Genomic DNA, 57,671 nt, shown 5'->3' on the forward strand with positions numbered 1-57,671 from the left:
GGGTCACGCCGTCCGGGAAGGCAATCTGATAGTGAGCGCCGGTCCAGAAGGCGCGCGGCGTCTGCGGATCCCGGCCAACGAACGCCGATCGGTAACCGGCTATGTCGGTGAGGAGCTTGCGCTCGTCGTCCAGAGCCGCATGCAGTTCCTGCGCGTTGCGGGGCAGCCCGCGCTGCAAGCCGTCACGCAGCAGTGCCAGCTGTGTCGCCGCCGCTTGGAATCCGCGCATGGCCCGCAGGCCCGCCTCGCCCGCGACCCGCTTGGCCCACTGCCGCGCGGAGTGCCGGCGCCCGAGGCTGCCCAGCGCCGCCACCTCCGGCGGGGACAGCCACCCCGCCTGCACATAGTGCGGCAGGATTCGCTCGGTGAGTCGGCCCTCGTAACCGCGCAACGCGATGGCGAAGCCGAGCACCAGGAAGAAGAACGGGACCATGAAGCCGAGGAACCCGTACAGCATGATGAAGGTTTCGCCGGTGGAGGCGGCCAGCGTCGGCATGAGGTTGAACAGGCCGTGCAGGATCATCGCGAGCAGCAGTCCCGCGATCGGCACCAGCCACCGCACGCGCCGGTCCGCCGAGCGCGCCGCGATACCCAGGGCGATCCCGGTCATGGCGGTGAACATCGGGTGCGCGAAGCCGGTGAACACGACGCGGGCGATGAAGATGACGAAGAGGTTCTGAATGCCGGTGGCCGGCCCGTACTGGTCGACGCCCTGCGCGTAACCGTGGCCGCCGAGGTAGAGCACGTTCTCGACCATGGCGAAGCCCAGCGCGGAGAGGCCACAGTAAACGATGCCGTCGGTGATGCCGGACCACTCGCGGCGCCGGCGCCAGAACAGCAGGATCGGGCCGAGCGCCTTCATCGCCTCTTCGATGAAGGGCGCCACCAGGACGGCGACCAGCGCCTCGGGCAGGTTGAGGTGGTCGAAGAGCGCGCTGGCCCCGCTGTTGACGCCGAGGGCCACCAGGGTGGCGACAGCCGAGCCCCAGGCGAAGCAGAAGACCAGGTGGCGGATCGGCTCCGGCTCGTAGCGGTCGAGCCACATGAAGCAGGCGACCAGCACCGGCACCGGCAGCATGGCGGCGGTCAGCCCGACCACCAGGCCGACCGGGCCGTTGGACTTGCCGAGCAGATACAACATCGCGACGGCGCAGAGAGCGATGAAGACGATGATCCCGGTGAGCATCAGTACGCGCCGCGTGCCCGACGACCGCACCGGAGGCGCCGGAAGTAAGCCGGGGTCAGGGCTCGAACTCGCCCCGGAAGCGGTCACCGGCAGCGCCGGACCCGCAAGCGCCCCGGGTGCAGGGTGCGGCGCCGGGTCGGGAGATCCACCGGGAGCTTCGTCGGCCATGCCGCCAGCGTAGCCACCCCACCCTGCCGGCTGTGCCCGTGCCAGGATGGCGGCCGTGACATCTCTTCTCGACCGCTGGGTCGTCGCTGTCCGCGGTGCCGGTGCGACCGCTGCCGAGTCGGACCTCGAGGCGGCTGGCAGTTACCTGCTCGGTCGCTGGTCGGAGCCGCAGCGGCAATACCACGACGTCAGCCACCTGACCGCCGTGTTGGACGTCGTCGACGGACATGCCGGGCTGGCGGCGTACCCGGACCGGGTTCGGTTGGCCGCTTGGCTGCACGATGCGATCTATGACCCGCGGGCGCTGGGCGACGCCAACGAGCGGGACAGCGCCGACTTCGCCCGGGGGCTGCTGACGACACTGGGCCTGCCGGCGGAGGTGGCGGCCGAGGTGGCTCGCCTGGTCGGGCTGACGGCGGGGCACGCGACGGCTGAGACTGACCCAGACGGCGAGCTGCTGTGCGACGCGGATCTCGCCATCCTGGCCGCCGAGCCGGACCGGTATCTGGCCTACACCGAGGCGATCCGCCGCGAGTATGCGCACGTGCCCGACGACACGTTCCGGGCAGCCCGGGCACAGGTGCTGGTGTCGCTGCTCGAACTACCGGCGATCTACCGGCACGCGCCGCTGCACGAGGCGTGGGAGGCGGCAGCGCGGGCGAACCTGGAGCGGGAGCTCAGGAAACTGGCCGGCTGAGGTGCTTCGGGCGGCGCAGCCCCGCCCGCCGCAGTCGCGCGGACAATTCGCGGCTCGGCACCAGGGTCGCGCCGAGCCACAGCGCCATCCGGAAGCGCGACTCCGGGATGTCGTAGTGGTCGCGGTCAAAACCGCGCCGGGGCGCGCCGAGCATTTCGGCGAAGACGTGCAGCTCGGCGTACGAGACGTCGCTGACCAGGTGCGACCAGGTGCGGCCACGCGCCGGCCAGAGCGGCTCGTCGACCAGGATCACAGTTCCACGTGGAACAAATCCGTCGTTCCGCGGTCGGCGGCGTACCCGCGGACATCCGGGACGCCCAGCCGAGCCGCGTCCGCGGTGAGGTCGTCGGGCATCTTCTGCGACTGCCGCTCGGCCTCGACCCGCGCCAGGTAGTGCTCGATCTCGCGCGCCCGGACGGCCTCGTCCCAGCCCAGCGCGTCACCCATGATCGCGGCCGCCTGCCGCACGGTCTCCGCACCGCGGTGCGGCGTCTCAATCGAGATTCGGGTACGCCGAGTGAGCACGTCATCCAAGTGCAGGGCACCTTCGGCAGTGGCCGCGTACGCGATCTCGGCAGCCAGGTACTCCGGGGCACCGACGAGCGGCGTCGCCAGCGTCGGGTCCGCGGCGATCATGGCGAGCAGGTGCACCGACAGGGTTCCGTACCGCTCGAGCAGGTGCTCGATGACCCCGGTCGTGACGCCGTGCCGGCGGGCGGTGTCCTGCCGGTCGCGCCACGCCGCGGGGTAGCCGTCCGCACCGAGCAGGGGCAGCTGGTCGGTACGGGACGGCGTGTCGATGCCGAGGCGGCGGACCGCCCGGTCGATGACGTCGGCGGCCATTACGCGGTAGGTCGTGTACTTGCCGCCGGCGACCAGCAGCAGTCCGAGCATCGGCTCGACGACGGCGTGCTCGCGGGACAGCTTCGAGGTGGAGTCGGCCTCGCCGGACAGCAGCGGGCGCAGTCCGGCGTACACGCCCTCGATGTCGTCCGTGGTGAGCGGCCGGTCCAGCACGGTGTTCACCTGTTCGAGCAGGTAGGTGATGTCGCGTGCGGAGGCGGCGGGATGCGAGCGGTCCAGCTCCCAGTCGGTGTCCGTGGTGCCGATGATCCAGTGCCCGCCCCACGGGATGACGAACAGGACCGAGGTGGCCGTGCGCAGGATCAGCCCGGCGTCGCCGGTGATCGCCGACCGGGGCACCACCAGGTGCACGCCCTTGGAGGCGCGGACCCGCAGGCCGGGCCGGACGCCGACGTCGCTGAGCATGCGCGACATGTCGTCGCTCCAGACGCCGGTGGCGGCGACGACCGTCCGCGCGCGCACCTCGATCTCCGGCGCGTTGGGGTCTTCGAGGTCCCGGATTTTCACGCCCACAACCTGCCGGGCTTCCCGGATGAAACCGGTGACCCGGGTGCTGGTCACCACGGCGGCGCCGAGGCTGGCAGCGGTCCGGGCCAGGTTGACCACCAGCCGGGCGTCGTCGACCTGCCCGTCGTAGTAGCGAATCGCCCCGGCGATCCTGTCCGCACGCAGGCTGGGGAACAGCTGGCGCGCACCGTCCCGGCTCAGGTGCCGGTGCAACGGCATGCCGCGCCCCTGCCCGAACAGCCCGGCGAACACGTCGTACGCGGCCACGCCCAGCCCGTAGTAGACCCGATTCCAGGCCCGCGCGGGCGGCGAGGCGGTCTCCAGCGGCACCAGGATCGGCACCGGCCGGACCAGGTGCGGCGCGAGCCGGCTGGTGAGCAGGCCGCGCTCGGTCAGCGCCTCGTGCACCAGGTGCAGTTCGAGCTGCTCGAGGTAGCGCAGGCCGCCGTGGATGAGCTTGCTGGACCGGCTGGACGTGCCGGAGGCGAGGTCGCGCGCCTCCACGAGGGCGACCTTCAGACCACGCGAGGCGGCGTCGAGGGCGGCCCCGGCGCCGGTGACACCGCCGCCGATGACGAGCACGTCGAACTGCTCATCGCGCAGCCGTTTGAGGTCGGCAACCCGGCGGATCGGTGAGAGCCGCCCGGCCGAGTACCGGGACACGGAGGGAGAACGCACGGTCCCACCGTAGCGCCGTACCCACCCGCGCCGCCGATGGGATGTTTTTCAGGCCACGAGTTCGAGCATCTCGGTGACCGATCCGGCGGGATCGGTGACCGGGAACTGCACCGCCCGGATCGTCGCTGCCGCATCGACGAACAGGGTCAGCCGCTTGAACCGGTCGACGCCGCCGGCCCGGAAGGTCGGCAGTCGCAGGCTTGCGGCCAGCTTGCCCTCAGCGTCCGAGACCAGCGGAAACGGCAGCTTCGCGTACGCAGCGAAGGCCTCGAGCTGATCCGGCCGTTGCGTGCTGACCCCGCAGATCCGCACGCCGCGGTCGGCGAAGTCCGCGGCCCTGGCGGCGTAGGTGGTCGACTCCAGGGTGCAGCCGCCGGCACCGGGAATGTCTGTCCAGCCCGGCGGATAGCCCTGCGTTCCGGGCGCCCACGCACCGGGATAGAAATACAGGACCGTGGGCGCTTCGACCGCCAGGTGCGCGACGCGGCGGCCGACCAGTCCGTGCACCCGGCGCGCCTCGGCGGACGTGGGTGCGGACGTCGCGGTCAACGACCCGTCACCCATGACGTGCCGGGTGCCCCAGTCCTGCAACGCGATGAGGACGGGCAGCAGCCCCGCACCCTTGTCCGTCAACAGGTAGTCGTAGCGCGGCGGATGGTCGGAATAGGCGACCCGCCGCAGCACCCCGTGCTCGACGAGGCTGCCGAGCCGCTCGGCCAGCGCGCGGCGGCTCATGCCCAGTTCCCGTTGCAGCCCGTCGAAGCGGGTCACCCCGCCGGCGATATCGCGCACCACCAGGAATGTCCACCAGTCGGTGAGCACGCCGAGCGCCTGCGCGATGCCACAGTCCGCATCCGTGAGGTCGACCCGTCGCACGCCGCCCAGTATAGTCCGTTCCAAATTGAAACTGACTCGACGGGACGGGGGGAACCGTGAGTGTCTTCTGGCGGTGGTGGGCGGCTGGCACGACCAGTGCGTGGGGGTCGGCTATCGGGGGCGTGGCGTTACCGCTGACGGCACTCGCGGTCCTCGATGCGACGCCGTTCGAGATCGGCCTGATCGCGGCGGCCCGGTACGCCGCCTGGATCGTGATCGGACTTCCCGCCGGGGTGATCGTGCAACGCCTACCCCTGCGCGGTGCCCAGATCGGCGCGGACCTGGCCCGGGCGATCGCCGTCGGGACGGTTCCCCTCGCCTGGTGGGCCGACCGGCTCACGGTCACCCACCTCGTCATCACTGCCCTGGTGATCAGCTTCGCCAACGTGATCTTCGACGTTGCGAACTCGACGTTCCTGCCCGAGATCGTCGACCGCGATCAGCTCCAGTCCCGCAACAGCCTCACCTCGGGAACCCACTCCGTCACCGAGCTGGGCGGCCCGGCCCTCGGCGGCGTCATCGTGCAGGCGCTCGGCGCGGTGCCGACGCTACTGTTCGACGCGGTCAGCTACCTGGTTTCCGCCCTGCTGCTGCGCACGCTGCCGGCCCGGCGTGCCGCCCGACCCGACCGCTGGCCGCCGCTGGGCGCGATGATCCGCGAAGGCTTCACCTATGTCGTCCGGCACCCGGTCATGGGTCCGGGAATGTGGGCCGCCACGGCCGTCAACTTCGTCTGCGGCGCCCAGCTCGCCCTCTTCCCGCTCTACCTGGTCCGCGACCTGCATGCCGCGCCCAGCCTGGTCGGCGTCCTGCTCGCTGCGGAGGGCGTCGGCAGTCTCGTCGGCGCCGCCTTGACCACCCGGTTCACCGACCTGGTCGGCTCTGCGCGCGCCATGATCATCGCTGGATTGGTGTCGGTCGCCGGTGCACTCACCATTCCCTGGGGCACAGGCATTTTCGCCTCCGCGTTCTTCGCCCTAGGCAGCTTCACCTTCGCTGCCGGAGTGGTCGTGCTGAGCGTGACGACCCGGACGTACCGTCAGCTGGCCAGCCCTCCTGAGCTGCTCAGCCGGGTCATGGCGACGGTCCGCTTCGTGTCCTGGGGCGCGATCCCGCTCGGCGGCCTGATCGCGGGTGCACTGGCCGGCCCGCTCGGCACCCGCGGCACCCTGCTCATCCTCGGGGTAGTCACCGTCTGCGCTCCCCTAGCCTGGCTGCTCTCCCCGGTCCGCGGCCTGCGCGACCTCACAGACCTGCCACAGCCCCAGCCGGACCGCGAGCTCGACACCAGCCTCCGCTAGCGGCAACGGAAAACGGGCCGCCCCCAAGGGGACGGCCCGTTTCGGTGTAGCAGTGGACTCAGAAGTCCATGTCTCCGCCGCCCGGGGCGCCGGCCGGGGCCGGGGTCTTCTCGGGCTTGTCCGCCACGACCGCCTCGGTGGTGAGGAACAGCGCGGCGATCGACGCGGCGTTCTGCAGCGCCGAGCGGGTGACCTTGGCCGGGTCGATGATGCCCGCGGCCAGCAGGTCGACGTACTCGCCGGTGGCGGCGTTGAGGCCGTGGCCGGCCTCCAGGTTGCGCACCTTCTCCGTCACGACGCCGCCCTCGAGGCCGGCGTTCACGGCGATCTGCCGCAGCGGGGCGTCGAGCGCGACCTTGACGATGTTGGCACCGGTGGCCTCGTCGCCGGTCAGGTCCAGCTTGTCGAACGCGGTCTTGCCGGCCTGCACGAGCGCCACGCCACCGCCGGGCACGATGCCCTCCTCGACGGCCGCCTTCGCGTTGCGAACGGCGTCCTCGATGCGGTGCTTGCGCTCCTTGAGCTCGACCTCGGTGGCCGCGCCGACCTTGATGACCGCAACGCCGCCGGCCAGCTTGGCCAGGCGCTCCTGCAGCTTCTCGCGGTCGTAGTCGGAGTCCGACTTCTCGATCTCGGCGCGGATCTGGTTGACCCGGCCCTGGATCTGCTCGGCGTTGCCGGCACCGTCGACGATGGTGGTCTCGTCCTTGGTGATGACGACCTTGCGGGCCTGGCCCAGCAGGCTCAGGTCGGCAGCGTCCAGCTTGAGGCCGACCTCTTCGCTGATGACCGTGCCACCGGTGAGGATGGCGATGTCGTCCAGCATGGCCTTGCGGCGGTCACCGAAGCCCGGGGCCTTGACGGCGACGGACTTGAAGGTGCCACGGACCTTGTTGACGACCAGGGTGGCCAGGGCCTCGCCCTCGACGTCCTCGGCGATGATGACGAGCGGCTTGCCGCCCTGCATGACCTTCTCGAGGACCGGGAGGAGGTCCTTGACCGCGGAGATCTTGCTGTTCGCGATGAGGATGTAGGGGTCGTCGAAGACGGCCTCCATGCGCTCGGCGTCGGTCATGAAGTAGGCCGAGATGTAGCCCTTGTCGAAGCGCATGCCCTCGGTGAGCTCCAGCTCGAGCCCGAAGGTGTTGCTCTCCTCGACGGTGATGACGCCTTCCTTGCCGACCTTGTCCATGGCCTCGGCGATGATCTCGCCGACCGTGGAGTCACCGGCGGAGATGGAGGCGGTGGAGGCGATCTGCTCCTTGGTCTCCACGTCCTTGGCGAGCTGCTGCAGGCCCTCGGAGACGCTGGCAACAGCGGCCTCGATGCCCCGCTTCAGGGCCATCGGGTTGGCGCCGGCGGCAACGTTGCGCAGACCCTCACGAACCAGCGCCTGGGCGAGGACGGTCGCCGTCGTCGTGCCGTCACCGGCAACGTCGTCGGTCTTCTTGGCGACCTCCTTGACCAGCTCGGCGCCGATCTTCTCGAAGGTGTCCTCGAGCTCGATCTCCTTGGCGATGGACACACCATCGTTGGTGATCGTGGGGGCGCCCCACTTCTTCTCGAGCACGACGTTGCGGCCCTTGGGGCCGAGCGTCACCTTGACGGCGTCAGCGAGCTGGTTCATGCCCCGCTCGAGGCCGCGACGAGCTTCCTCGTCGAATGCGATGATCTTGGCCATTCGGCTGTGTCCTCCTGGACATTCGCGGCGCCGGGCCTGCTCGGCCTAGCCCTCCGCACGGTGAGGAAACGCTTTCGGACGTCACCACCTGGCGATGCGACGTCCGGTAGGTCGAGCCGGATAGCCCGCGACGACCGGTCCCGTGCTGCGACACCGATGGCGGCGCCGTAGCCGTGACCCCACCGTCCCGACCTGCTGGCACTCACGTGGCGCGAGTGCCAAGAACTTGTTTAGCACTCTCGGGGGTCGAGTGCAAGGACAACGACCACCCCCGGGGACCGTACGGGAGAAGCGGCGCGGGGAGCTGCAATAGCGCCATCCCCCTTGCCTGACCCCGGACAAACAGGTAGTACAAGCAGCATGACCAGCACTTTGGCGCCAGCGCTCGCCGTGCACCGGGTGCGGGCCGATGACGCGGCTCGGATGCGTGCGCTGCGGCTCGAGATGCTGGCCGACAGCCCACTCGCCTTCCTGGAGACACTGGCCCAGGCGGCCGCCCGCCCACACGCAGACTTCTGCCGCCGCATCGAGTTGGCAGCTGGCGGCCCCCGCCTGGCTCAGTTCGTCGCCGATCCGCACAGGGAGACCGGCCCCCACGGGGAGAACAGCCACGCAGGTGGTCGGCTGATCGGCCATGCGGGCGGGACGGTGCTGCCCGAGGATCCGGCGACGACGGTGGTTTTCGCGGTCTACATCACCCCGGCGCACCGCCGGACCGGTGTGCTCGACTCCCTGCTGGAGGCGGTGGCCGAGTGGTCACTCGCCAGCGGCCGGCGCGAGCTCATGCTCGAGGTGGTGCTGGGCAACGACCGGGCGGTGCGGGCGTACGAGCGGTTGGGCTTCGAGGACACCGGTGTGCGAGTCCCGCACCCGGTCATTCCCGGCCTGCGCGAACTGCAGATGCGCCGCCGAGCATGACCGGGCGGCGGTGGCGGCTGACGCGGTCGGTGCTCACCGCCGTCAACGGCACCACGCTGGCCGGGCTGGGGATCGCCGTGCTGACCGGTGCGAAGGTGCGGCGGGGCCGGGACGGCATTCTGGTCGCGGAGGGTTACCGGCGGCGGATTCCGCCCGCGAGTTGCTTCACCGTCGGGTCGGTCATCATCACCCGGCGGTCCGCCGAGTGGCTGCTGCACGCTGACCGCGCCGAGCTACTCGCCCACGAAAGCCGGCATGCAGATCAGTACGCCGTCCTCGGTCCGCTCTTCTGGCCGGCTTACTGGGCGGCCTGTGGTTACTCCTGGCTGGCGACCGGCACCTACGGCAGTCGGAACTTCTTCGAGCGGCACGCGGGGCTCGACTCGGGCGGCTATGCCGAGGCGCCGCTGCGACCACGGTGGCGGCGGAAAGCTCCGTAGCGAAGTTTGGTCGGGAGGACGCGCGCACAGCGCCTCCGGCACTGGGTCGTTGGGCCCCAAGAGATTGTCGCCAAGCTCGAGGTGGGGCCGCGTACGGCGTCGCGTCCTCCCGCGTAGAGCATCCTGCCGATCCCGAGATCCGCGCGCAAGACCTCGCGGGTAGGAAATCTCGACGTACGGCTGATTACTGACTACACAGTGTCATCCCAGCAATCCGGCGTCGCGGGCGCCGCGCAGGGAGGGCTGGATCCGGTGGGTGGGGCCAACCAGTTCGGCGACCGCGTCGATGGTTTTCAGGCCCTCGCCGGTGTTGTAGACAACCGTCTCCTTCTCAGGGTCGAGCCGGCCGCTTTCCACGAGCTTCTTGAGCACCGCCACAGTCGTGCCGCCGGCGGTTTCCGCGAACACACCGGTGGTCCGGGCGAGCAACCGGATGCCCTCGCGGATCTCGTCGTCGTTCGCGTGGTCCATCCAGCCGCCGGTGCGCTGGACGGCCTCGATGGCGTACGCCCCGGCTGCCGGGTCGCCGATGTTGAGCGACTTCGCGATGCCGGTGGGCTTGACCGGCACGATCTGGTCGGTGCCCTGGTGCAGCGCGGCGGCGATGGGGTTGCAGCCGGTGGACTGGGCGCCGAACACCGTCCAGCCGTCCGCGGGCGCCTCGACCAGGCCGATCTCGACGAGCTCGCTGAACGCCTTGTCCACCTTGGTCAGCAGTTCGCCGGAGGCCATCGGGATGACCACCTGGGCGGGGATGCGCCAGCCGAGCTGTTCGGCCACCTCGTACCCGAGCGTCTTGGATCCTTCGGCGTAGAACGGGCGCACGTTGACGTTGACGAAGGCGGTGTCCTCGAACTCGTCGGTTTCGACGAGCTCGCCGCAGAGCCGGTTGACGTCGTCGTAGGAGCCGTCGATGGCGACGAGGTCGCCGCCGTACACCGCCGAAGTGATGATCTTTCCGGGTTCGAGGTCGCCGGGGATGAACACGATGCTGGGTACGCCGGCCCGGGCGGCGTGCGCGGCGACGGAATTGGCGAGGTTGCCGGTGGAGGCGCACGCGAAGCGGGTGAAGCCGAGCTCGCGGGCGGCGGTCAGGGCCACAGAGACGACCCGGTCCTTGAACGAGTGGGTCGGGTTGGCCGAGTCGTCCTTGACCCACAGCGGCGCGCGCAGGCCCAGCTCGGCGGCCAGGGCGGGCGCGGCGACGAGTGGGGTCAGGCCGGGGTCGAGGGTGACCCGCGTGGCCGGGTCCTGGCCGGCGGGCAGCAGCGCGGCGTAGCGCCAGATGTTCTGCGGTCCGGCCTCGATCTGCTCACGGGTGACCGCGGCGAGAGCGGCGGCGTCGTAAGCGACTTCCAGCGGCCCGAAGCACTCGAAGCAGGCGTGCTGCGCGGCGAGGGGGAACTCGGTGCCGCAACCGCGACAGACGAGGGCGCGGGCGGGGCTGGTGGCGGGGGCGTCGACGGTCGACGTCATACGAGGCTCCTTCTCATCTTTCCCAGCTGCTGCTGGGACGGAATTAGCACCTGCCACGCTCGATGCGCGTGGTGGTTGCCGGGGCGTCGTCGGGCCGTATCCCTCAGCCCCTCTGGATGAGGTATTCAGTTGTGTCATCGCCACTTTACGTGGCCGCGGCGGATTGCCAAGAGGATCGTCCCGAAGCGTGGGCCTCGCCTCCCCGCCCCGGTGGCACACGTTGCTTAGGGTGACGGACGTCATTCCCCCACAAGCCAGGAGGTTCGGCGTGGCCGCCGTCCTTGAGATCGAAGGTCTCCAGAAGACCTATAAGACCCGGAAGGGGGTGCGCAGGGCACTCGACGGCTTCGACATGGTGGTCGAGTCCGGCCAGGTGCACGGCTTCCTGGGTCCCAACGGCTCGGGCAAAACCACCACCCTGCGTACCCTGCTCGGCCTGATCCGGCCGAACGCCGGCCGGATGGCGATCCTCGGCCGCGAGGTCCCCGCCGCGCTGCCCGAGATCGCCGGCTCGGTCGGGGCGATCGTCGAGAGCCCGCAGTTCTTTGGCAACTTCACCGCGCGCGACACGCTGTCGCTGCTCGCCGACGCGGGTGGCGTGGCCCCGCAGCGGGTGGACGAGGTGCTGGAGCTGGTCGGGCTGCGCGACCGCGCCTCGGACCGGGTCAAGACCTACTCGCTCGGCATGAAGCAGCGCCTCGCGGTGTCGTCCGCGCTGCTCAAGAACCCCAAGCTGCTGATTCTGGACGAGCCTGCGAACGGTCTCGACCCGGGCGGCATCCGCGAGATGCGGACGTTGATGCGCAACCTCGCCGAGTCCGGCATGACGGTCGTGCTGTCCAGCCACATCCTCGCCGAGATCCAGCTGATCTGCGACTCGGTGACGATCATCGCCGGCGGGCGCCGGGTCGCCGCGGGTGCCGTCGCTGACGTGCTGGCCCAGCACGCTTCTTCGGCCGTGCGGGTGCGGATGGAGACCCCGGAGGGCCTGTTCGCCGCGGCTACCGCGCTGCGCGAGCTGGGCGCTCAGGTCAACCTCGAGGGGGATCACCTCATGGTCGCGGCGGTCAACCAGCCGAGCGCGATCACCCGGGCGCTGGCCGAACGCGGCCTGTTCGTTTCCGAGCTCAGCCCGGTCACGGTCGACCTGGAAAGCGTCTTCCTCGAGCTCACCGGCACCGCGCCGGTGGCGGGCGAGCACCGCCAGGTGGATCAGACGGTCATGGCCCAGTCGGGTCCGGCGCAGGGTGGGTGGGGACATTGAGCCTGTACACGGCAGAGACCAAGCGCTTCACCAAGCGCCGCTTCACCCGCTTCTTCGTGCTCGGGCTCGTGCTCGTGCTCGGGGCGATCTCCGTCGGCATGTTCTTCACGAACCAGAAGTCCACCCCCGAGGTGGTCGCGGCCGCGGAGAAGGAGGCGGAGGCCAGCTTCCAGCGGGATCTGGCGATGTCCGTCGAGCAGAACAAGATCTGCGCGATTCAGCCGGAGTGCACCCAGTGGACACCGACTCGCGAGGACTACCAGGCCGAGTGGTACATGCCCTCGACCTTCAATTTCAAGAAGCACTTCGGGGCGATGGCGACGACGCTCGCCGCGTTGCTCGCGGTGCTGGCGTTCGTGCTCGGCGCTTCCTTCGTGGGCGCGGAGTGGAGCAGCGGCGGCATGATGAATCTGCTGCTGTGGCGGCCACAACGGATCAAGGTGTTGAGCACGAAGTTGGCCGCGCTGCTGGTGGTGCTGACCGGCATCACGGTGGTGCTCTCCGCCGTGTGGACGGGCATCTTCGCGGTCATCGCCAACCTGCGCGGCACGCTGGACGGCATGACCTCGGGGGCCTGGCAGTCGATGCTGCTGATGGAGCTGCGCGGCCTGGTCCTGGTGCTCGTCTTCGGCGCGGTCGGCTTCGGCCTGGCTTCGATCGGCCGGCACACCGCGGTGGCCATGGGCGCGGCCATCGCCGTCGTCGTGTTGTTCCAGTTCGGCCTCGGCACGGTGCTGGCGATGGCCCAGGTGTCCTACGCGGAGAAGTACCTGATCCCGACCTGGGTGGCGGCATGGATGGACAAGTCCTACAAGATCACCGACTGGAACGCGCCCTGCCTCAACTCGGCGACCGGCTGCGAGCCACCGACGATGACGATCGAGTGGCCGGCGGCGGGTGGCCTCTTCGCGGTCACGGTGGCCGCGGTGATCGCCGCAGCAATGTGGACTCTGCGTAGCCGAGACATCACCTGAGGTAACTTCGGCCGAAGGCGCGCGGCGGGGAGCGACGACTGCCACTATGGTGGCGTTCCCCTCCGCGCTGCCTTCCATCACCCCGAGGTCACCTATGCAGCCCGACGCCGCCCCGACCGACCAGCAGCACGTCCCGGCCCCCCGCAGTGCGGAGGAGGCCGAGATCGACACCGAACAGCCCGCCCTCACCGAACGCGAGCAGCAGATCCTCGCCTTCGAGCAGAAGTGGTGGAAACACGCCGGCTCCAAGGAGCAGGCGATCCGCGACACCTTCGCGCTCTCGTCGACCCGCTACTACCAGGTCCTCAACAGCCTGCTGGACAACCCGGCCGCGCTCGCGCACGACCCCATGCTCGTCGGCCGCCTGCGCCGCCTGCGTTCCACCCGAGCCCGCACCCGCCGCCGCTGATCAAGACGCGGGTCAGGCGGCCGGGCTGCACCCGGCGCCGCTGATCAAGACGCGGGTCAGGCGGCCGGGCGGCACCCGCCGCCGCTGCCACGAGGCGCTCTAGCCGGGGGCGTGCGTCTCCGCGTACGCCTCCAGCCAGGCCACCTGCACCGGGTCGAGCGACGCGCGCACCCGCTTGCGGGCAGTCGCCACGTGCTCGGCGGTCACCGTCGTCGCCTCCAGGGACTCGCGCATGGCAGCCAGCGCCGCCTCCCGGATGAGCGCCGCACAGTCCGCCGCTGAGAAGCCCTCCAGCTCCGCGCCCAGTACGTCCAGGTCCACGGTCTCGGCTAACGGCACCGACGTCGACGACGCTCGTAGGATCGCCGCACGGGCGTCCGCGTCTGGTGGTGGCACGAAGACGAGTCGTTCCAGCCGCCCGGGCCGCAGCAGGGCCGGGTCGATCAGGTCGGGCCGGTTGGTCGCGCCGATCACCACGACGTTGCGCAGCGACTCCACACCGTCCAGCTCGGTGAGCAGGGCGGCCACGACTCGGTCGGTGGTGCCGCCGTCGGTAGCCTGGCCGCGGGTCGGAGCCAACGCGTCCACCTCGTCCAGGAACACCAGGGTCGGCGCGGCCTCTCGGGCACGGCGGAACAGCTCCCGGACCGCGCGTTCACTGTCGCCGACCCACTTGCTCAGCAGCTCGGCGCCCTTGACCGACAGGACGTTTGCTTTGCCCGTACCCGCAATGGCTTTGACCAGGTAGGTCTTGCCGCATCCGGGCGGCCCGTAGAGCAGCACGCCGCGCGGGGGTTGAACGCCGAGCCGCGCGAACGTGTCCGGATAGGTCAGCGGCCACAGCACCGACTCGGTGAGCACCTGCTTGACCTCGGCCATGTCCCCGACGTCGTCCAGGGTCACCTGGGCGACCTCGAGCGTGGATTCCGCCATCGAGGTCGGCCGGACCACGTCGAGCGCGGCCTCGAAATCGGCCATCGCCACGGTGGGCGACTCGCTCTCCTTCTGCCGCAGGGCCGCGCGGACCCCAGCCTCGCGGGCCAGGGCACCCAGGTCGGCGGCAACAAATCCGGGGGTACGCCCGGCAACGTCGTCCAACCGCACGTCCTCGGCCAGCGGCATCCCGCGGGTGAGCACGCGCAGCTGTTCGCGCCGCATCGCCGCGTCGGGCAGCGGCACGGCGAGCTGAACCGCCAGCAAGTCGGGCGCGCGCAGAGACGGGTCGACCTCCTCCGGCCGGCTGGTCGTGCAGACCACCGCGGCCCCGGAGCCGACCAACTCGGTCAGGATCTGCCGAAACACCGTGGCAAGCGGACCCGCCTCGTCCCGCGGCGCCAGCGCTTCGACGTCGGCGATCAGCAGCACCGTCGGACCGCCGGCGCGGACGTCGCGGGCCAATGCCCGCAGCCGGGTCGCGGCGGCGTCGTTCGTCAAGGCGGCCAGCTCCGGCGCCCACACCGGCAGCACAGTCGCCCCGACGCCGGCAGCAACCGCCCGGACCAGCGCCGACTTGCCCGAACCGGCCGGACCGGACACCAGCACACCGAGCGACACCGTGGTGCCCAGCCGGCCCAGCACCTCACCGTGATGAAAGCCGAGGTCGAGCAGCTCGGTCAGTTCGTGCGCCTGAGCGCGCAGTCCGGGCAGATCGTCCACGCTGGGTGGCGGCGTGTCCGGGTCGGTGGACGCGGGCTCGGTGCGGGCCGACTCGGCCGCGGGGCGGGTCGGGGACGATGACGGCCCGTCCTGCCAGGCGACGATCGTGTCCATGGTGACCAGCGCGGCGTCGCCGTCCGCGACCTCCACCACCTGCAGCAGCGTGCTGGTCCAGGCGTAACCGACCCGGTTGGCCAGGCTGCGCCGGGCCGCCTCGACCAGCAACTTGTGCGCGGCTTCCGGCAGCACATCCTGCGGCAGCAGGGACACATCGTCACCCGCGGTGACCACCTTGCCCAGCAGCGCCAGGCGCAGCATCTCGGGCGACACGAGCGCCACGATCTCGGCCGCCCCGGTCAGGGTCACCCGCCGCGCGGCCACCACCGGCACGGGAGTGACGGTCACCTGCCCGCCGTCGCGCAGCCCCAGGTTGCCGATCGTGAGATCGTCGGCGTAGAGCAGCGCACGGCTGGCGCCCGCCTCGGCCCGCGCGGCGATGCCCGCGGTCGTCCGGCGGCCGGTCAGCCGCAGCGGATCGCCCACGTTGACCGCCAGCGCGGCCATCACCTCGGGATGCAGCCGGACGATGCCTCGCCGCGCGTCGAGCGCCGCCGGCCGCTGGGTCACGGTCAGCGTGAGATCTTCTGGCACCGGGCAGACCTTCCATTCGACCGAGGGGGCTGATGATTACGCTAGCGCCGCCGGTCGCCCTCAGCCCCTCGCCCCTCGGGGACACAGGCTCGGGACACAGCGCCCGGGGACAGCGGCCAGGTTCACAGCTCCCGCTCAGCGGGCCGCCGCTAGCGTGGTGACCATGCGTGCCCTCACCAGACTGCGACGTGCCCTGCCTCGCCCGACGCGGCGGCGGGTCGTCGGGGGCACTCTCGGCGTTGTGCTCCTCGCTGCCCTGGTGACCTGGGCGGCCCTGCCCGAGCGCACGTCCTTCACCGCCACCGACCAGCGGATCACCGTGCTGTCCGGGCCGTCGGGCAGCGAGCCGGTCACCCTCGACACCCGCTTCTACCTGCCCAAGGACACCGATGGCAAGGTGCCGGCCGTGCTCCTGGCGCACGGCTTCGGCGGCACCAAGAACTCCGTCAGCGAGGACGCCGAGTCGCTGGCCGACCGTGGTTACGCCGTCCTGACCTGGACCGCCCGCGGCTTCGGCAGCAGTGGCGGGCAGATTCACCTGGACAGCCCGGACCACGAGGTCAAGGACGCCCAACGGCTGCTCGACTGGCTCGCCGGCCGCCCCGAGATCCGCACCGACGCGAACGGTGACCCCCGCGTCGGCGTGGTCGGCGGCTCGTACGGCGGCGCGCTGGCCCTCCTGCTCGCCGGCCAGGACCCGCGCGTCGACGCGATCGTCCCGCTGATCACCTGGAACGACCTCAGCACGGCGTTCTTCCCGCAGTCCGCCGCCGGCGTCACCGATTCCGGCGTCTTCAAGAAGAGCTGGGCCGGTCTTTTCTTCGGCAACGCCGCACCCACCGGCGCCGGCGCGGCATCGGGCTCCGGCTCTCGCTCCGGCGAGGGCTCCGGCTCTCGCTCCGGCGAGGGCTCCGGCTCCGGCTCCGGCTCCGGCTCCGGCGAAGGGTCCGGCTCCGGCGAAGGGTCCGGCTCCGGCGAGGGATCCGGTTCCGGCGAGGGGTCTGGCGCAGACTCCGGCGGGGCGACTCCGGTGGCGCCGCCTGCGCAGGCCGGGCGGCCGGATGCGACCAGCGACCCGGCGTGCGGCCGATTCGCCGCCGACGTCTGCGCGGCGTACCTGAAGATGGCGACGACCGGCGCGCCGGATGCCGCGACCACCGCCTTGTTGCGCCGGTCCAGTCCGGCCACTGTGCTCGACAAGATCAAGGCTCCGACGCTGCTGATCCAAGGAGCGGTGGACACGCTCTTCCCGCTGTCCGAGGCGGACGCCAACGCCCGCGGCATCGCGCAGACCGGCACCCCGGTCCGGGTCGCCTGGTTCACGGGCGGACACGACGGTGGCTCCGGCCCGCAGACCGACCAGGACCGCACCAAGTTCCTCACCGCGCAGTGGCTCGACCACTACATCAAGGGCGAGGGCGAGGCGCCGGAGAACAGCTTCACCTACTCCCGGGTCGCCGGGTTCAGCGCGCTCGACCGCGGGCTGGTGACGAACGGCTACTCCGACCCGACGTACCCGGGACTGACCGGCACGGCCCGCACCGAGGTCGCCGTCGACGGCAAAGCCCAGCCGATCGCCAACCCGCCGAACGGCAACCCGGGCGCACTGTCCTCGCTGCCCGGCGTGGGCGGGCAGGTCAGCACGTTCCTCGGCCGGTTCGCGGGCGACCTGCCCGGCCAGCACGCGAAGTTCGACTCCGCCCCGATCGGGCAGGCCATCGAGGTGGTGGGCGCGCCGAGCGTCCAGCTGCGGGTCGCCTCGCCGACCGGCTCGGCCACCGTCTTCGTCAAACTCTTCGACGTCGACCCGAACGGCACGGCCACGCTCAGCGGCGGGCTGATCGCCCCCGTCCGGCTCACCGGCCTGCCGGCCGACATCGCCGCGGCCCGTCCGGTCACCGTCACGCTGCCGGCCATGGTGCGCCGGATCGATGCGGGCCATACCGTACGCGTGGTCGTCGCCACCTCCGACCAGGCGTTCCTGACCCCGGCCCAGCCCGCGGTCTACACCGTCGGCGTGGACTCCGCCGTCACCCTGCCGACCGTGGTGGGCTCCCCGATCGCCAACCCGCAGGTCGTGTGGCGGTGGGTGCTGCTGGGCGTCCTCGGCGTCATCATCCTCGGCGTCGTCCTGGTGGTGGTGCTGCGCCGCCGCAGGGACGCGGAGCCGGTCGCCGAGTTCGCGGACACGCCGCTGGTGGTCCGGGGGCTGCGCAAGGCGTACGGCGACGGGTTCGTGGCGGTGGAACAGGTCGATTTCCGGGTGGAACGCGGGCAGGTCGTCGGCCTGCTCGGCCCGAACGGCGCCGGGAAGACCACAACGCTGCGCGTACTCATGGGCCTGACCATGCCGACTTCGGGCGACGCGCTGGTCTTCGGGCGACCGCTCGTGCCGGGCGCGCCGATCCTGTCCCGGGTCGGTGCGCTGGTCGAAGGTCCGGGCTTCCTGCCGCACCTCAGCGGCTACGAGAACCTGCGGGCGTACTGGCAGGCCACCGGCCGGCCGCTTCAGGACGCGCACTTCGAGGAGGCGCTGGACATCGCCGGCCTCGGCGACTCGGTGCACCGCAAGACCAAGAACTACAGCCACGGCATGCGGCAGCGACTGGCGATCGCCCAGGCGATGCTCGGCCTACCCGAGCTGCTGGTGCTGGACGAGCCGACGGACGGCCTCGACCCGCCGCAGATCGCCGAGATGCGCCGGGTCCTCCGCCGGTACGCCACGGACGGCCGGGCCGTGCTCGTCTCCAGCCACCTGCTGGCCGAGGTCGAGCAGACCTGTACGCACGCGGTAGTGGTCAACAAGGGCCGCATCGTGGCGTCCGGCCCGGTCGACGACATCGTCGGCGAGTCCCCGTCGGTGCAGCTCTCGGTCTCCGACGTGAAGGCGGCCACGCTGGTGCTGGAAGGCATGGACGTCCGCTCGGTGCAGCCCGACGGCGCATCCGACCTGATCGTGGACATGAACGGCACGCCCCGCGAGGAGGTGGTGGCCTCCCTCGTCCGCGCCGGAGTCGGCGTGGACCGGGTGGTGCCGCGGCGCCGCCTCGAGGACGCGTTCCTGGCCCTGGTGGGCGACAACTCGCGGGGAAGTGGGGACCGATGAGCAGCGCGGCGACCGGCTACAAGGCTTCGGCGACTCTGCCGTTGCGGGCCGAGATCCGGCGGCAGGCGACGCGCCGGCGTACCCATCTGGCCTTGGGCTTCATGGTCCTGCTGCCGTTGATCATCATGTTGGCTTTCGAGTTCGGCGGCGAGGACGACGATGGCAACGGCGGCGGCTCGTTCGCCTCGCTGGTGGATCTCGCCACCTCGGGCGGCCTCAACTTCGCCCTCTTCAGCATCTTCGTGTCGGCGAGCTTCCTGCTGGTGGTGGTCGTCGCGCTCTTCAGCGGTGACACGGTCGCCTCCGAGGCCAGTTGGGGCAGCCTGCGCTACCTGTTGGCGATTCCGGTCCCCCGTGCGCGCCTGCTCGCCGTCAAGCTCGTGGTGGCGCTGGCCTACTCCCTGACGGCCCTGGTCACACTGGCCGGGACAGCACTGTTGGTGGGCACCCTGCGCTACGGGTGGCATCCGCTCGGCAGCACCGTGGCCGCGGAGATCCCGGCCGGCGAAGGCGTCCTGCGCCTGCTCGCGATCCTGGCCTACCTCGCCGTGACACTGCTCGGCGTGTCCGGGCTGGCGTTCCTGCTCTCCGTGGCGACCGACGCGGCGCTGGGCGCGGTCGGCGGCGCGGTCCTCCTCTGGATCCTGTCGAGCATCCTGGACCAGATCACCGCGCTGGGCGACCTCCGCAACTTCCTCCCGACCCACTTCAGCGACGCCTGGCTGGGCCTGCTCTCCACGCCGATGCAGACCGACGACGTGGTGAAGGGCGCGATCTCCGCGGTCTGCTACGCGACGCTGTTCTGGTCGATCGCCTTCTACCGCTTCACCCGCAAAGACGTGACGTCCTAGGCACGCTTTCCGCGGCCCAGCGCACGCAGGCCATGCGAGGCACGACTCTCGCTAGGCACAGACCACGTGGACGCCGGCGTCGCGGAAGGCTTGGACGGTGGACTGGGGGGCGCCAGAGTCGGTGACCAGGGTTTCGACCTTGGCGATCGGGCAGATCCGGGCGAAGGCGTGCCCGCCCAGCTTGGACGAGTCGGCGATCACCACGACCCGTTTCGCGCGGGCCACCATCAGGCTGTTCATTGCCGCCTCGCCCTCGTGGTGGGCGGCGGCGCCCAGGTCCACGTCCAGCGCGTCGACGCCGAGCAGGACGATGTCGAGCGTGACCTCTTTGAGGAGGGCGCCGCCCAGCGGGCCGACCAGTTCGAATGACTGTGGACGCACCACGCCGCCCGCCACGACGATCTTCATGCGGGAGCGGACGAGCAGCTCGTTGGCGATGTTCAGGGCGTTGGTGACGACGGTGAGCTGGGCGCCGTCGCCGCTGGTGTTGAGGTCGGGGCGGACGGCCAGCGCGCGGGCCACCTCGGTCATGGTGGTGCCGCCGTTGAGGCCGACGACCGTACCCGGAACCACGAGGTTGGCCGCCGCCTCGCCGATGCGCTGCTTCTCGGCCGAGTGCTTGGCGCTCTTGTAGCGCAGCGGCAGGTCGTAGGAGACGCCGTTGGCGACCGCACCACCGCGGGTGCGGGTGATCATCTGCTGCTGGGCGAGCTGGTCGAAGTCACGGCGGATGGTGGCTTGGGAGACGTCGAGACGATCCGCTGCGTCCTCCACCGTGACGCGGCCGCTCTCCGCCAGTAACTCCAGCAGGGCATTCCACCGCGCGTACCGGTCCACCCGTACTCCCTGCTGCTCGTTTCGTGATAAGAGTGTGCACATTAGTGCGCGAAACGTCGCCTAGCAAAGAGAGTACCTGCGCGAAGCCGTCGTGGAGGTTGCGTTGGCGCCGATAGTCCACGCAGAATAGCGCTCGAAAGGCCGGGGAACCGAACGCTTTCGCGCAGCCCAACCGCCCGATGGGGGAACTGCCATGAGTCACGTCAAGGTAGAGATCGCCAGTCAGCCGGATTGCTGGCGGCAGGCCGCCAAGCTGGCCGATTCGCCCGGGCTGCCGCTACCCGGCGAGCGGGTCGCGGTCGCCGGCTGCGGCACCTCCTGGTTCATGGCCAAGGCGTACGCCGCCCTGCGCGAGGCCGAGGGACACGGCGACACCGACGCCTTCCAAGCCTCGGAATTCCCGGCCGGACGGCACTACGACCGCCTCATCGCCATCACCCGCTCCGGCACCACCACCGAGGTCGTCCAGCTCGTGGAAGCCCTCCGCGGCCGGGCCCGCACCACCGTGATCACCGCGGACGCGGACACCCCCGCCGCGAAGGCCGCCGACGAGACGGTCGTGCTGGACTTCGCCGACGAGCTGTCGGTGGTGCAGACCCGGTTCGCCACCAGCGTGCTGGCCCTGCTGCGCGCGCACCTGAACTACGACATCGAGCCGGTGGCCGCAGACGGCGAGGTAGCCGTACGCCTCCCGCTGCCGGTGCACCCGTCGCTGATCGAGCAGATCACCTTCCTGGGCCGGGGCTGGACTGTCGGGCTCGCCGAGGAGGCCGCGCTCAAGTGCCGGGAGGCGGCCGGCTGGTGGGCTGAGGCGTACCCGGCGATGGACTACCGGCACGGCCCGGTCTCGATCGCCGGCCCGGGCCGCGTCGTATGGGCGTTCGGCGAAATCCCGGTAGGCCTCTGCGAAGAGGTCGAGAGCACCGGCGCCGCCTTCGTGCACAGCCGCTACAACGGCGGGTACGCCGCCCTCGGCAGCTGGCGCGGCGGTGAGCGCACCGGCCTCGACCCGATGGCGGACCTCGTGGTGGCCCAGCGCCTGGCGGTCCTGCTCGCCACCAGCCAGGGCATGGACCCCGACCATCCCCGCAACCTGACCCGATCAGTCGTCCTGGCATGACCCAGCGGCCTGCCGAGGAAGGCCCTGGCACATCCCCGCAGACCGCCGAGGACGGTCCAGGCATGTCCCCCGGGCCTGGTGCGGACGGGCTGGGCGGGGTCGATGTCGTGGTGGCGCTTGATGTCGGTGGCACGGGCATCAAGTGCGCCCTCGTCCACCCGGACGGCACGGTGCAGCACTCGGAACGCCATCCCACGCTTGCCCGCCGCGGCCCGGAAGCGGTCACGGCGACCATCCTCGACGTCGCCGCGGGCCTCGCGGACCGGGCTCGGGGTGCCGGCCTCACGCCGGTTGCCGCCGGTGTGGTAGTTCCGGGGGTGGTCGACGAGGAGTCCGGCATCGCCGTGTGGTCCAGCAACGTCGGCTTCCGGGACGTACCGTTGCGGGATCTGGTGGCGAAACGGCTCGGACTGCCCGCGGTGCTCGGCCACGACGTGCGGGCGGGCGGGGTTGCCGAGGCCCGGCTCGGCGCGGGCCTCGATCAGCGGCACGTGTTGTTCATCGCCATCGGCACCGGGATCGCCGCGGCGCACGTGGTGGATGGCCGAGCGTTCTCGGGCGCGCACGGCGCGGCGGGCGAGGTCGGGCACATCATCGTCCGACCGGGCGGTCCGGCATGCGGCTGCGGCGCCCGTGGCTGCCTGGAATCGATCGCGTCCGCTTCGGCAATCGGCCGCAGATACACCGAAATTTCCGGCGAAGAGGGCGGCACTGCCTACGACGTGGCGACGCGCGCGGCCGCGGGCGAGGAGCTGGCCGGACAGGTGTGGAGCGACGCGGTCGAAGCGCTCGCGGACGGGTTGCTGACCGCGCAGGCGCTCTACGACGCGGGCACTGTCGTGTTCGGCGGTGGCCTGGCCGAGGCCGGCGAGGCGCTGCTGTCCCCGCTGCGTGCCGCCCTCGCGGCCCGGACCACCTTCCACCGGACGCCCCACCTCGTCCGGGCAGCGCTGGGCGACACCGCAGGCTGCCTCGGTGCCGCGCTGCTGGCACTGGACTCGATACAAGCGGAGCGAACCCCGTGACCGAGCAGATCCGCGGTCGGATCGTCCGGCCGGGCGCGGTGGTTCCCGGCATCGTCGAGGTTGCCGGCCCGACGATCCTGTCCGTCACTGAGCACTCGGAGGCGGGCGACGACATCATCGTGCCCGGTTTCGTGGACCTGCACTGTCACGGCGGCGGCGGGCACACCTTCACCCGCGGCGACGCCGAGGACGCGGCCAAGGCCGCCGCGTTCCACCTGCGACACGGGACGACGACGCTGCTGGCCAGCCTGGTCAGCTCACCGTACGAGTTGATGCGGGCTGCCACGGCCGCCTATCTGCCGCTGGTGCAGGACGGAACGCTGGCCGGCCTGCACTTCGAGGGGCCGTACCTGAGCGCTGCCCGGTGCGGGGCGCAGAATCCGGAGTTCCTGCGCCCGCCGGATCTGGGCGAGCTGAAAGCCCTGGTCGACCTGGGCGCCGGGACGATCCGCATGGTCACCATCGCGCCCGAGCTGCCGGGGGCGCTCGACGCCGTACGGTTCCTGGCGGAGAACGACGTGGTGGCTGCGGTCGGGCACACCGATGCGACGTACGAAGAAACCTTGGCGGGGGTGGCCGCGGGCGCGACGGTCGGCACGCATGTTTTCAACGGCATGCGGCCGCCGCACCACCGGGAACCGGGTCCGGTCGTGGCCCTGCTGGACTCGCCGGCGGTGGTCTGCGAGCTGGTGGCGGACGGCATTCACCTGCACGACGGGATGCTGAGGTTCGCGGCGCACGCGACGCCGAACCGGGCCGCGCTGGTCACCGACGCGATGGATGCGGCGGGGATGCCGGACGGCGGCTACGAGCTGGGCGGTCAGGAGGTGACGGTGGCCGGCCGGGTGGCCCGGCTCAGTCGGGATGGCTCGATCGCGGGCAGCACGTTGACCATGGATGAGGCGCTGCGTCGGGCGGTGGGCGCGGGCCTCGACCTGCCGACCGCGGTGGCGATGGCCTCGACCACCCCGGCGCGGGCGTTGGGTCTGGGCGACGAGCTCGGCGCGCTGGAAGCCGGCTTGCGCGCGGACCTGGTCGTGCTGACCCCGGACCTCCGGGTCAAGCGAGTGCTTCGCTCCGGGAAGTGGATCTAGCTTCGATTCCCCACGGTACGCGGGCCAGCACACGCGCGAGGACCAGGCCGAGCAGCAGCCCCGCCACCGAGTCGGTGACCCAGTGGAAGCCGAGGTACGTGGTCGTGATGAAGACGATCACCGGCGGCGCGACCCGCAACACCATCCGCAGGCGATCCGACATCGGCTCGCGCAGCACCAGCCCGAGCAGCAACGCGATGACGAAATACCAGACAACCGCGTTGGCGACGTGACCAGACGGGTAGCTCATCGAGAACTGACCGGAGGCGGCCGGGTTGAACATGATCTCGCGGTTCGGGCCGGTGAACGCGGGTGCCGCCCGGTCGGCCCAGATCTTCAGCGGGCCGATCGTCACGTACGTGATCACCAACCCGGCTGCGAAGACCAGCAGCGGGCGGACCGAGCGTAGTTTCCACGCGGCCAGCCCGGCCAGCAGGATCGCGACCGGCATGAGGACCTGGCCGCCCTGGCCCAGGTAGTTGAACACCCGCAGGGTCCAGTAGAGCGGGGCCGGGCGGTGGTCCGCGGCCCAGTTCGCGACCGCTACGTCGAAGGTCAGCAGGTGGCCCTGGATCAGCGCCACGGTCAGCAGCACGAAGCCGGCGAGCAGCACCAGATCCGGCAGCCAGGAGCGTAAGCGCATGCCGCCCACGCTACCGGCCACCCTCAAGATCAGATGTACGACTTGATCCGGTTGTACAGCAGGTCGGCGCGCACCCCGGAGTTCGGGCAGCCGCCGAAGTGGTGCAGCGCCACCACCTTGTGGGTCTTGCGGGACAGCACCGGGCTGCCGCTCGAACCACCCTCGGTGTCGCAGTAGTAGGAGACGTCGGAGTTCGCGGCGTACCCGTCAAAAGCGTTGCTGGCGACCGAGCAAGTGCCGGCCTTCTCACCCAGGCGCCCGGCGATCCGGGTGGGTTCGCCCGCCGGGTGCTGCGGCACGTAAAGCTCCTGGCCGCGCACCGGCCGTACGGTGTCCAAGGTCAGGTAGCCGAACTTCGTGACCTGCTTGAAGTTCTCGATCGTGAACAGCGTGTAGTCGTAGGTGCGGTTGGTGGCGACGACCTTGTCACCCCAGACCTTCGTCGGCCGGAACACGTCGAAGCCGCCGCACTTGGCGCACTGGTAGTTGAACCACACCTCGGTCTCGTACGCGTCGGCCGAGTTGTCGAAGCAGTGGTTGTTGGTCAGCATCCGGTTCTTGGTGCCGATCCGCCAGCCGGTGCACAGCTCGGTGCCGTTGATCAGCAGCCGGGCGATCGCCTTGGACCGGGTGTACGCGACCGGGTCCTTCGACTTGTAGCAGACCGCGTCGCTGCTCTCGTCGCCGCCGCAGACCGACTCCTCACGTCCGGTACGGGGCGCCGCCTGGGTCTGCTCCTGCTGGGTGAAGCCCTTGGCTACCTGGTCAACGTGCACGCCGAGCCGGCCGAGCACCGAGCTGAGCAGGGCGCCGCCGCCGCGGTGCACCTCCAGGACGGCGGTGTCACCGGTGATCGACATGGCCCACCGGCTGGTCGGCTTGGCGACGTCGAGCAGCTTCGGCGCGTCGTAGCGGTAGGACTCGGTGCCTTTGCCGTCCGACACGGTCACGTAGTCGCCCGGCAGCATGGTCATCCGGCTGAAGTGCAACTTCACATAGGAGGCGCCGGGATAGCGGAAGACCTCCCGCTGCGGCTTCTGGTAGCCGAGCAGTTTGTCCACGCCGAGCAGCGTGCCGATCTGCTGCCGGCCGTCCTTCGCCGTCTGGATCGCGGACTCGTGAGTCTTCGCCGGCCTTTCTTCCGCGGTAGTCACCGTCTTCGCGGTCTCCTTGCGGGGGGCCACGGGTGCCGATTGCTGCAGGGCGACCGGGGTGGGAGCAGCGGCCACAACGGCGGGTTCCTCCCAGGTGCCGACGCGCCGGCCCTCGTCGACACTGGAGTACGTCCAGGCGACCGTACCGGCCGTACCAGCCAGGGCCAGGGCTACACAGGCCCCGGCGACGATGCTCACCGCGCGTCGCAAAATCCACTCCCGTCCCGCCAAAGCCGCATCGCCGACATAAGAAGCAATCGGGCGATCTCGCTCTTGTGTAACGAGCCACGTACCGCGGCGACGCGCCGCACGGACCGGCACACTGGGGTTCGTGCGCATCACCTCGGCCCTCGTCGACCCGGCACTGCTCGATCTGCCGTGGCACATTCCGCTGGCGGACTGGCCGGCGGATCACCTGGTCGCGCTCCCCCGCGGCATCTCCCGGCACGTCGTGCGCTTCGTCAAACTCCACGACACCGTGTACGCCCTCAAGGAAACCCGCGAACGCATCGCCGAGAAGGAGTACGACCTGCTGCGCGCGCTGGAACGCATCTACTTCCCGGCCGTGGAAGCCGTCGCGATCGTCGCGGACCGGGTCGACCCGCACGACGAGCCACTGGAGACGGTGCTGATCACCCGACACCTGCAGTTCTCCCTGCCGTACCGCGCGTTGTTCTCGCACGTCCTGCGGCCCGAGACGATGAACCGGCTGCTCGACGCGCTCGCCGTCCTGATCGTCCGCATGCACCTCACCGGCTTCTCCTGGGGTGACTGCTCGCTGTCCAACACCCTGTTCCGCCGCGATGCGGGCGCGTTCGCCGCCTACCTCGTCGACGCCGAGACCGGCAACCTGTACCCCCGACTCTCCGAAGGCCAGCGCAGCGAGGACATCGAGATCCTGCGGCTCAACATCTACGGCGAATGTCTCGACCTGCAGGCCGCCGAGCTGCTGCACGAGGCGATCGACCCGGAAGCCGTCGTCGATGACATCGTCGCCCGGTACGAGCGGCTGTGGCACGAAGTCACCTACGAGCAGCAGGTCCCCCGAGACGCCCGACACGACATCGAGGGCCGCATCCGCCGGCTCAACGACCTCGGCTTCGACGTCGCCGAGGTGACACTGTCCACGATGGACGACGGCTACCGGGTGCGCCCCAAGGTCGTCGACGCGGGCTACCACACCCGGCGGCTGTTGCGGCTCACCGGACTCGACGCGGAGGAGAACCAGGCCCGGCAGCTGCTCAACGACCTGGACGCGTACCGGGCGGAGAGCGAACTGACCGACGAGCAGCAGGCCGCGCACGCCTGGCTGACCGAGGTGTTCGAGCCGGTCGTCCGGGCGGTGCCCGCGAACCTGCGTCGCAAACTGGAGCCGCAGGAGATCTTCTCGCAGATCATCCAGCACAAGTGGCTGCTGTCCGAGCAGGCGAGCCGGGACGTGGGGATGGGACCGGCCGTGCAGTCGTACCTGACCGACGTGCTCGCCCACAAACCCGACGAGCAGGCCGTCCTGTGACTTACTGTTCCAGCTCCACCGGCTCTGCCGGCGGGGTCGCCCGCTCCACCAGCGCCCGCAGTCCGGCACGGCGGGCCACCACGTAGATGCGGTCGCCCGTGACGAGTTCCCGGCCCACCGACGGGGTCCAGTCGATCTTCTCCGCGTCCTCGGCGCGCAGGCCGATGACCCGTACGCTCAACTCCCGGTCCGCCTGGCCGAGCGGCGCACCCTCCAACGGGGATCCGGGCAGCACCCGAACCGCGGCGACCAGCAGCGCATGCCGGTCGACCGGGATCGTGGCGAGCACGTCGCGTTCCAGCATCGCCGCGGCGAACGCCGGCGCCACCAGTCGGGACACGCTGCGGGAAATGTCGATGCTGAAGGCGGTCTGCACCCGGCGGGCGAAGTCGTCGTCGAAGAGCCGCAGCACCACCCGCAGATCGGGCCGCACGGACCGGGCGTTCAGCGCGGCCTGCAGATTGGTGACGTCGTCCGTGGACACCACAACCAGCGCTTTGCTCGTCTCGACCGACGCCGCGCGCAGCGTTTCCTCCAGCGCGGCGTCGCCGACGATGAACGGCACCCCCAGTTGCTCCGCGACCTTGGCTCCGCGGGCGTCCGGCAACCGGTCGATCGCCACCACTTCCAGCCCCAGATCGACGAGCTGACGCAGCACCCGGGTGCCGACACTGCCCAGGCCCACCACGATGATGTGGTCCTCCCGAGCATCGGAGGCCGCGCGAGTCGCCAGGGCCAGCCGCGCGTTGACCATGCCTTCGACCACCGCCGCCGTGATCAACGGCAGCAGGGCCAGGCCCGCAAGAGTCAACAGCAGCTGGGCGGCCTGCGCCACCGCGTTGTAATCCTGATCCTGCACATCGGACGATCCGACCGCGGTGAGCAGCGTGACGTAGATCGACTTCCACAGGCCGTCGACGTGCGCGGCGTGGGCGAGAACCGTACCCGAGATCGCCGTCACCACCAGCGTGATCATGACCGCGATGCCCAACTTGCGACTCAGCGCGGCCCGCAACGCCTTGCCGAAAGCCGCGACCGGACGGCGGCGGGTCCGGCTCGCGCGCGACAGCCGCGCGGCCGCCACATCCTGCCCGACCGGCCGCCCGGTCGCCTCGGCCAACACCAGGTCCGCCGGCCGCTGCGCTGCCGGCGCAGGCTCTGCGGGCAGGACGTCCACCCGGCCAGCGCCGTCGGCCGCGGTCAACGAACAGATCACATTCCCCTCGGGTACGTCCGCACGCCGCGCGACGAACACCGTTCTGCCGGGCAGGCGCACGTGGGTCGGCGCCACCTCCCCGAGCGACGCGGCGACGAAGGCGGGTGCCGCCATGGCCGCGTCAGAAAGGACCGCAGAGTCGGCGAACAGCCGGCGAACCCCGTAGCCGAGCCCGGAGTTGAACATCCGGATCACCAGCCGCAGCTCCGGCTCCACCGCCTGCGCGCACAACGCCGCGTGCAGATTGACCACGTCGTCCGGCATGACCAAGGCCAACGCCGCCGCCCCGGCCAGCCCGGCCGTGCGGAAGGTCCGCTCGTCAAGCCGCTCAGCCCGAATGACCCGGACACCGCGCAGCGCCCCGAGATCCGGCACGTCGGCCCGCAGCTTCGGCGGCACGACCACGGTCAGCCGAACCCGGTGCCCGGTGTTCGCCAGCTCCTCGGCGACGGTGTAGACCAGCGCATCCGCGCCACACACGACAAAATGCGGCCGGGTGTCCCCATTGCGCGGCAGACCCTCCCGCAAACGCGACACCAGCGACTTACGAAACGCCGTCGTCGGCACTTCTGGCCGAGACGGCGGCACTTCGCGAGAAGGATCGACGGTCATTGCCGCATCGTAGCCAGCCGGAACCGCCTACCGGGGCCGCTCGTTGCCCCTAGGTGAGGCATTCGTCCCCGTTCGCAGGCGGGGACTGACGGCCTTCCCCGCGCCACTCTGCGCGCCCTCGCCTCCTGTCCGGGAGGCGATCACTTGCTTTCGTCCCCTAATCGCAGGAGGAGATCGAATGCGCAAATGGATCTACGCCGGTGCCATGGCAAGCTGTCTGCTGCTCGGCGCAGCCCCCGCGTACGCCGACGAGACGGCCCCGGCCCCGGTCGGTGACCTGACCGGCGGCCTGCTGTCCACCGCGGACGACGCCAAGAGCGGCCTCGGCCTCGACCCGGCCGGCGGCGGGCTCGGCCTCGCCAACCCGCTCGGCGGCAGCGACGTCCTCAACGTCAAACCCGGCACCAACTCGGCCGACCTCAACGGCGTATCGACGCTGCCCCGCGTACCGTCCACCGCCACCTCGTCCGCCGCTGTCGTTCCCCAGACCGCGGAAGACTCCCCGATCGGTGGCCTCCCGACCGGCGCCCTGGGCGGCCTGCTCCCCCAGACCGGCGGCGGCCTCCCCCTGCTGGGCAGCCTGCCCCTCGTCGGCGGCCTCCGCGGCCGCACCGCGGCCACGGAGTCCGAACCGTTCGTCGGCGGCATCCCCCTCCTCGGCGGCTTGGGCGGCCTGCTCCCCGTCAACGACGCCCCCATCCGTACGCTGCCCGCCGACACCGGCCTCCCGCCCGGCGGCTCGGACGTGACCCCGTCGGCCCTCGACGACACCACCAGCCCGGATCAGGCCAAGGACTCCCGGGTGCACGAGGAGCCGGTCGACGGCGAAGAACGCGACTTCACCAGCGGCAGCCGTCCCATCGCGGGCGAGGACACCGACTTCTAGGCGTTGGCATGCGGAAGGCCCGTTCCCTGCGTGGCCTTCCGCATCCCGGGGCACCATGACCACATGCAGACGTTTCTCCCCTACCCGGACTTCACCGCCAGCGCCCGTGCGCTCGACCAGAAGCGCCTGGGCAAGCAACGCGTCGAGGCGGTCCAGGTCCTCCGCGGCCTCACCCAACCCGGCTACGGCTGGCGCCACCACCCCGCCGTGAAGATGTGGAAGGGCTACGAAGAGGCGCTCGTCCGCTACGGCCTCGACATGTGCGCCATCTGGACCGCCACCGGCCGAGCCGACACCACCGCCGCCACCATGCTGGCCGACGTCGAAGCCGCCCGCCGCATCACCTCGATCCGCAGCCAGGAAGATCTGGCAGCTGCTGGCGAATTGCCGCCCTGGCTCGGCGACGACGCCCTGCACTTGAGCCACCGATCCGCCCTGGTCCGCAAAGACTCCGCCTTCTACACCCCCGTATTCGGCGAGATCCCGGACGACCTGCCCTACGTATGGCCCCCGTCCGACCGCTCGTAAGATCACCTCCGTGAATATCCTGCGTGCGGCTCTGGCTCTCAGCACGATCGCCGCGCTTGCGGCCTGCACCGATAGCGCGCCGGCTGCAACCCCGGACGCCCAGCCTTCTGCCAGCGTGGACACGAAGACAGCATTGACGGCATCGACCGAAGCTCTGGCGGTCGGCAACTACCACTTCACCGGAACGATCGAGGGCAGCCGCATGCTGCCGACTCTGAGCTCGTCCGGGTTGCCGATGAGCATCCTCGGCCAGGCCCCCTTCACGGCCCAGCTTGACGCCGAGGACGCCTCACCAGGCTCGTTCTGGACATCCCGGCTCACAGAGACTCCGGAGAGCCCGGCTTTGACCTGGACCCTGAATATCGACGGTTACGGCGCCTCCCAGGCCCCGCAGGCTCCTGCGAAATTCACCGAGCTTCCCGAGGACGTCTACGAAGCCGCAGGGGCTAAGCCGGTGCAGCGACTGCAAGGGTCACCGGCGTGAATGTCCTGCGCCCGGTATCGGCTCTCATTACCCTCGCCGCCCTCACCGCCTGTACGGCTGTTCCCGATTTCGGTGGCGCAAGAACTGCGGCCGCCGACCCGCAGTCAGCGCTGACCGCTGCGACCGCGGGCTTGACCACCGGCAACTACCACTTCACCGCGACCGGCCTCTACAAGATCGAAGGCACGTTCCACCTGCCCAGCGAGAGCTGGAAGGAGACGACAGTCATCGACAGTCTCGTCTCGTACCACACGGTGATCGACAATGATCAGTACACCTGGTCTTCGAAGAAGAAGACAAACGCCGCCGCCTGGCAGCACGTCGACCTGTCTCGGTTGCCCGAGCGCCGCCGGCCGTCCACGTTGCGGGACTATCCGGACCGGACGGGAGTCACCGCGCTCGTCGCCGCCGCCACGAAGTGCACTGCGGACGGCGCGGCCATCTCCGGGGTCGTCGAGGGGCATCGCCTGCCACTCGTACCCTGGCAGACCGGGCTCCCGGCGGAGATCATCGGGGAGGCGCCGTTCACGGCCCGGCTCGACGAGAAGGGCCTCATCTCTCAGTTCATCCTGACCGTTCCGGGCCGGACGGAGTCGCCCGCATATCAGGGCGTCACCTGGTCCCTGACCGTCGACGGGTACGGCGCCTCGACGGCACAACGTGCGCCGGACCGGCAGGAAGAGGCGTCGGAGGACACGTACGAAATCATGGGCGCCAAGCGCATCGAGCGCTTCCAGCCGCGATAGCAGGTCGCACCCGACGGGCAGAGTTCCCGTCAGCCTGGGTGCTTTGCACGGGCCAGAAAGCCGTCACGCAGGCGCGGGTCAAGCACGCGCCCTGACCACCACTGCGTGAAGTCAGCGGCCTGATCGCCAGCGGCCGGTCGACAGGTGCAGCCAGCTGGCGAAGCCTGAACACCAAGGCGGGAATGCAACGGTATCGCTGGCTACGTTTCGGCGATCGGAAAGCCACCGGTAGGTGGTCCTCCGGACCGGACTGACGTCCGGTTGCCCGGGACACCAGGAGGTCCGTCAGCTCGGCTGAGCCTTGGTCTCCGCCTACCCGCGAATCACTTCGGCGGTCTCGCTGGCGTTCGGATGTGCGCGCCTGCCAGGCAAGGCCCAGACGGGCGGAGATGTTCGCTCTCCACTACCCAGTCGGCAAGCTCATCGCGGGCAGGTTGCGCATCTTGGCGGCGACGGCTTGGCGGACGACGGGCATCATGCCGTACAGAAAATCACCAGGGCACAGGGTGGCTCCGGCGGCGGAGTTGGCCTTGTGCCAATCCCGGTGGGTGGCGATGGTGGCGATCCTCGCTGCCGCACCAGAGATCGGGTTCTCGTAATCGGTCGTGCCCTGCGGGTCGAGCTTCGCGCTCGCGGCCAACCGGGCCAGCACGATGGTGAGTGCCGACAGAGCGGTGTTGGTGGGTCGAGTGTTCATGAAGTTGCCGAGCAGGCAGATGCCGATGTTTCCCGCGTTGAAGCCGCCGACGTGGGCCCCGTTGACCATCTGGGGCAGCCCGTCCGCGGTCAGCGCTGGGCCGAAGACCGGGATCGCGTCCGGGTCGGAGTAACAGCCTTCGTAGACTCGCCCGTCCGAGTCGATCAGCAATTGGTATCCGATGTCGCCGTAGTCCTGCGTAATGGCTTGCGTGTAGTAGATGCCGCGCACATGAGCGAGCTGATCCGCGACCGGCACATCTTCGCCGCTGTGATGCACGGTGAGTGTCTGGGTCTTGAAGAATGTGGGCGGCACCTTCACGGCGCCGGTCGAGTCGAACCGGTAGGACTCGTCCGCTCCCCAAGCCGCCCGGCTGAGGTATTTCGGAGCGATCTTCGCGGGCAGTCCCATCGGTAGCGTTCCTTCGGCCGCTGCCACCGCGCGCTTCGGCCCGTCCACGGTGTTGAGTTCGACCACCGAAACACCCTCGCCACGTACCTGGTAGTCCACGACGCCGTTGGCCGGAATCAGCAGGTGCGGCCGGGCCGTGGAGCCGTCGGGGCCTCCCGGGCAACCTGAGGGTTTGCGCCATGACTGCCATCCGGTGCGGGTACGCAACCGCACCGACGTCGCCCCGGCCACCGCCAAGTGCGTAAGGGCGAGTTCCGGAGCGATCTCGGTGCCGGACGGGACCACACCTCGGCGCTTCGACAGAGTGGCCGGGATGGTGCTCCGGCCGTTCGACACGGTTTTTGAAGGGTCCACCTCACTGGCGAACAGCGCGGATCTGGAGGCTGCCACAGAAACGGGCAGCGCCACGCTCAAGCCGGCGGCAACACGCAACAGAGATCGTCGGGAAGTCATAGCGACGGACGCTAGCGCCACCGCAAAGCACTTCCGACAGTTATAAAACAATCGACAACTTCTGAATTGTCCGGGTGCCGGCGGGTGCGGGGTGACGGGAGCGGTCCATCCCGGCACCTGGTCGACGCTGGCGCTGGCCCAGGACCTTCGTGTGGAGCCCCCGGTCGGAATCGAACCGACGACATCCTGTTTACAAGACAGGTGCTCTGGCCAACTGAGCTACAGGGGCGCGCCGCCAGCATACCGGCTACCTCGCGCCGGCGCGGAGACGCCCAGGCCACCGGCCCGCCTTGGCAAAACATGAAGAAACCTTTACCGTGCGAAGCGTGTGTGGCACGCCACACCGCGGTTCCTCCCACTCGGATCGTCCGGCACGTTCCTGCCGGTGGAAAGGAAGCTGATCCCCCCATGGCTACCGTCACTTATGACAGCGCCTCCCGTATCTATCCCGGCGCCGAGCGCCCTGCCGTCAACGAGCTGAGCCTCGAGATCGGCGACGGCGAGTTCCTCGTTCTGGTCGGCCCGTCCGGCTGCGGCAAGTCCACCAGCCTGCGGATGCTGGCGGGTCTCGAGGATGTCGACCGCGGGCGCATCCTCATCGAGGGCAAGGACGTCACCAATCTCCCGCCGAAGTCGCGCGACATCGCGATGGTCTTCCAGAACTACGCCCTGTACCCGCACATGTCGGTGTACGAGAACATGGCGTTCGCCCTGAAGCTGCGGAAGACCCCGAAGTCGGAGATCGACCGCCGCGTGCAGGAGGCCGCCAAGCTGTTGCAGCTCGAGGAGTACCTGGCGCGCAAGCCGAAGGCGCTCTCCGGCGGTCAGCGTCAGCGGGTCGCCATGGGCCGGGCGATCGTCCGCGAGCCGCAGGTGTTCCTCATGGACGAGCCGCTGTCGAACCTCGACGCCAAGCTGCGTGTGCAGACCCGATCGCAGATCGCGACGCTGCAGTCGAAGCTCGGCATCACCACGGTCTATGTGACGCATGACCAGGTGGAGGCCATGACGATGGGGCACCGGGTGGCGGTCATGCTCGACGGCGTACTCCAGCAGTGCGACACCCCCCGCGCCCTCTATGACACACCTGGCAATGTGTTCGTCGCGGGCTTCATCGGCTCGCCGGCGATGAACATCAAGACCGTGCCACTGGCTGAGGCGGGCGCGAACTTCGGTCCGCTGGCTGTGCCGTTGACCCGGGAGCAGGCGACCGCCGCGCAATCCGACACCCGGCAGGTGACGGTCGGTTTCCGGCCCGAGGCCACCGATCTGGTGCCGGCGTCGGCGGGCGGGCTGCCCATCGTTGTCGACCTGGTCGAGGACCTGGGTTCGGACGCCAACGTCTACGGCCACGCGGCCTTGGACGGCGGTTCGGAGCGGTTCGTGGTCCGCACCGACCGGCGCGGCATGCCGACACTGGGCGAGACGGTCTACATCAAGCCGCAGGCCGACCACGTGCATTTGTTCAACGCCACCACCGGCGCGCGGATCTGACAGTTGCCGGACGGGCGGTTCCCCTCGCGGGGAGCCGCCCGTTTGAGCGTCTTATGCCGCAAAGGTGTGCAGGACGAAGTCCTTCTCGGCGACACAGGCCAGGTGGTGCTGGTCCCAGGCACACGTCGCTGACCGTACGCCGGTAAGCGACCCCAGTGGCACCGCGGCGTCGCCCACGTGTTCGCCGGTGAGCGCCGGGTCGTCGGGCGAGGTGGACAGCGGCTTGGAGAACAGCAGGATGTTGCCGCCGTCGAGCCGGCCGACCGCGGCGGCCCGGCTCCAGGCGACTGTTCCGTCGGCGCGGAGCAGGGACACCTGGGTGGCGGGCTGGGTGTTCTGCTGGGCGAGCAAGGCGTCGCCGACGGGCACCAGGCCGTCGATTTCCGGGAGCGGCCGCGCCCACTTCTTGCCGCCCTTAACCACGTCGACGGCCACTACCTGGGTGGTTTTGGAGTCGTAGCCGTCGGTCTGCACGAAGCAGATCAGGTCGTCGCCACACGGCGTGAGTCGTTCGAGGTGGCTGGTGTCCGGCGCGGTGTAGGGCACCTGCGGTTGGCCGAGCTTGTTCAGGTCGTAGACGACGATCTGTCGGGTGTCGCCGCCTTCCGCCACGATCAACCGGCCGTTGTGCGCGATGACTTCGGTCTCGGGGTCGGCCACGCTTTGCCGGGTGGACACCTGGCCGCCGGTCCCGGCGTCGAGGACCCGAACCGACCGGTCGGCCCCGATCTGCACGATCCGTTCGTCGTCGTCCATCGGTTCGGCGAAGGCCACGCCGGTCGTGGTGGCGGCCCCCGCGAGATCGTCGGGAGTGGAGGCAGTGACGACCTTCGTGGTGTACTGCCCGCTCTCGGATTTGGGGTTCTTCTTCTCCCAGGCAATCTTGCCCTGGCCGCGTACTTCGAGGCCGGCGATCCGGTTTTCCGTCCGGTCGACGAGGACGGCGATGTCACCGGCGAAGTGCATGCTGTCGTTTGTCGCGATCCGGCGTTCCCACATCTTCTTGCCGTCTTCCGGATTGAGGAAGACCATCCGCCGGTCACGGCTGTCGGAGTCGGCGGCGGTGATCGCCACGACCGCGTTCGGCAGCGTGAAGAAGAATTCCCAGCGGTCGGCAACTCCGGCGTCCGTGCTGCTCCACAGTTTCTTGCCGGTGTCCGCCGCGGCGGCGACCACACCGAGCTGCCCGTTGTCGTCGGCGCTCGCGAAGTAGGCCCGCCCGTCCCGCAGCCCGGCAGCCGAGAAGCCCGAGGTCACCGGCACTGCCGGGGCGACCGGCCGCGCCGCACTCAGCGGCTGATAGTCCAGCGCGGCATACCCCGGCCAGAAATACGCGACCAAGGTCGCAGCGGCACCCAGCACGACGACGGTCGCCGCGGCCACAATCCAAAGACCTTTTCTCCGGTACGCCGGAAGCCTCGGCCCCGGAGTCGTCCGTTCCGCACTCGTCGCCGCCGAAGCAAGCCAAGGCTCGGCCGCCGTCGGGGCAGCCGCAGGCGACGTGGGTGCTCCCGAAGTCGGTGCCCCTGATATCGGCGCACCCGATGTCGGCAACCCGAAATGCGAACCATGTCCGGCAGCCAGCGCCGCCGCCTCCCCGGTAGCCCACGGATCCACGGGCTCGGCATACTCGGGCTCTCCTGCCCCCGCCTGTCCACCAGCCGCCGGGCTCCCCGAAACGCCAGGCGAAGGCGGCCCAGCCGCCGAGGCCCCCGCAACGCCTGGCGCAGATGGCCCGGCCAATGAGCTTCTCGCAGCGTCAGGCGTGGGTAGCCCGGCCGCTGAGCTCCCTGCAACGCCTGGCCCAGCCGCTGTGGGCGAGTCCGGCGCCGCTGCGGCCTCGGTCCGCGGGTCCGTGTCGTGCTGTCCGTGGGCCACTGTGTCGGCAACTGGCCCGGCTGCCGCGGCCTGCATCAGCGCGCGCCCCGCCTCCGCAGCCACGTGTGGTGGGCGACTCGCGTTGTCGTCGGTGGCTGCCGCAGTCGCGTCACCGGTCGACGGTGTTGCGGCCAGGAGCGCGCCCTCGGCCACCGGGAGTTCGGGCTGTTCCAGCACGGTCGGTGCGACGCCCAGCTCACTGTGCAACAGCCGCGCCACCATGGGCACCCGGGACGAGCCGCCGACCAGGAACAGCCCGGCCAGGTCTGCCGGCGCCAGTCCCGCGGCCTTGATCACCTCGACGGCCTCGGCCACCCCACGACGCACCAGCGGGCCGGCGACCAGCTCGAGCTCGTCGCGGGTCAGGTGGACGGCATGCTCTAACCCGGGCACTGCCACCGGCGCTTGCGCGGTGCGGGAGAGCATCTCCTTCGCCCCGCGTACCTCGTCCCAGAAGTGCCGCCTGGCCCGCCACTGCGCAAGGGTGACCGGCTCCCGCAGCGCGGCCCATGCTTCGGGGTCGGTTTCTGCCAAGCCCATGCCCAGGTGTGCGACCAGGGCCGCATCGATGTCCAGCCCGCCCAGGTCGTCAAGCCCGCCGGAGGCGACCACCTCGAACCGGCCGCGACCATCGGCGGCCATGCCCCCATTGCGCACGACGGCGATGTCCAGCGTGCCGCCGCCGAAGTCGAAAACGGCGAGCGCCGCACCGACCGGCACCGGGCGGCGCAGCACCTCGGCGAAATAACGTGCCGCCGCGACCGGTTCGGGCACGATCTGCGTTGCCGGCGGCCACCCGGCCAGGGCAAGCGCCCGGGTCAGCACCTCGCGACGGGTCTCGCCCCAGGCCGCGGGGCAGGTCACCACTGCCGGAGGCAGATGGCCGGCGGCCGCCACGGCCTCGCGGGCAACGGCTTCGAGGAGGGCGGCCAGCAACTCGGGCACCGGCACTTCGGCCTCGCCGAGCAACACGGTCGGGGCATCAACCTGCCGCTTCGGATGCGGTTCGAGCCGGGCTGGTTCCGCATAGCCGAGGCGTACGGCATCGTGGCCCACATGCAGTCGCCCGGCGCTGTCCCGAAAGACGGCGGACGGCAGCAGCGGCCGGCCGTCGAACAGCAGTGGCCGGACGCGCCCATCCGGCCAGCGCAGCATGGCGACGGTGTGAGAAGTGCCCAGGTCAACACCGAGCATGTACTGCCCCTCCGCAAACGTTCGACCCGGCCCGCCACGTTACAGGGCTGCCCCACTCCCTCGAAGTCGCGCCGGGCCGCCCGCCCCACCCGATCGGGGTCGGCGCCGAACTGCCGCCGCCCACGCCCGGCAATCATCTTCATCCGCAACGAGGTGGAGCTACCGTCGCGCCTCGTCGGATCCCGCCGGGCCGGGAGCAGCTCGGCGATCTCCACAGTGACCGGCAACACCCCTGGGAGATATCCGGCTGAACCAGCACGGAATGGTCGGCGGTGCTGACCGCCTGGCTTTCGCTGCGGTGCGGTCCCGGCGCTGGTCAGCAGCGTTCAGCTGCGACAGCAGGCATCGGGATGAGTGACTATTCCGCGCTTGTGAAGCAGCCTCGCATCCGTTACGGTTCCGCTCGTTGTGTCCATCGGGGGGAGGGCGCAAGCGTGAACCCTGCCGTCTGTCTATGACCCTTGGTGCTCCGCTTGCTTACCTGTGCCTCCGCTGCCGAACCACCGCGACTTCCCGTGGCCACCTCCTTGCGTCAGTGGGAGCGCCCACAATCTCCTGTGTCTGCGTGCCGGGACAAGTTACGGGCGCTAGCGCCTTATCCCAGCACCCGCAATGGTGGACAAGCCATTCCCTAAAAGCTTGCACATGAGTTCTCACCGGCCTGCATAGCCGCCCCGATCGCGATTCCAGGGGGCTTGCAACCGCAGAAGGAGAAACACCACCCCTGATCTTTCGCACTCGTGACTCACCTTTATGTCCTTCCTGACCGCCCTCGCCTGTCGGGGCAGCGGGAGCTCATCTGCTGCAACAGCACTGCAACGACAACACCGACCAGGGACGGTCGGTAACCGACGGTAAATGACGCGCCCGGACTCACCTGGCTGCTGTAGGGGAGAAACAGATCTGGCCGTCCCCTCGCGGGCGGCCGGCTGCTATCTCTCAATCGACCATGGAGCATAGATGTTTGGACTTTCTCGCCCGGCCGGCAGGTCCGGCAGCGGGCGAATGACATCCCGGCGCGGCGTAGCTGTCGCGCTGAGCCTCGTTTTAGCCGCTACGTTCGTCTCCCCGCCGGAACCGGCGGCGGCCGAAACCGTGGTGGTGGATCGCGGTACCGCGATCTCGGACTTGATCACGGGTGGGCCCTCGGTACGCCGGGCTGCCGAGGCCGCCTTGACGGGGTCCACAGCGGACCTGGAGCAGTATTTCAAGACCACCTATAAAGAGGCGCTCGCAGCAGATCAGCTGGCGGCGGCACAAGTCCTGGCGGGCATGGACGGTCCGACGATGCGCGCGGCGGCCCTGAAGGCGATCGCGACGTCGCCGCAGGAGACCCGTGCTTTTGTCAACGAGGGGTGGATTCCCAGCTGGAACGCCGACGAACGCATCCGGGTGACGCGGATCCTGGAGGCTGGTGGCCCCACGGCGAAGGCCGCGGCACAGGCCGCCCTCGGTGGTTCTCCAGAGGACCTGGAGAAGTTCCTGTCGAGCGGGTATGCGAAGGCGGTCCAGGCCGACGACCGGATCTCGGCGACGCGGATGCTGACCGGCGGGCCGAACAACAGCGGCCCGGTGCTGAACTCCGCAGCCCAGGATGCGCTGGCGGGCAGTTCTGAGCAGTTGCAGGAGTTCCTGTCCTACGGGCAGTTCGTGGCCCGGGCCCGGGACCAGGAGCTGGCGTCGCTGCAGAGTCTGACGCAACAGGCGAAGCAGGCTTCCGAGACCACTGCAAAAGAGGCGCTCGCGGCGACGGGCGCGTCGAACCGGGCGGCAAATGCTGCTTCGGAGGCCAAGAAGGCCGCCAAGACCGCGGCCGCCGAGACCAAGGCTGCCGGTGGTGCGGCGAAGAAGGCCGACGCGGCTGCCGGCCGTGCCGCAGACGCGGCCAAGGGTGCCGCGATTGCCGCCCGCGAGGCGGTCGGCGCATCGAACGCGGCGATGAGGGCGGCGCGGATCGCCTCGGATGCGGCGCAGAAGGCGACCGCTGCGGCGGCGGCGACGGCGCAGGCGGCCGCCCGGGCGCAGCAGGCCGCCGCCAACGCGCGGTCGGGTGCCGGGGACGCGCGGACGGCGCGTCTGGCCGCGGAGGCAGCTCGCGACGCGGCGAAGAAGCTCGCGAGTTGGACCAGGTAAGAGTAGAGCGTGATCGGGCGCTGGCCGAAGCGGCGAAGGCGGCGCAGGCGGCCAGGGGCGCCAGCGCCGACGCGGATGAGGCAGCCGCGGCGGCCGATGATGCTGGTGCGCAGGCGGGTGTTTCGGAGGAGCAGGCGGCGCGGGCGCGTCAGGCGGCCGCGGATGCCCGGCGAGCGGCAGCTGCGGCGGCTCGCGCTGCCGAACGAGCTGTCGCGCTGGCACGCAAGGCGGCAGTCGCCTCGGACCAGGCGTTCAACTACGCGCGGCAGGCCGCCGCGCACGCCGAGAAGGCCGCGGATGCGGCGGACGCAGCGGCGGCGGCAGCGGAACGGGGTGAGAAGTCCGCGACCGAGGCGTCGAAGCATGCCTCGGCCGCGGCCGAGGCCGCGAATATGGCCGTGGCCACCGTCGAGCAAGCCGTCAACGTGGAAAAGCTGGCGCGGGAAGACGACACCACCCGTCTTGCGGAAGCTACCGAGCAGGGCATCCTGCGAGCACAGGACGCCCTGCGTCTGGAGGGCGAGGAGAAGGCCAAGGGTGGTGAGGCGGCCGCCTGGAACAAGAAGCTGGTCTGGGACACAGCGGAGGAAGACCGCATCGACGCCGGCACTCGTCAGCTGCTGGATGAGGCGGCGGCCGGGGGCGCCACGACGGAGGTCATGCTCCAGAAGAGCCGTGAGGCTGCGGTTACGCTGCTGACCACCGGTAGCGAGTGGACCAAGGCCGCCGCGGAGGAGGCGTTGGCCGGCGGTGAGATCGAGGTGCGGTCCTGGCTGGCCGAGGGACGCCGGCTCGCGGTCGGTCAGGACGACCGGGCGAAGGTGTGGCGTCTGGTCGACACCCTGCCGGACGGTGCGGAGAAGACTGCCGCCAAGACCGCCCTTGAGGGCGACGACGCCGCGGTGGAGAAGTTCCTGCGCACCCGCAACTACGCGGGCAAAGTCGTCAAGGACCGCACTCAGATCTATGCGATCCTCAACGCGGCGCCTGGCCCGAACGTCAAGAATGCCGCGGAGGCGGCACTCGGCGGGACCCCCGCAGACTTGCACAAGTTCCTGCGCGAAGGACAGCACACCGCTCGGGCGGCAGACGACCGCATTGAGATCTACCGGGTGATGGAGACCGGCGGCCCCGAGGTCAAGGCCGCAGCCCAGGTCGCCCTTTCGGGCCCCAAGTCCCACCTGTCGTACTTCCTGACCACCTCGCGCTACCAGGCAGCGCAGCGCGACGCGGAACAAGTCGCGCACGTGCAGGCGGCTCGCGCGCTGGTCATGCAAACCCAGGAGTACGCGCAAAAAGCCCTCGCTGATGCTGCCAACGCCAACAAGGCGGCACTGGACGCGTGGGGCAAGGCAGCCGAGGCGAACAAGGCAGCGGCCGATGCGGCCGGCTACGCGAACAAGGCCGCCGGATACGCTAACGACGCCAAGAAGTCCGCCGCCGAAGCGAAGGCCTCGGCCGACAAGGCGGCGCAGTCGGCGACCAAGGCGAAGCAGGCCGCGGCCTCGGCGCAGGCCAGCGCTAACGCCGCAGCACAATCCGCCGCTACCGCGACTGCCGCAGCCCAGCGCGCCCGTGTTTCTGCTGACGCCGCCTACGCTGCCAAGCGAGACGCTCGCGAGTCTGCCAACGCAGCCAAGAACGACGCCGCAGCGGCAGATGTCGCCGCGAAGGAAGCCGCCACTATCTACACCACGAGACTCAGGGAGTACGAGGCTCAGCAGCGCAGCACGGCACCGGGCACCGGCACCGACGGGGTAGGCAGCGCCGCTGACGACCACAAGACCTGGGGCTGCCTTGAACTCGACGTGTCCGCGCTCTCGATGGAATGCCTCAAGGTCTACAAGGACTTCGCGCTCGCGCTGATCGATCAGCCCAAGTGCGCGCAGACCCCGGACGCACCGGGCTGCCGGATGCTCGCTGACCTCAAGTCGTTCGTCGGCGAGAACGAAGAGGTCATGCTGGACATGCTCCAGTTCGTGCTGATGGGTTGCGGTCTCATCCCCGGGGCCGGTGAGGTGTGCGACGGCATCGATGCGGGTGTCTCCTTCAGCCGAGGAGACTTCGTCGGCGGATTGCTGTCGCTCGGCGCGGCCGTCCCGGGCGTGGGAATGCTCGGCACCGGCCTCAAGGGCTGGAAGAACTCCGACAAGCTTCGCGGCATCAAGGAACTTATCGATAAAATTCGCCGGAAAGGCAAGTGCCCGAACAGCTTCGTTCCCGGCACCCGGGTCCTGCTCACTGGCGGCCGAAGCAAAAAGATCGAGAACCTGCGAGTTGGCGACAAAGTGCTCGCCAAGGACCCAGTATTCGGCCAGTCAGGCGCTCGCGCGGTGACCGCCACGATCACCAGCTTCGGGAAGAAGGACATCGTTGACCTCAAGGTCAACGGCAAGGGTGGCAACGCGACGATCTCCGCTACGGATTCCCACCCCTTCTGGGTTCCCGCGCGCAAATCCTGGGTTCCCGCAAAGGATCTGGCCGCCGGCACCAAACTGGTCGACGACAAGGGCGCCGCGGTACGGATCGTCGGAAAGAGCGAACGCACCAAAATCACCCGGGTATACAACCTTTCCGTCGACGACTTCCACACTTACTATGTGCTGGCCAAGCGCACACCGGTTTTGGTGCACAACTGCGGCGAGCTGGACGCTGATGAGGGTGTGGCGATTCCTGGCAAGGCCGATCCGGCACACACCAAGGATAGGCACATCACTCCTAATGATGAGACAATCAAAAATCGAGCGAAGGCAAAGGGGCACGACGTCGGGCGCTGGAAGGATCAGGCGAAGGCCCAAGAGGTCATCAATTATGTGCTGAACAGCCCCGCGCATGCTAAACAAATCCAAAACTGGAAAGTTAAGGCCACGCAGCCATTTCCGTCCCAGAAGGACCTATCAGTACCACTCGAGGGAACCTTCGGTGATGAATCGCTGGGGGTTGTGGCAACGCCTGACGGCCAGATCGTCAACAGTAGTAACAGATACCGCGTTGTTCTTACCTGGGTCGGAAAGCAAAATCACAAGCGCGGATGGGTGGTGGAGACCGCCTTCCCCGTTGGCAGAAGGCCTTAGCGGGAGAAGGGGGTGACGTGAAGGCGCCATTCCCTCCAATCTTGCTGTGACCTATTTCTGAATTGAAGGCATTCCCGGCCTGGCGGCCGGGGATGCCTTCAATTTCGGCTCCCGTTTCGTATAAAGTGTTCCAGATCGCCGATGTCGTCCCACTCATTGCCCTGACCCGGCCTGATTCGACATCGTGCAGGACCGCGCGCGAGGATGAACTGATGGCCACGGCGAACGACTTGTACCGGAACAGACTGCAGTTGATCGAAGCCGGCCGCTGGATAGATCTTCTCGGCATGGCCGCCCACGACAAGACCGACGACCCGGTAGCTGCGGAAGAGCGACGCGCAGCCGCGCACGCCGTTGCCGTGCACGGATCGCCGGCCCTGGCTGCCGCCGCGGCCGAGCTCTACCCCGACGATCACGGCTTCATCGGCCCGCTGTGGGAAGTGATCGCTCACCGGCCGTGGCGCGAACTCGCCCCGCACCTGACCCATCCGCGCGTACGCGAGCTGGTCGCCCAGACCCGGGTCCTGCACGGCGAGGACCTTCGTGGAGTCATGGAGGCGGAAGTCCCGCTGCGGCTGGAGCCGTGGGAGTCCGCCCACTGGGATCCCGAGTGGGATATCCCCGAATACTCGGTGCACAGCCGTATCGGTGGCATCGAGTGGTGCTTCCCGCACTGGCTGATCGAGAACCTGCCCGGCGGCGTTCCGCTGTCGGTGGCCTCTCTGGAGCAGATGGAACACCCCGCCGTTCCGGTCCTGGATGGGTTGAATGAGCCCCACAAGCCGATCAGGGCGTACGCCTTCCGCGGGACCGCCTGGCAGGCCGCCTCGTCGGTAGCAGCCGATCGGGAGGCGTGCCGGGCGACCGAGGTGCCGTTCGCCCTGGCGTACGGACACCTGGTGCACCTGTCCACCGGCATCGGGCCCTCCGCCACAACAAATTACGCCGGCCAGGCGCTGGGCCGGCTCGCCCTGTGGCGGGTACTACGAGTGATGGCCGGCGGCGACCCCGTACCCGCGTTCGTCGAACGTCTGCGGTGCGTCACCTGGCGAAGGCCTACCGAGTACAGCAACTACTTGCACCTCGCGATGGAGGACCCCATCCAGAGGACCACCTGGGCACTCACCGCCGAAGCCACCGATTGACCGCCGACAGCCAAGGACAGCGGCCGCCTGTTCGGAGGTAAGCCCCTCGAAAGGCCAGCACCTCGCGGTCGCCTGCGCTTCCAGATCCGTTCCAGTCAACGCTGGCGGCGGTTCCGTCGGGCAGGTGGCGCAGCGGCGAGGCGTACGTCGAGGGCCTGACGCCGCAGCCAGCCGAGGGCCCGGCTGGCCATGCTCCGGCGGGTCACGGCGAACAGCCAAGGCCGAGCGTCCTCGGGGATGTCACCCCGCCGCCAAGCGGTGCGCTCTTCCGATCAGTGCACAGACGCGAACCGGCCGGGACGTTCGCACGCCCCGGCCGGTGAGAAGTCGGTGGATCAGCCGTACATGCGGCGGCGGGCCACCTCGGCCAGGGTGACCGCGGCGGCGACGCTCGCGTTCAGGGACTCCACATCGGAAGCCATCGGAACGCTGACCCGAAGGTCACACGTCTCGCCGACCAGGCGGGACAGGCCGCGGCCCTCGGAGCCCACCACCACGATCAGCGGACCGACCGCCGCCTCGAGCTGGTAGAGGTCCGTCTCGCCGTCCGCGTCGAGGCCGATGACCGTGAAGCCGGCCTGCTGGGCGGCCTTGACCGCGCGGGTCAGGTTGACGACCTGCGAGACCGGCACCCGGGCGGCCGCGCCCGCGCTGGTGCGCCAGGCGGTTGCGGTGATGCCGGCCGCGCGGCGCTCGGGGAAGAAGACGCCGTGCCCACCGAAGGCGGCCACGGATCGGATCACCGCGCCGAGGTTGCGGGGGTCGGTCACGCCGTCGAGGGCCACGAGCAGCGGTGCGGGCTGTTCCAGTGCCGCTGCGAGCAGGTCGTCGAAGTTTTCGTACGCGAAGGGCGGCACCTGCAGCCCGATGCCCTGGTGCAGCACTCCGCCGGTCATCCGGTCGAGTTCGGCCCGGCCGATCTCCAGGATCGGGATGCCGCGGTCACCGGCTGTGCGGACGATCTCGTTGACCCGGTCGTCGATGTCGATGCCCTGTGCCACATACAGCGCGGTGGACGGGATCGAAGCGCGCAGGGCCTCGACCACCGGGTTGCGGCCGAGCAGCAGCTCGGGACCTTCCCGGGTCGGGTTGGAGCGGCGACCGGGGGCGATGCGCGGGCCGCGGCTCTGCATGCGGGCGCCGCCGCGCTTGGGGGCCGGGCCGGGGATGCCGCGGCCGCCGCCGCGACCCCAGGTGGTGTCCTTGGAGCCCGGGATGCCGATCTTGGGCGCTCGGCCCTCGGCGGCGGCAGCGCGGCGTTCTTTCTCCTGCTTGCGGGCGGTCTTCTCGGGCAGCTTCTCGGTGCCGGAGTAGCCCTTGTGCCACGGCCGTTCGTCGGCAGGCAGGGTCTTGCCACGGCCCTTGAGGCTGGCGCGGTTCTTGCCGCCGGAGCCCATGGCCGCGCCCTTTTTGGACGTGTTCCGCTTGCTCGCGTTACTGGAATTTCCTGGCATCAGTGCTGCTCTCCTACCGTCCAGCGCGGCCCGGTCGGAGTGTCCTCCACCTGAATTCCCGCGTTCTTGAGCTGGTCGCGGACCGAGTCGGCCGCCGCCCAGTCCTTGCGTGCACGGGCCTGCGTGCGCTGTTCCAGCGCCAGCGCGACCAGCGAGTCGACGACCGGTTTGAGGTCGCCGCCGGTCTCGGTGCCGCCCCAGGCCTCGTCCAGCGGGTCGAGGCCGAGGACGGCGAGCATGGCCCGTACCTCGGTCAGTGCCGCGCGGACGCCGGTCTCGTCGCCCGCCGCCAGCGCCGTGTTGCCGTCACGGATCGTGTCGTGCACGACCGCGAGCGCCGCCGAGGTGTTGAGGTCGTCGTTCATCGCCGCGCTGAACGCCGGGGGCACCTGCTTGGGCCGGCCGGGGCCGACCACTTCGACGGCCCGTTGCACGAAGCCCTCGATCCGCTTGTACGCCGTCGCCGCCTCACGCAGGGCGTCGTCCGAATAGTCGATCCGCGAGCGATAGTGCGGCACGCCGAGGTAATAACGCAACTCGACGGGTCGGATGCCCATCGCGCGAACCGCCTCGACGTCGATGACGTTGCCCAGCGACTTGCTCATTTTGGCCTCGCCGAGGTTGAGCAGCGCGTGGTGCACCCAGTAGCGAGCGAAGGGCAGCCCGGCCGCCTTGGACTGGGCGATCTCGTTCTCGTGGTGCGGGAAGGTGAGGTCCAGCCCGCCGCCGTGGATGTCGAACTCGTCGCCGAGGTAGCGCCGGGCCATCGCCGAGCATTCGATGTGCCAGCCGGGCCGGCCCCGGCCCCACGGCGACGGCCAGGAGGCGTCGGTGGGCTCGTCGGCCTTGACGCCCTTCCACAGGGCGAAGTCGCTGGGGTGCCGCTTGCAGCGTTCCGGGTTGTCGTGGGCGAGCATGTCCTCGGGCTTCTGCCCGGAGAGCGCGCCGTAATCGGCGTAGCTGGGCACGTCGAAGTAGACGTCGCCGCTCTGATCGGCCGATTCGTAGGCGTGGCCGCCGTCGATGAGCGTGCCGATGAGCTCGTGCATCTCCGGGATGTGCCCGGTAGCGAGCGGCTCGTAGGTCGCGGGCAAGACGTTCAAGGCGCGGTAGTCGCCGTCGAGGACGATCTTGTTGGCGTAGGCGATGGCCCAGAACGGCTGCCCGGTCTGCTGCGATTTGACCAGGATCTTGTCATCCACGTCCGTGAGGTTGCGGATGAAGGTGACCTCATAGCCGGAGTGCAGCAGCCACCGCCGCAGGACGTCGTAGTTGACACCGCTGCGCAGGTGCCCGATGTGGGGCACGGACTGGACGGTGAGACCACAGAGGTAGATGCCGGCCTGACCGGGCGTCTTCGGGACGAAGTCCCGGACGGATCGGGTCGCGGTGTCATACAGCCTCAGCGTCACCCGGTAAGGGTACCGACCTTCTGAAGCGGACAACCGCCCCGTCCGAGTGGCCGGGCGGGGCGGTTATCCACAACCTTTTCCACAGGTACGGACTCAGCGCCCGCCGACCGCCTTGTACGCGTCAACGATGCCGTGCCCGTAGAAGCTGTTGAAGTTCTTGTCCCCGTCGCAGTACGCGTCAAAGTCCGTGCTGTACCCCTCCTGCACGTAGCTCCGCAGCCGCGGCTCCGGGCAGGCCGTCTTGGTCGCCGAGCGGTAGAGGATCGACTCGACGATCTTCGGGTTGAGCGTGAGCCCGCCCCGCCACCAGTCGCGGTGGCCGTACCGGCTGACGATCAGCGCAGCGACACCGGCGGCGTGCGGCGAGGCCATCGAGGTGCCGGCCAGGTAGGTGTAGTAGCCGCACTTACCGTCGGCCGTGCACTCCTTGAAGACGTTCGGGCTGGTCGGGTTCCCGTCGGCGTCCACCGTCCCGTTCTTCTGCAGAACCGCCAGCGGGTACGTGGACAGAATGTTGTTGGCCGAGGTGTTGTACTGCGGCGTACCGAAGAAGTCCCGGGTGAAGCCGCCCGGCGCCGCGACGCCGATCTGCTCGGTGCCGTAGTTGGAGTAGTGCGACTTCGACGTCGACGGGCCGATCGCCGAGACGCCGATGACGTGCGGGCCCTCGGCGGGCAGCGAGAAGCAGGTCTTGTTGTCGAGCGGCCGCTCGTACGGCGTGCCGCCGTAGTCGGGGCTGGTCGTGTCGACCTGCGGGTCGTTGAGGTTGTCGTGCTGGTTGCCCAGCGCACCGACCAGCGTGACACCGCGCTTGTGGGCGTAGTTCAGCGCCCGCTTCACGCCGGTGATGATGGCCTGCTGCTCGGCCTGCGCCTCGGGTGAGTCCGCCGGGTTGGCCGTGCAGTTGTAGAGCCACGGGTCCACGTAGAACGACATGTTGACCACGTCGAGACCGGCGTCACCCGCGTACGTGAGGGCGTTGACGACCGGGGCGAGGAAGAAGTAGCCGGAGTCCTGGCCGCCCTTGAGCTCGACCAGCGTGACGTTCGGCGCGACGCCGGACAGGCCGGTGCCGTTGGCCGCGGCGGCAATCGTGCCGGCCACGTGGGTGCCGTGTCCGCCGTCGTCGGTGCCGACCGGGTCGAGGCAGCTTTCGACCTCGCAGGGTCCGTCGACGTCGACCAGGTCGGGGGCGAAGTTGCGGGACAGCTTGCTGCTGAAGTTGGGCGCAAGGTCCGGGTTGGACGCGTCGAGGCCGGTGTCGAGGACGCCGACCGTGACACCCCGCTCACCCTTCTCGATCTTCCGGGCCTTGTCGGCCTTGATCATGGTGAGACCCCACAACTTGTCGTCGAGGGGGTCGGGGGTCTTCACGCCACGCGGACCCTTGCCGCGCAGGGCGTCGGCGACCGGCTGCTCGATGGCGGGCGCTGTCTTGGGGGCGTACCCAATGGGCTTGTTGGCCGAGGCACCGATGAGCGCTGCGGAGCGCGCGGCCTGGGCCTTGAAGTCCCCAGCGGACGAGGTGACCTTGAAGGTGCCGACAGCGGTGTTGCTGCTGACGACCGTGCCGCCGGCGGCGGTGATCGCGGCGATCGCGTCGGCGGCGGAGACGCCGTCATCGGCGACAACGGTGTATTCGGTGCTGGCAGCGGCCGCGGCCGGAGTGCTCGGCAGTCCAACGAGGAGGGCTGCGAGGCTCGTCGCGGTGGCGACGGCCCCAGCCGTTAAGCGTCTTCTCATCCCCGCATCCCATCGAAGAGCACGATCATTTACAAGGGTTGATCGTTTTCTTCTGTCAGCGTTCGGTCACGGACGGGTCATCCGGAGGACGTCCAGAGCGGCGTCGAGCTGTTCCTCGGTCACCGCTCCGTTAGCGACATGTCCGCGTTCGATGACAACTGCCCGAATGGTCTTGTTCTCCTTGAGTGCCTGCTTGGCGATCGCCGCGGCCTCGTCGTAGCCGAGGTAGCGATTCAGCGGCGTCACGATCGACGGCGACCCTTCCGCGTACGCCCGGGTCACTTCCTCGTCCGCCTCCAGGCCCGCGATGCACCGGTCGGCCAGCATCCGGGCGGCAGCAGCCAACAGCTTGATCGACTCCAGCACATTGCGAGCCAGCACCGGCAGCATCACATTGAGCTCGAAATCGCCCTGCGTGCCGGCGAACGCCACCGCCGCATCGTTGCCGATCACCTGCGCGACCACCTGACGCACCGATTCGGGTACGACCGGATTCACCTTGCCCGGCATGATCGACGACCCGGGCTGAAGATCCGGCAACCGCAGCTCCCGCAGACCGGCGCGCGGCCCCGAACCCATCCACCGGATGTCGTTGACGATCTTGTAGAGGCTGACCGCGACCACCCGAAGCTGCCCGGAAGCCTCCACCAGGCCGTCCCGCGCACCCTGCGCCTCGAAATGGTTACCGGCCTCCGTCACCGGCAAGCCCGTCAGCTCCCGCAACCGCTCAATCACCGCCGAGGCAAACCCGGGCGGGGTGTTCACGCCCGTCCCCACCGCGGTCCCGCCGAGCGGCAGTTCAGCCAGCCGCGGCAGCGCGGCGGTCAGCCGGTCGATGCCGTAGCGCACCTGCGCCGCGTACCCGGAAAATTCCTGACCCAGGGTGACCGGCGTCGCATCCATGAGATGGGTACGGCCGGACTTCACGACCTGCGCCCACTCCTCGGCCTTGGCGCCGAGCGCCGCCGCAAGATGCTCGAGCGCCGGAATAAGGTCCGCGGTGACCGCCCCGGTCGCCGCGAGGTGAATCGACGACGGGAAAACGTCATTGCTCGACTGCGAAGCATTGACGTGGTCATTCGGGTGCACCGGCCGGCCCAGCTCGCGCGACGCCAGCTCGGCGATCACCTCGTTGGTGTTCATGTTCGACGAGGTGCCCGAACCGGTCTGAAAAACATCGATCGGGAACTGGTCGTCGTAGCCGCCCTCAGCCACCTGAGCCGCAGCCGAAGCAATGGCCTTCGCCAGATCGTCATCCAGCACCCCCAACGCAGCATTGGCCTGCGCGGCCGCACCCTTGATCCGGGCCAACGCGTGAATGTGCGCAGGCTCGAGCCCCCGCCCGGAGATCGGAAAGTTCTCCACCGCCCGCTGCGTCTGCGCCCGCCACAGGGCAGCAGCCGGCACCCGAACCTCACCCATCGTGTCGCGCTCGATCCGAAAGCCACTCTCGTCAGTCGTCACCCCACCATCCTGCCCCCGGCAGGCGCCGGCTGCAGATGATCCGCACCACCCCCTCATCGGCCCAGCTCCGCCCGCAGCGAATGCGCAGCTCGTCCGCCCGACGCGGGCGAGCCGTTCACGTTCGCGAGGATGACAGCGGTTGGACGCTGCCCGGAGGCGGAAGTATCGTCCCGAGGGTTTGGTCTCCCCCCCGACGAACAGGATTTGCCATGCGACGCACCCTCCTCGCCGCGGCCGCGGGTGGTCTACTTCTCGCCGGATCAGCCTGCGGCAACAGTGACGGTCCCGAATCCGCGGCCCCCACCCAGGCCGCCCCCGTCGCGACCACGACTGCCGCGACCACGCCGCCGCCGGACTACTCCGCGGACACCAAGCGGATCTGCGCCAAGCTCGACAAGATCTTCGACGGCGACCTCGAGGGCTTCGGCACCGAGCTGGGCAAGATGATTGCGTACAAGGAAGCCAAGCAGGCCGACAACGCCAAGGCCGCCGAGAAAGCGGCGGCAAAGGAACTCAAAACCGTCGCGGCCGAGGTGCGCAAGGAAACCACAGCTGCCCAGGACCCCGACCTCAAGGCAGCAGGCGCGTCCACCGCAACCCGCCTCTCCGAGAGCGCCTCTAAGGCCTCGTTCTTCGCCGGCATCAAGTCGGAAAAGGACCTCGACAAGGTCGTGCAGAGCGAGATGACGACGTGGATCGCACCGGTCGTCGGCCAATGCGCCTGAGAGGTCGCCGCCGGGGAGGCGTCCGCCGACTACCTGCTGACGGGGTGCTGGCTAGCCGCCCTTGCCGATCTGCAGGACGTTCTTGGGGCGAGTGACGTCGGCGAAGAAGTCGTTACCCTTGTCGTCGACGACGATGAAGGCGGGGAAGTTCTCGACGTCGATCTTCCAGACCGCTTCCATGCCGAGTTCCGGATATTCCAGCACCTCGACGTGCCGAATGCAGTCCTGTGCCAGCCGGGCCGCCGGGCCGCCGATCGATCCGAGGTAGAAGCCGCCGTAGCTCTGGCAGGCTTCGGTGACCTGGGTGGAGCGGTTGCCCTTGGCGAGCATGACGAGGGAGCCGCCAGCCGCCTGGAACTGCTTGACGTACGCGTCCATCCGCCCGGCCGTGGTCGGGCCGAAGGAGCCGGAGGCGTAGCCCTCGGGGGTTTTGGCCGGGCCGGCGTAGTAGACCGCGTGATCGCGTAGGTACTGCGGCATGGGCTCACCGGCGTCAAGGCGTTCGGCGATCTTGGCGTGGGCGATGTCGCGGGCGACGACCAGCGGGCCGGTCAGCGACAGCCGGGTCTTGACGGGGTATTTGGCGAGCTGGGCACGGATGACGTCCATCGGCTGGTTGAGGTCGACGCGGACCACCTCGTCGGTTTCCAGCGACTCGTCGGTGACGTCGGGCAGGAACCGGGCCGGGTCGGGCTCGAGGCGTTCCAGCCACACGCCGGACGGCGTGATCTTGCCGAGGGCCTGGCGGTCGGCGGAGCAGGACACCGCGATGGCGACCGGGCAGGAGGCGCCGTGCCGGGGCAGCCGGATGACGCGGACGTCGTGGCAGAAGTAGCGGCCGCCGAACTGGGCGCCGATGCCGAAGTCGCGGGTGAGCTCGAGGACCGCCGCCTCGAGTTCGACGTCGCGGAAGCCGTGCCCGGTCATCGAGCCTTCGCGGGGCAGGTTGTCGAGATATTTGGCGCTGGCAAGCTTGGCGGTCTTGAGCGCGTGTTCGGCGCTGGTGCCGCCGATGACCACGGCCAGGTGGTACGGCGGGCAGGCCGAGGTGCCGATGAGCCGCAGCTTCTCGTCCAGGAACGACATCAGTCGCGCCGGGTTCAGCAGCGCCTTGGTCTCCTGGTAGAGGTACGACTTGTTGGCCGAGCCGCCGCCTTTAGCCATGAACAGGAACTTGTACGCGTCCGGCTGTCCGCCCGGGTCCTCGGCGTACAGCTCGATCTGCGCGGGCAGGTTGGAGCCGGTGTTCCTCTCGTCCCACATGGTGAGCGGTGCGAGCTGCGAGTACCGCAGGTTCAGCTTCGTGTACGCCTGGTAGACGCCGAGCGCGATGGCTTCTTCGTCGGCGCCGTCGGTGAGGACGTGCCGGCCGCGCTTGCCCATGACGATGGCCGTACCCGTGTCCTGGCACATGGGCAGCACGCCGCCGGCGGCGATGTTGGCGTTGCGCAGCAGGTCGAGGGCGACGAACCGGTCGTTGGCAGAGGCCTTGGGGTCGTCGATGATGGCTCGCAGCTGGGCCAGGTGCGCGGGGCGCAGGAAGTGCGCGATGTCGTGCATGGCCTCGGCGGTGAGGTGGGTCAGCACGGCCGGGTCGACGGTGAGGAACCGCCGGCCGCCGGGTCCGTTGACCACGTCCACGCCCTCGTCCGAGAGCAGCCGGTACTCGGTCGTGTCCTCGCCGGTCGGCAGCAGCGGCGAGTACGAGAAAGCGCCCATGACGGGCAAGCCTAGGCCAGCACCGGCCGGCGGTGCGAACCACGGGGGTGAGGCCGACATTCCGGTGCAATCACCGTGCGGGTGACGAACCGTACGGAAGGTAGGCCATGTCCCGCCCGGAAACCAAGATCAAACCTTCCGGCCCGGCCGCGAAGACCTTCGCGTCGGTCCGGGCCTCGGTGAGGACCTTCCCGGTGCGCGGGCTGAGTGCGACGATCCGGGCCGGTTTCTGCTCCACCACGATCGCCGCGTACGGGGTCAGCGCCGCCGATGCCTCCGGGCCGGCAGCTCGGCGCCACGCCACCTCCCCGCGGCTGAAGGACCACGAACTGAGCGTCTTCCCGTCAGCGCTGCGGATCAGGGCGTACGAGTTGTCGACGGCGAACACCCGCTGGCCCTTGTCGCCACGCCACAGGTCTCGGCCGTCGTGGGCGGAGATCAGTTCCTCGCGGCCGGTCGGGCCGACGCCGAGCAGCACGTTGGAGCCGCCTGCGGGGTCCCGGTCCTGTTCGCAGGCGTTGCCGTCGCCGGCGGTCCGCAGGTTGAGCCCCTCTCGTTGCCAGACCGGCCGGCCAGCGTCCGAGGCGTGCGCGATGACGTCGTAGTAGCAGGTGCCGTCGCGGCTCTCGCCGGTCACGGTGAGCACTCGGCTGCCCGCGACCGCGATCCGCTGGTTGTGGTCGGCCGTTCGGGTCTGCGCCACCCGCCCCTGGGCGGTGTCGATGATCTGCACCTTGCCGTCGCCGGGCAGTCCGATCAGGTGGGGCAGCACGCCGGGGCCACCGGCTCGCCTGTCGACGCCAGCGGCTCCCAGCGGCTGGGTGTCGGGCAGGTCGGGGTTGGAGGCGTCGAGGACGAAGCCGATGCCGGGCGCGGCGACCTGCCACCGGGGTTCGGTGCCACGCGGGTCCCAGGCTCGCAGCTCACACTCGTTCGACCTGGGACAACGCAGGTCCAGCAGCGCGTCGGAATACGTCCAGACGGCTTTGGCGGCCGGATCTTTGCGCCGCACCTGCCCGGTGGCCGGGTCGAGTACCTCGTATCCGGCGGTCAGCATCCGGCCGGTGACGACGACCGCGTCGGGGCCGGTCCCGACAACTCCGGCCCAGTCGGCGTCGGATTTCCACAGCGGAACCCCGCCGGTCAGCCCGTACGCCTCGATGGAGGTGCGGTATTCGATGACGACCGTGCCGCCGGTGATGGTGACGGTCTGCGGGGAGCCACCGATGGCGGTCTGCCAGCTCGCGGCGTCCGCGGCGATCGGATCGGTCTGGGTGATCCAGGTCCAGAGCCGAGGGAATGGGTTCCACACCCCGGTGGTGGCGAGCACGATGAGGGTGACGACGCCGACGAACGCGATGCTCTTGGGACTCGGACCGCCGGCTGCCACGCCGACACGGTAACGAGATCAACACGACGAACCGGGCAGCCCGATACGCCCGTGTCGATGGCTTATCTGCCGCTGGCTGCCCGCACCAGCGGTGTCGTCCGATATGCGATCTGCTCAGCCAGCGCGATGATCGTCGACGCCCGCATGATCCCCTCGTACGCGAGCACCTGGTCGATCACGCGCTGCAGGTCGGCGTTGGACCGGGCCACGATCCGGCACAGCAGGTCACCGCTGCCGGTGATCGTGTGCGCCTCCAACACCTCCGGAATCTCGGCGAGGTGCTCGGTCGCGGCGGTGTGTCCGTACCGTTGGGAGATTTCCAGGGTCACGAAGCTGGTGACCCCGTAGCCGATGGCGGCGGGCGAGATGTCCGGACCGAAGCCCCGGATGGCGCCGCGGGCGATCAGTTTGTCCAGCCGGGCCTGCACGGTGCCGCGGGCCACGGACAGCCGCCGGGACAGCTCGAGGACGCCGATCCGCGGCTCGGTGGCGAGCAGGGCGAGCATCCGGCCATCGAGGGCGTCGAGATGGACATCTTGCACAGTCATAGTGCCTGTAGACCCTACCGAATGCACAGTGTGCGCCCGGGAGGACCCAAGCCGTCCAGCGCGCACGGGCGCTGGGCATAAACCTGTAACACTGTTCCGGTGACCGATGCGAGAAACCAATCCCCCGGAGCGGGCCATCCCGCGCCAAGCTGGCCGCCGCCCGGCGCGCCGGGTCCGGTGCCGCCCGGCTGGCCGGCGCCGCCCGGGGTCCCCGACTGGCGGCCGCCGACCGTGCCGCTGGGCCCGGACGGTCGCCCGCTCGCCGACTTCGGCACGCGACTTCTCGCTTACCTCATCGACTCGATGATCGCCTCCGCCGCCGCGCTGGCGCTCTTCACACCACTGTTGGTGTGGTTCGTCTTCAGCACGATTTCCAGCCTCGAAGCGCAGCCGGGCGACGTGGAGCAGCTATCCGAGTCGGAGGTCTTCACCGAGTTCTTCCTGCCGTTCGTGTTGCTCGAGCTCGGCTTCTTGGTGGTCATCATGGTGGCGTACTACTTCTACTACGTCGAGATGATGTATCGCAGCGGTCAGACCCTCGGGAAAAAGCTGATGAAGGTCCGCGTGGTGCCGCTGGAGCCGGGCGCCAAGCTGACCCGGGGCATGGCCGCCAAGCGTTACCTCCTGGAGTTCGTCGGCGGACTCCTGGTGCCGTTCCTCAGCGTCCTCGACGGGCTCTGGCAACTGTGGGACAAACCGCTGCAACAGACCCTGCACGACAAGGTCGCCAAGACCATCGTGATAAAGGTTGCGCCATGAGTTCGCTTCCCGCCGGTTGGTACAAGGACCCCGCCGACCCGTCAACCCAGCGTTGGTGGGACGGCGAAGGCTGGCTGGGTAAGCCAATCCCGGCGGACCAGGAGCCGCCCGACGGCCCGCCGCCCGCCGAACCGGAGCCGGAGCCGACCAACCCGGCACCCGAGGCAGCCGCCGGCCAGCCCGCCGCTGGTCAACCCGGCACCGGCCAGCCCGGTCCGGCCTGGACGCCGCCGCCGGGTTATCCCACGCCGCCGCCCGGCTGGACCCCGCCGCCTGGTTACCCCGCACCGCCGCCCGGCTGGCAACCGCCCCCCGGGTACCCCGCACCGCAGGCGGGGCATCCCGCGCCGCCCGCCGGCTGGCAGCCGCCGCCTGGCTACCCCGCACCGCCCGCCGGCTGGCAACCGCCGCCCGGCTACCCCGCACCGCCCGCCGGCTGGCAACCACCCCCCGGCTGGGTCCCGCCCGGGATGCTCTACCCCTATCCGGTGCAGGCCCGCCCGCACGGCATGCCACTGGCCGGGCTCGGTCGTCGGCTCGTCGCGCGACTTGTCGACATCGCCGCCGTGCTGCTGCTCAACGTGGTGGTGAACGGCTGGCTGGCGTACCAGTGGTGGCTGCAGGTGGCGCCGATCCTGCGGGCTGGGATGGCCGACCCGCTCGCCCCGCCGCAGCAGGCGCCGGTCGAAGCCAACTACATCATGCTGACCATGCTGCTGGTGGCGACCGCGCTGTGGTTCGCGTACGAGGTTCCGGCGCTCGCCAACAACGGTCAGACCTTCGGCAAGCGGCTACTCGGGGTCCGGGTGGTCAAGCTCGAGGACACCACCCCGCTCGGGTTCGGTCGGGCGTTCCGGCGCTGGGGTCGGCTCGGTGTGTGGACCCCGCTGTGGAGTTGCTACGGAGTCGGCTTCCTGGCCCAGCTCATCGGTTCCGGCTCGGTGCTGTTCGACCAGCAACTGCACCAGGCCCTGCACGACAAGTCGGCCGGCACGGTGGTGGTCGCCGTGCCGCCCGGCCGCAATGCGCAGCACCCCACACCGGCCGCGCCGGAGAACGCTGACGATTCCACCGGAGGACAACGATGACCAGGCTGACCCGCGCCGACCTCGACGCCCTGCCCGCGTACGTGCCGGGGCGCAACGTCGCCGACGTGGCCCGCGAGCTCGGCCTCGCCGAAGCGATCAAGCTAGCCAGCAACGAGGTGCCGTTCGGCCCGCTGCCCGGCGTGCCCGAGGCGGTAGCCACCGCGGTGACCCAGTCGCACCGCTACCCGGACATGGGCGTGGTCCAGCTCCGCGACCGCCTCGCCAGCCGGTACGGCGTCACCGGCGACCGGGTCGTCACCGGCTGCGGCTCGGTCGCGCTGGCGGAGATCCTCGCCAAGGCGACCTGCCTGCCGGGCGACGAGATCGTGTACTCGTGGCGCTCGTTCGAGGCGTACCCGATCATCGCGGCGGGGATCGGCGCGACCAGCGTCAAGGTGCCGAACACCGCCGGGCACTCCCATGATCTGACCGCGATGGCCGACGCGATCACCGACCGGACCCGGCTGGTCATCGTCTGCAACCCGAACAACCCGACGGGCACCAGCGTCCGCAAGGCCGAGCTGGACCGGTTCCTCGACACCGTGCCGAGCGACGTGCTCGTGGTGCTGGACGAGGCCTACCGCGAGTTCGTCACCGACGATCAGGTTCCGGACGGCCTCGCCACGTACGGTGATCGTCCGAATGTGGTCGTGCTGCGCACGATGAGCAAGGCCTGGGGCCTGGCTGGCCTGCGGATGGGTTTCCTGGTGGCCCAGCCCGAGGTGGCGGGGGCGATCCGCAAGGTGTTGACCCCGTTCTCGACCAGCCTGGTCGCGCAGGCGGCCGCGCTGGCCGCCCTGGACGCCGAGGCCGAGGTGACCCGGCGCTGCGCGATCATCATCAACGAGCGGGAGCGGGTCACCGAGGCGCTGCGCAAGCTCCTCCCGGACGTGCCGACGAGTCAGGCCAACTTCGTCTGGCTGCCGCTCGGCGACCGGGCAGCCGAGTTCGGCGCGGCCTGCGAGAAGCGCGGCGTCATCGTGCGCCCGTTCGCCGGCGACGGCGTCCGGGTCACCATCGGCACACCCGAGGAGAACGACGCGTTCCTCGCGGCGGCCGAGTCGGCGCTCTGACCGGCACATTCTCCCGTTCCTGACCGGCTTTTCGCTCCGCCGTCCCCCGGCGGAGCGAGCCGGGCGGGTCGACGCCGTGCGCCGCCACCCGGAACCGCCGAGGCAGCGCGAGGATGGGAAAGGGGAGCACGAGAAGGGGGAAACGGTGTGACGACGCGCGCAACCGAGCTGCTACGGGTGGTGCATGCCCGACCCGGTGTCACCCGGGCCGATGCCGCCCGGCTGATCGGCGTCGGCACCGGCGCCACCACCG

General features: G+C 69.8%; 46 protein-coding genes, 1 tRNA gene and 1 riboswitch (2 of these 48 only partly in view). Of the genes, 26 read left to right on the forward strand and 21 right to left on the reverse strand.

The annotated features are described in order from the left end of the window. Positions 1 to 1,354: the 5' portion of a PrsW family glutamic-type intramembrane protease gene (locus ACIA1L_RS12045; protein WP_396072677.1), read on the reverse strand. Its footprint begins 281 nt before the window's first position; only the first 1,354 of its 1,635 coding nucleotides appear in the window; its start codon is at positions 1,352 to 1,354; its stop codon lies beyond the left edge, outside the window. A gap of 55 nt (positions 1,355 to 1,409) precedes the next feature. Here ACIA1L_RS12045 and ACIA1L_RS12050 point away from each other — a divergent pair, with 55 nt between their 5' ends. Next, positions 1,410 to 2,051 (forward strand): metal-dependent phosphohydrolase, encoded by a 642-nt coding sequence (locus ACIA1L_RS12050; protein WP_396072678.1) that lies wholly within the window; start codon positions 1,410 to 1,412, stop codon positions 2,049 to 2,051. Here ACIA1L_RS12050 and ACIA1L_RS12055 read toward each other — a convergent pair. From ACIA1L_RS12055 to ACIA1L_RS12065, 3 genes are all read right to left on the reverse strand, one after another. Then, entirely contained in the window at positions 2,032 to 2,304 is a 273-nt protein-coding gene (locus tag ACIA1L_RS12055; RefSeq protein ID WP_396072679.1) for a DUF4031 domain-containing protein, read from the reverse strand. The genes ACIA1L_RS12050 and ACIA1L_RS12055 overlap by 20 nt on opposite strands. Then, positions 2,301 to 4,085, reverse strand: a complete 1,785-nt coding sequence (locus ACIA1L_RS12060; RefSeq protein ID WP_396073047.1) for a glycerol-3-phosphate dehydrogenase/oxidase — start codon at positions 4,083 to 4,085, stop codon at positions 2,301 to 2,303. The genes ACIA1L_RS12055 and ACIA1L_RS12060 overlap by 4 nt, the downstream gene beginning before the upstream one ends. Positions 4,086 to 4,148: 63 nt before the next feature. After that, the gene (locus ACIA1L_RS12065; protein WP_396072680.1) at positions 4,149 to 4,976 is read right to left on the reverse strand and encodes a winged helix-turn-helix transcriptional regulator; all 828 of its coding nucleotides are present in this window, start codon (positions 4,974 to 4,976) and stop codon (positions 4,149 to 4,151) included. Positions 4,977 to 5,032: 56 nt separating this feature from the next. Between ACIA1L_RS12065 and ACIA1L_RS12070 the strand changes: the two genes are divergently transcribed. Next, positions 5,033 to 6,277, forward strand: a complete 1,245-nt coding sequence (locus ACIA1L_RS12070) for an MFS transporter (RefSeq protein ID WP_396072681.1) — start codon at positions 5,033 to 5,035, stop codon at positions 6,275 to 6,277. 58 nt (positions 6,278 to 6,335) lie between these two features. Here ACIA1L_RS12070 and groL read toward each other — a convergent pair whose 3' ends face one another. Next, positions 6,336 to 7,958 (reverse strand): chaperonin GroEL, encoded by a 1,623-nt coding sequence (gene groL, locus ACIA1L_RS12075; protein WP_396072682.1) that lies wholly within the window; start codon positions 7,956 to 7,958, stop codon positions 6,336 to 6,338. Between the two features lie 360 nt (positions 7,959 to 8,318). On the opposite strand from groL, the gene ACIA1L_RS12080 reads away from it, so the two are divergent. Both ACIA1L_RS12080 and ACIA1L_RS12085 read left to right on the forward strand, forming a co-directional pair. After that, the gene (locus ACIA1L_RS12080) at positions 8,319 to 8,876 is read left to right on the forward strand and encodes a GNAT family N-acetyltransferase (protein ID WP_396072683.1); all 558 of its coding nucleotides are present in this window, start codon (positions 8,319 to 8,321) and stop codon (positions 8,874 to 8,876) included. Further along, positions 8,873 to 9,316 carry a hypothetical protein gene (locus ACIA1L_RS12085; RefSeq protein ID WP_396072684.1) on the forward strand — a complete coding sequence of 148 codons (444 nt, stop codon included), beginning with the start codon at positions 8,873 to 8,875 and terminating at the stop codon, positions 9,314 to 9,316. Before ACIA1L_RS12080 ends, ACIA1L_RS12085 begins: the two co-directional genes overlap by 4 nt. Before the next feature lie 201 nt (positions 9,317 to 9,517). On the opposite strand, the gene thrC is transcribed toward ACIA1L_RS12085, so the two are convergent. Beyond that, complete coding sequence (thrC, locus tag ACIA1L_RS12090; protein ID WP_396072685.1) at positions 9,518 to 10,792, reverse strand: threonine synthase; 1,275 nt, start codon at positions 10,790 to 10,792, stop codon at positions 9,518 to 9,520. Positions 10,793 to 10,802: 10 nt separating this feature from the next. Then, positions 10,803 to 10,915, reverse strand: a riboswitch (SAM riboswitch). Positions 10,916 to 11,060: 145 nt separating this feature from the next. Here thrC and ACIA1L_RS12095 point away from each other — a divergent pair. The 3 genes from ACIA1L_RS12095 to ACIA1L_RS12105 are packed head-to-tail and all read left to right on the forward strand — an operon-like array spanning position 11,061 to position 13,439. Further along, positions 11,061 to 12,056, forward strand: a complete 996-nt coding sequence (locus ACIA1L_RS12095) for an ATP-binding cassette domain-containing protein (protein ID WP_396072686.1) — start codon at positions 11,061 to 11,063, stop codon at positions 12,054 to 12,056. Further along, entirely contained in the window at positions 12,044 to 13,030 is a 987-nt protein-coding gene (locus tag ACIA1L_RS12100) for an ABC transporter permease subunit (protein ID WP_396072687.1), read from the forward strand. The genes ACIA1L_RS12095 and ACIA1L_RS12100 overlap by 13 nt, the downstream gene beginning before the upstream one ends. A 46-nt stretch (positions 13,031 to 13,076) precedes the next feature. Beyond that, the gene (locus ACIA1L_RS12105) at positions 13,077 to 13,439 is read left to right on the forward strand and encodes a DUF3263 domain-containing protein (RefSeq protein ID WP_396072688.1); all 363 of its coding nucleotides are present in this window, start codon (positions 13,077 to 13,079) and stop codon (positions 13,437 to 13,439) included. Between the two features lie 99 nt (positions 13,440 to 13,538). On the opposite strand, the gene ACIA1L_RS12110 is transcribed toward ACIA1L_RS12105, so the two are convergent. Next, on the reverse strand, positions 13,539 to 15,746 hold the full coding sequence (locus tag ACIA1L_RS12110) for an AAA family ATPase (RefSeq protein WP_396072689.1): 2,208 nt from the start codon (positions 15,744 to 15,746) through the stop codon (positions 13,539 to 13,541). A gap of 163 nt (positions 15,747 to 15,909) precedes the next feature. On the opposite strand from ACIA1L_RS12110, the gene ACIA1L_RS12115 reads away from it, so the two are divergent. Beyond that, entirely contained in the window at positions 15,910 to 18,852 is a 2,943-nt protein-coding gene (locus ACIA1L_RS12115; protein WP_396072690.1) for an alpha/beta fold hydrolase, read from the forward strand. Further along, positions 18,849 to 19,703, forward strand: a complete 855-nt coding sequence (locus ACIA1L_RS12120) for an ABC transporter permease (RefSeq protein ID WP_396072691.1) — start codon at positions 18,849 to 18,851, stop codon at positions 19,701 to 19,703. The genes ACIA1L_RS12115 and ACIA1L_RS12120 overlap by 4 nt, the downstream gene beginning before the upstream one ends. A gap of 51 nt (positions 19,704 to 19,754) precedes the next feature. Here the strand turns inward: ACIA1L_RS12120 and ACIA1L_RS12125 are convergent, their stop codons facing one another. Further along, positions 19,755 to 20,540 carry a DeoR/GlpR family DNA-binding transcription regulator gene (locus ACIA1L_RS12125; protein WP_396072692.1) on the reverse strand — a complete coding sequence of 262 codons (786 nt, stop codon included), beginning with the start codon at positions 20,538 to 20,540 and terminating at the stop codon, positions 19,755 to 19,757. Between the two features lie 193 nt (positions 20,541 to 20,733). On the opposite strand from ACIA1L_RS12125, the gene ACIA1L_RS12130 reads away from it, so the two are divergent. The 3 genes from ACIA1L_RS12130 (at position 20,734) to nagA (ending at position 23,779) form a co-directional block, all read left to right on the forward strand. Continuing rightward, positions 20,734 to 21,660, forward strand: a complete 927-nt coding sequence (locus ACIA1L_RS12130) for an SIS domain-containing protein (protein WP_396072693.1) — start codon at positions 20,734 to 20,736, stop codon at positions 21,658 to 21,660. A gap of 62 nt (positions 21,661 to 21,722) precedes the next feature. Next, entirely contained in the window at positions 21,723 to 22,685 is a 963-nt protein-coding gene (locus ACIA1L_RS12135) for an ROK family protein (RefSeq protein WP_396072694.1), read from the forward strand. After that, positions 22,682 to 23,779, forward strand: a complete 1,098-nt coding sequence (nagA, locus tag ACIA1L_RS12140; RefSeq protein WP_396072695.1) for an N-acetylglucosamine-6-phosphate deacetylase — start codon at positions 22,682 to 22,684, stop codon at positions 23,777 to 23,779. The genes ACIA1L_RS12135 and nagA overlap by 4 nt, the downstream gene beginning before the upstream one ends. Here the strand turns inward: nagA and ACIA1L_RS12145 are convergent. Continuing rightward, entirely contained in the window at positions 23,745 to 24,422 is a 678-nt protein-coding gene (locus tag ACIA1L_RS12145; protein WP_396072696.1) for a phosphatase PAP2 family protein, read from the reverse strand. The two genes, nagA and ACIA1L_RS12145, sit on opposite strands and share 35 nt — an antisense overlap. 29 nt (positions 24,423 to 24,451) lie before the next feature. Next, positions 24,452 to 25,774 carry a trypsin-like serine peptidase gene (locus tag ACIA1L_RS12150; RefSeq protein WP_396072697.1) on the reverse strand — a complete coding sequence of 441 codons (1,323 nt, stop codon included), beginning with the start codon at positions 25,772 to 25,774 and terminating at the stop codon, positions 24,452 to 24,454. A 133-nt stretch (positions 25,775 to 25,907) separates the two neighbouring features. On the opposite strand from ACIA1L_RS12150, the gene ACIA1L_RS12155 reads away from it, so the two are divergent. After that, the gene (locus ACIA1L_RS12155; protein ID WP_396072698.1) at positions 25,908 to 27,092 is read left to right on the forward strand and encodes a DUF4032 domain-containing protein; all 1,185 of its coding nucleotides are present in this window, start codon (positions 25,908 to 25,910) and stop codon (positions 27,090 to 27,092) included. 1 nt (position 27,093) lies between these two features. Here ACIA1L_RS12155 and ACIA1L_RS12160 read toward each other — a convergent pair whose 3' ends face one another. Further along, positions 27,094 to 28,920: a potassium channel family protein gene (locus ACIA1L_RS12160; RefSeq protein ID WP_396072699.1), complete on the reverse strand. Its 1,827-nt coding sequence runs from the start codon at positions 28,918 to 28,920 to the stop codon at positions 27,094 to 27,096. 178 nt (positions 28,921 to 29,098) lie between these two features. Here ACIA1L_RS12160 and ACIA1L_RS12165 point away from each other — a divergent pair, with 178 nt between their 5' ends. The 4 genes from ACIA1L_RS12165 to ACIA1L_RS12180 all read left to right on the forward strand — a co-directional run bounded on the left by ACIA1L_RS12165 (position 29,099) and on the right by ACIA1L_RS12180 (position 31,564). Next, positions 29,099 to 29,806, forward strand: a complete 708-nt coding sequence (locus ACIA1L_RS12165; protein WP_396072700.1) for a hypothetical protein — start codon at positions 29,099 to 29,101, stop codon at positions 29,804 to 29,806. A gap of 63 nt (positions 29,807 to 29,869) precedes the next feature. Further along, positions 29,870 to 30,334 (forward strand): MSMEG_6728 family protein, encoded by a 465-nt coding sequence (locus ACIA1L_RS12170; RefSeq protein ID WP_396072701.1) that lies wholly within the window; start codon positions 29,870 to 29,872, stop codon positions 30,332 to 30,334. Positions 30,335 to 30,344: 10 nt separating this feature from the next. After that, positions 30,345 to 30,818: a hypothetical protein gene (locus ACIA1L_RS12175; protein WP_396072702.1), complete on the forward strand. Its 474-nt coding sequence runs from the start codon at positions 30,345 to 30,347 to the stop codon at positions 30,816 to 30,818. After that, positions 30,815 to 31,564: a hypothetical protein gene (locus ACIA1L_RS12180; protein WP_396072703.1), complete on the forward strand. Its 750-nt coding sequence runs from the start codon at positions 30,815 to 30,817 to the stop codon at positions 31,562 to 31,564. Before ACIA1L_RS12175 ends, ACIA1L_RS12180 begins: the two co-directional genes overlap by 4 nt. A gap of 403 nt (positions 31,565 to 31,967) precedes the next feature. Here the strand turns inward: ACIA1L_RS12180 and ACIA1L_RS12185 are convergent, their stop codons facing one another. Both ACIA1L_RS12185 and ACIA1L_RS12190 read right to left on the reverse strand, forming a co-directional pair. After that, complete coding sequence (locus ACIA1L_RS12185) at positions 31,968 to 33,008, reverse strand: peptidoglycan recognition family protein (protein ID WP_396072704.1); 1,041 nt, start codon at positions 33,006 to 33,008, stop codon at positions 31,968 to 31,970. Positions 33,009 to 33,277: 269 nt separating this feature from the next. Next, positions 33,278 to 33,354: transfer RNA gene (locus ACIA1L_RS12190), tRNA-Thr, on the reverse strand. 179 nt (positions 33,355 to 33,533) lie between these two features. Here ACIA1L_RS12190 and ACIA1L_RS12195 point away from each other — a divergent pair. Continuing rightward, on the forward strand, positions 33,534 to 34,619 hold the full coding sequence (locus ACIA1L_RS12195) for an ABC transporter ATP-binding protein (RefSeq protein ID WP_396072705.1): 1,086 nt from the start codon (positions 33,534 to 33,536) through the stop codon (positions 34,617 to 34,619). A gap of 51 nt (positions 34,620 to 34,670) precedes the next feature. Here ACIA1L_RS12195 and ACIA1L_RS12200 read toward each other — a convergent pair whose 3' ends face one another. After that, entirely contained in the window at positions 34,671 to 37,691 is a 3,021-nt protein-coding gene (locus tag ACIA1L_RS12200; RefSeq protein ID WP_396072706.1) for an Hsp70 family protein, read from the reverse strand. A 1,173-nt stretch (positions 37,692 to 38,864) separates the two neighbouring features. On the opposite strand from ACIA1L_RS12200, the gene ACIA1L_RS12205 reads away from it, so the two are divergent. The 3 genes from ACIA1L_RS12205 (at position 38,865) to ACIA1L_RS12215 (ending at position 44,043) form a co-directional block, all read left to right on the forward strand. Beyond that, positions 38,865 to 39,824 (forward strand): ALF repeat-containing protein, encoded by a 960-nt coding sequence (locus ACIA1L_RS12205; RefSeq protein ID WP_396072707.1) that lies wholly within the window; start codon positions 38,865 to 38,867, stop codon positions 39,822 to 39,824. After that, positions 39,812 to 42,898 (forward strand): polymorphic toxin-type HINT domain-containing protein, encoded by a 3,087-nt coding sequence (locus tag ACIA1L_RS12210; protein WP_396072708.1) that lies wholly within the window; start codon positions 39,812 to 39,814, stop codon positions 42,896 to 42,898. Before ACIA1L_RS12205 ends, ACIA1L_RS12210 begins: the two co-directional genes overlap by 13 nt. Before the next feature lie 212 nt (positions 42,899 to 43,110). Then, on the forward strand, positions 43,111 to 44,043 hold the full coding sequence (locus ACIA1L_RS12215; protein ID WP_396072709.1) for a hypothetical protein: 933 nt from the start codon (positions 43,111 to 43,113) through the stop codon (positions 44,041 to 44,043). Between the two features lie 335 nt (positions 44,044 to 44,378). Here ACIA1L_RS12215 and rlmB read toward each other — a convergent pair whose 3' ends face one another. The 4 genes from rlmB to ACIA1L_RS12235 all read right to left on the reverse strand — a co-directional run bounded on the left by rlmB (position 44,379) and on the right by ACIA1L_RS12235 (position 50,116). Beyond that, a complete protein-coding gene (rlmB, locus tag ACIA1L_RS12220; RefSeq protein ID WP_396072710.1) occupies positions 44,379 to 45,497 on the reverse strand; it encodes a 23S rRNA (guanosine(2251)-2'-O)-methyltransferase RlmB in 1,119 nt (372 codons plus the stop codon). Then, positions 45,497 to 46,909, reverse strand: a complete 1,413-nt coding sequence (gene cysS / locus ACIA1L_RS12225; protein WP_396072711.1) for a cysteine--tRNA ligase — start codon at positions 46,907 to 46,909, stop codon at positions 45,497 to 45,499. Before cysS ends, rlmB begins: the two co-directional genes overlap by 1 nt. A 93-nt stretch (positions 46,910 to 47,002) precedes the next feature. Continuing rightward, entirely contained in the window at positions 47,003 to 48,652 is a 1,650-nt protein-coding gene (locus ACIA1L_RS12230) for a S8 family serine peptidase (RefSeq protein ID WP_396072712.1), read from the reverse strand. Between the two features lie 66 nt (positions 48,653 to 48,718). After that, positions 48,719 to 50,116: a class II fumarate hydratase gene (locus tag ACIA1L_RS12235; protein ID WP_396072713.1), complete on the reverse strand. Its 1,398-nt coding sequence runs from the start codon at positions 50,114 to 50,116 to the stop codon at positions 48,719 to 48,721. Positions 50,117 to 50,325: 209 nt separating this feature from the next. Between ACIA1L_RS12235 and ACIA1L_RS12240 the strand changes: the two genes are divergently transcribed. Next, entirely contained in the window at positions 50,326 to 50,841 is a 516-nt protein-coding gene (locus ACIA1L_RS12240) for a hypothetical protein (protein WP_396072714.1), read from the forward strand. Between the two features lie 51 nt (positions 50,842 to 50,892). On the opposite strand, the gene ACIA1L_RS12245 is transcribed toward ACIA1L_RS12240, so the two are convergent. From ACIA1L_RS12245 to ACIA1L_RS12255, 3 genes are all read right to left on the reverse strand, one after another. Further along, a complete protein-coding gene (locus ACIA1L_RS12245; RefSeq protein WP_396072715.1) occupies positions 50,893 to 52,560 on the reverse strand; it encodes a fumarate hydratase in 1,668 nt (555 codons plus the stop codon). 70 nt (positions 52,561 to 52,630) lie between these two features. Beyond that, on the reverse strand, positions 52,631 to 53,950 hold the full coding sequence (locus ACIA1L_RS12250) for a hypothetical protein (RefSeq protein WP_396072716.1): 1,320 nt from the start codon (positions 53,948 to 53,950) through the stop codon (positions 52,631 to 52,633). 62 nt (positions 53,951 to 54,012) lie between these two features. Further along, positions 54,013 to 54,498 carry an Lrp/AsnC family transcriptional regulator gene (locus ACIA1L_RS12255; RefSeq protein WP_396072717.1) on the reverse strand — a complete coding sequence of 162 codons (486 nt, stop codon included), beginning with the start codon at positions 54,496 to 54,498 and terminating at the stop codon, positions 54,013 to 54,015. A 99-nt stretch (positions 54,499 to 54,597) separates the two neighbouring features. Here ACIA1L_RS12255 and ACIA1L_RS12260 point away from each other — a divergent pair, with 99 nt between their 5' ends. From ACIA1L_RS12260 to ACIA1L_RS12275, 4 genes are all read left to right on the forward strand, one after another. Further along, positions 54,598 to 55,257, forward strand: a complete 660-nt coding sequence (locus tag ACIA1L_RS12260) for an RDD family protein (protein WP_396072718.1) — start codon at positions 54,598 to 54,600, stop codon at positions 55,255 to 55,257. Beyond that, positions 55,254 to 56,345, forward strand: a complete 1,092-nt coding sequence (locus ACIA1L_RS12265; protein WP_396072719.1) for an RDD family protein — start codon at positions 55,254 to 55,256, stop codon at positions 56,343 to 56,345. Before ACIA1L_RS12260 ends, ACIA1L_RS12265 begins: the two co-directional genes overlap by 4 nt. Beyond that, positions 56,342 to 57,418: a histidinol-phosphate transaminase gene (gene hisC, locus ACIA1L_RS12270; protein ID WP_396072720.1), complete on the forward strand. Its 1,077-nt coding sequence runs from the start codon at positions 56,342 to 56,344 to the stop codon at positions 57,416 to 57,418. The genes ACIA1L_RS12265 and hisC overlap by 4 nt, the downstream gene beginning before the upstream one ends. Positions 57,419 to 57,565: 147 nt before the next feature. Then, positions 57,566 to 57,671, forward strand: the beginning of a protein-coding gene (locus tag ACIA1L_RS12275; protein WP_396072721.1) for an ROK family protein. The gene runs 1,007 nt beyond the window's last position; 106 of the gene's 1,113 nt are visible here — the first part of the coding sequence; the start codon lies at positions 57,566 to 57,568; the stop codon falls past the right edge of the window.

Source organism: Actinoplanes sp. NPDC051859 (assembly GCF_044452725.1).
In the GTDB taxonomy this organism is placed as follows: Bacteria; Actinomycetota; Actinomycetes; order Mycobacteriales; family Micromonosporaceae; genus Actinoplanes.

Coding starts and splice junctions, on each gene's coding strand:
- ACIA1L_RS12160 (WP_396072699.1), bottom strand. CDS start 28,920: ATGACCGTCGATCCTTCTCGCGAAGTGCCGCCGTCTCGGCCAGAAGTG.
- ACIA1L_RS12080 (WP_396072683.1), top strand. CDS start 8,319: ATGACCAGCACTTTGGCGCCAGCGCTCGCCGTGCACCGGGTGCGGGCC.
- ACIA1L_RS12120 (WP_396072691.1), top strand. CDS start 18,849: ATGAGCAGCGCGGCGACCGGCTACAAGGCTTCGGCGACTCTGCCGTTG.
- ACIA1L_RS12115 (WP_396072690.1), top strand. CDS start 15,910: ATGCGTGCCCTCACCAGACTGCGACGTGCCCTGCCTCGCCCGACGCGG.
- rlmB (WP_396072710.1), bottom strand. CDS start 45,497: ATGCCAGGAAATTCCAGTAACGCGAGCAAGCGGAACACGTCCAAAAAG.
- ACIA1L_RS12105 (WP_396072688.1), top strand. CDS start 13,077: ATGGTGGCGTTCCCCTCCGCGCTGCCTTCCATCACCCCGAGGTCACCT.
- ACIA1L_RS12245 (WP_396072715.1), bottom strand. CDS start 52,560: ATGGGCGCTTTCTCGTACTCGCCGCTGCTGCCGACCGGCGAGGACACG.
- ACIA1L_RS12240 (WP_396072714.1), top strand. CDS start 50,326: ATGCGACGCACCCTCCTCGCCGCGGCCGCGGGTGGTCTACTTCTCGCC.
- ACIA1L_RS12230 (WP_396072712.1), bottom strand. CDS start 48,652: ATGAGAAGACGCTTAACGGCTGGGGCCGTCGCCACCGCGACGAGCCTC.
- ACIA1L_RS12195 (WP_396072705.1), top strand. CDS start 33,534: ATGGCTACCGTCACTTATGACAGCGCCTCCCGTATCTATCCCGGCGCC.
- ACIA1L_RS12135 (WP_396072694.1), top strand. CDS start 21,723: ATGTCCCCCGGGCCTGGTGCGGACGGGCTGGGCGGGGTCGATGTCGTG.
- thrC (WP_396072685.1), bottom strand. CDS start 10,792: ATGACGTCGACCGTCGACGCCCCCGCCACCAGCCCCGCCCGCGCCCTC.
- ACIA1L_RS12215 (WP_396072709.1), top strand. CDS start 43,111: ATGGCCACGGCGAACGACTTGTACCGGAACAGACTGCAGTTGATCGAA.
- hisC (WP_396072720.1), top strand. CDS start 56,342: ATGACCAGGCTGACCCGCGCCGACCTCGACGCCCTGCCCGCGTACGTG.
- ACIA1L_RS12170 (WP_396072701.1), top strand. CDS start 29,870: ATGCAGACGTTTCTCCCCTACCCGGACTTCACCGCCAGCGCCCGTGCG.
- ACIA1L_RS12145 (WP_396072696.1), bottom strand. CDS start 24,422: ATGCGCTTACGCTCCTGGCTGCCGGATCTGGTGCTGCTCGCCGGCTTC.
- groL (WP_396072682.1), bottom strand. CDS start 7,958: ATGGCCAAGATCATCGCATTCGACGAGGAAGCTCGTCGCGGCCTCGAG.
- ACIA1L_RS12265 (WP_396072719.1), top strand. CDS start 55,254: ATGAGTTCGCTTCCCGCCGGTTGGTACAAGGACCCCGCCGACCCGTCA.
- ACIA1L_RS12130 (WP_396072693.1), top strand. CDS start 20,734: ATGAGTCACGTCAAGGTAGAGATCGCCAGTCAGCCGGATTGCTGGCGG.
- ACIA1L_RS12165 (WP_396072700.1), top strand. CDS start 29,099: ATGCGCAAATGGATCTACGCCGGTGCCATGGCAAGCTGTCTGCTGCTC.
- ACIA1L_RS12255 (WP_396072717.1), bottom strand. CDS start 54,498: ATGACTGTGCAAGATGTCCATCTCGACGCCCTCGATGGCCGGATGCTC.
- ACIA1L_RS12085 (WP_396072684.1), top strand. CDS start 8,873: ATGACCGGGCGGCGGTGGCGGCTGACGCGGTCGGTGCTCACCGCCGTC.
- ACIA1L_RS12200 (WP_396072706.1), bottom strand. CDS start 37,691: ATGCTCGGTGTTGACCTGGGCACTTCTCACACCGTCGCCATGCTGCGC.